Origin of the sequence: Pseudomonas sp. (assembly GCF_049653025.1) — a bacterium.
In the GTDB taxonomy this organism is placed as follows: domain Bacteria; phylum Pseudomonadota; class Gammaproteobacteria; order Pseudomonadales; family Pseudomonadaceae; genus Aquipseudomonas.
This window is the reverse complement of record NZ_JBASFM010000006.1, coordinates 844746-902127: the sequence shown is the minus strand read 5'-3', so window position 1 is coordinate 902127 and position 57382 is coordinate 844746. Positions and strand designations below refer to the sequence as shown.

Below are 57382 nucleotides of genomic sequence, written 5' to 3'. Positions count from 1 at the left end.
TTAAAGACGTTGCTTCCCGTGCCAACGATGACGCTGGCGACGGCACCACCACCGCCACCGTTCTGGCTCAAGCCATCGTCAACGAAGGCCTGAAAGCCGTCGCTGCCGGCATGAACCCGATGGACCTCAAGCGCGGCATCGACAAGGCGACCATCGCCATCGTTGCTGAGCTGAAGAAGCTGTCCAAGCCGTGCGCTGACACCAAAGCCATCGCTCAGGTAGGTTCGATCTCCGCTAACTCCGACAGCTCCATCGGCGAAATCATTGCCGAAGCCATGGAAAAAGTCGGTAAAGAAGGCGTGATCACCGTTGAAGAAGGCTCGGGCCTGGAAAACGAACTGTCGGTTGTTGAAGGCATGCAGTTCGACCGTGGTTACCTGTCCCCGTACTTCATCAACAAGCCGGACACCATGGTGGCCGAGCTCGACGGCCCGCTGATCCTGCTGGTCGACAAGAAGATCTCCAACATCCGCGAACTGCTGCCAGTTCTCGAAGCCGTGGCCAAATCCGGCCGTCCGCTGCTGATCGTGGCCGAAGACGTTGAAGGCGAAGCCCTGGCGACTCTGGTTGTGAACAACATGCGTGGCATCGTCAAAGTCGCTGCCGTTAAGGCACCGGGCTTCGGCGACCGTCGCAAGGCCATGCTGCAGGACATCGCCGTTCTGACTGGCGGTACCGTTATCTCCGAAGAGATCGGTCTGAGCCTGGAAAGCGCCACCCTGGAGCACCTGGGCAACGCCAAGCGCGTAATCCTGAGCAAAGAAAACACCACCATCATCGATGGTGCTGGTCAGCAAGCTGATATCGAATCGCGCGTTGCGCAGATCCGTAAGCAGGTTGAAGACACTTCGTCCGACTACGACAAAGAGAAGCTGCAAGAGCGTCTGGCTAAACTGGCTGGCGGTGTTGCAGTGATCAAAGTTGGTGCCGGCACCGAAGTTGAAATGAAAGAGAAGAAAGCCCGCGTTGATGACGCCCTGCACGCGACCCGTGCAGCCGTTGAAGAAGGCGTGGTACCTGGCGGTGGCGTGGCTCTGGTACGCGCTCTGCAGGCCATCAGCGAGCTGAAAGGCGACAACGCCGATCAGGACGTCGGTATCGCTCTGCTGCGTCGTGCTGTTGAAGCACCGCTGCGTCAGATCGTTTCCAACGCCGGCGGCGAGCCAAGCGTAGTGGTCGACAAGGTCAAGCAGGGTTCAGGCAACTACGGCTTCAACGCCGCTACCGACACCTACGGCGACATGATCGAGATGGGTATTCTCGATCCGGCCAAGGTCACCCGTTCGGCGCTGCAAGCTGCAGCTTCGATCGGCAGCCTGATGATCACCACCGAAGCGATGATCGCCGAAGTGGTTGAAGACAAGGCGGCTGGTGGCGGTATGCCAGACATGGGCGGCATGGGTGGCATGGGCGGCATGATGTAAGCCAGCCCGGCCCCTCGCAGGCCGCCGCCAGGCGGTTTGCACGCAGTAAAGAAAACCCCGTGCCTGTCACGGGGTTTTCATTTTTCTGGGTTATACACTTCTCCGCGCAACAAAGCGGTACGCCAATTGCTTTGTTTGCCTTAGGCTCCGGGACTGGAGTCTGTCATCTTGGCGTGTGCTGCTGGTCAGCATGACCGCCCCCTTGTTGTGACCTCACCTGGATGTGCTCTACCACGCGGTTTTTTGCCGTTTCGGTGGAAAAATTGCCGGTTATGGTTTGCCAGCGGCTGTTTTAAAAGCGCTGGTTCTATGACGCTTCACGCTGATGCAAATGGGCAATTAAGTGACCCTGAGGTTGTTACCGCCAATGCGCGGTGATACGCCCCTAACCCTTGGTTTGCCGAAGGGTTGAACCATTGGCGCGAATGCGGTTCGAAGCCTGGCCTGCTAAATGGCTTGCTTGTGGATCAGGATGATCTGGTGTGGTTGCTGGCAGAGTCCGGCAGTAACGACCGCTGGTCGCAAAGAGCGACGCAGCGGTTATCAGTGATCTAGGGTCTACAAACAGCGTTTGGCAGCGCTATCAAGAGGTTGCAGTGATGAAGCTAGAAATCGCACGAGGTTTGTTTGTTGTGGCTGCGCTTAGTGTGGCTTCAATAGCGGCCGCAGCCTGGCAGGAGGCGGGTCCGCAGGTGGTCAGCCACAGTGCAGTGGATCTGGATAATTGCCCGTTACCGCCCCAGGCCCGTGCCGCTGAAACGGTGCGCCCTGACCATGACCTGTTGTTATTGATGTTCGGCCTGTCGCAAGGTATGCGCTCTCAAGGTTGAGGCCGATTGATCCCGCTGGATGCCAGACAGTAAAAAGCCCTGCAATGCAGGGCTTTTTTGTGGCTTGCCATCCATGGCAACCACCCCTTCGGGGCTGTCGCTGCGCAACGTCAAAAATCGCTCCGGACGATTTTTTGTGGCTTGCCATCCATGGCCGCCACCCTTTTCGGGCCGTTGCTGCTCGACATCAAAAATCGTTCCGGACGATTTTTTGTGCCCCGCTATCCTTGGTGACCATCTTTGGGCGTTAGTGAGCCTTGGCAGCTTTTGACGGTGCGTCTGGCTGGGCCAGCAGGCTGTACACGCAGGGCAGTACGAACAGAGTGAACAGGGTGCCGATCGACATGCCGGTGGCGATCACCAGGCCGATGTCGAAGCGGCTTACCGCGCCCGCGCCGCTGGCAAGGATCAGCGGCACCATGCCGAAGACCATGGCTGCGGTGGTCATCAGGACTGGACGCAGGCGAATCGCCGCCGCTTCCTCGACTGCTTCACGGCGCGACAGGCCTTTCTCGCGGCGCAGCTGGTTGGCGAACTCGACAATCAGGATGCCGTGCTTGGTGATCAAGCCAATCAACGTCACCAGGCCCACCTGGGTGTAGATGTTCATGCTCGACAGGCCGAGGAACAGCGGAATCAGCGCGCCACAGATCGACAGCGGTACCGTGACCATGATCACCAGTGGGTCGCGGAAACTCTCGAACTGCGCCGCCAGCACCAGGAAGATCAGTGCCAGCGCCAGGGCGAAGGTCACATACAGCGCGCTGCCTTCCTGCACGTACTGGCGCGAGGCCCCGGCGTAGTCGAAGGCGAAGCCGGCGGGGGCCTCTTCCTGCATGATCTGCGTTACGGTGTCGATGGCCTCGCCCATGCTGACAATCGGCACGCCCTGGATAATCGCCGAGTTGAGCTGCTGGAACTGGTTGAGCTGGGTTGGGCGGGCACGGTCGCTGACCTTGATCAGGGTCGACAGCGCCAGCATCTCGCCGCTCTCGCTCTTCACGTAGTAGCTGCTGAGCCAGTCCGGGTTGTCGCGGTAGGCGCGCTCGACCTGGGCGATCACCTTGTAGCTGCGCCCGTCGATGGTGAAACGGTTGATCTCGCCTTCACCGAGCAGGCTGGCCAGGGTCAGGCCGAGGTCCTGCATGGATACGCCCATCTGTGCGGCTTTCTCGCGGTCGATTTCCACCACCACTTCCGGCTTGTCGAACGCCAGGTCGACGTCGAGGAAGGCGAACTTGCCGGAGTCCACCGCGCGCTGCTTGACCCGCTCCGTCACCTGCAGCAGCGACTGGTAGTCGTTGGGGGTGTTGATCACGAACTGGAACGGCAAACCTTCGCCGGTACCCGGCAAGGACGGCAGGTTGAAGCCGAAGATCTGCAGGCCGGGAATCTGTGACAGGCGCGCCTGAACTTCCGGTAGCAGCTCCATCTGGGTGCGTTCGCGCTCGTTCCATGGCGTCATCAGGAAGCCGCCGATACCCGCTTGCACGCCGTTGAAGCCGTTGATCTGGAACGAGGAGTAGTACTCGGGGAACTTCTTGAAGATGGTCACGAACTCATCGGTGTACTTGTTCAGGTACTCCAGGTTGGTCGGCTGCGGCGCGCTGGCCATCATAAAGATGATGCCCTGGTCTTCGTCGGGGGCCAGCTCGCTCTTGGTGAACTTGAGCAGCACCGGGATCAGGCACATGACGATCACGGCGAACACCAGCACCACGGCGCGGGTGTTCAACGTGCCATGCAGGGCGCGCTGGTAGCGCTGCTTGAGGCTGTCGAAGATCTGGTCGAGCTTGTGCGCCAGGCCCGAGGGGTTCTCTTCGTGGCGCAGCAGGCGCGAGCACATCATCGGTGACAACGTCAGGGCGACGACGCCGGAGATGATCACCGCGCCGGCCAGGGTCAGGGCGAACTCCTTGAATAACGCCCCGGTGAGGCCGTCGAGGAAGCCGATGGGGGCGTATACCGCCGCCAGGGTGATAGTCATCGAGACCACCGGCACGGCAATCTCACGCGCGCCCTCGATGGCCGCGTCGAAAGGCGTCTTGCCTTCTTCGATATGGCGGTGAATGTTCTCCACCACCACGATCGCGTCGTCCACCACCAGGCCGATGGCCAGCACCATGGCCAGCAGCGTCAGCAGGTTGATCGAGTAACCCATCAGCTGCATAAAGAACAGCACACCGATCATCGACAGCGGAATGGTGATCACCGGGATCAGTACCGAGCGGAACGCACCCAGGAACAGGAACACCACGACGATGACGATCAGCACGGCTTCGAACAGGGTCTTCACCACCTCGTCGATCGAAGCTTGGATAAACAGCGTGGCGTCGTAGGCGATCGAGACTTTCAGGTTCGGCGGCAGCTGGGCTTCCAGCTCGGGCATCAGGCCGCGGACTTCCTTGATCACATCCAGCGGGTTGGCGCTGGGTGTGCCCTTGATGCCGATATACACCGAGGGAATGCCATCGAAGGAGCTGATCGAGTCGTAGTTTTCCGCACCCATTTCCACCCGGGCCACATCGCGGATCAGCACGCGGCTGTCGCCCACGGTCTTCAGCGGGATGGCGGCAAAGGCCTCGGCGGATTTCAGGTCGGTCTCGGCGTTGATGCTGGTGACCACGTACTGGCCTTTCACTTCGCCGGCGGCGGAGAGGAAGTTGTACTTGCGCACCGCGTCATTGACGTCGCCTGCGGTCACGCCATAGGCCGCCATCTTCACCGGGTCGAGCCACAAGCGCATGGCAAACACCTGGTTGCCAAGGATTTCGGCCTCGGCCATGCCGGGCAGGGTGGCCAGCTTGGGCTGGATCACCCGCGACAGGTAGTCGGTAATCTGCGGGTTGGACAGCTCGTCGCTGTAGAAGCTGATGTACATCAGCGCCGAGGAATCGGCGGCTTCCTTGCTCAGCACCGGGTCTTCGGCATCCTGCGGCAGCTGGTTCTTCACCTCGTTGGCCTTGGCCAGCAATTCGGTGAACAAGCGGTCGCTATCGGCGCCGATACGCGCATAGATCGAGATGATCGACACATTCTGTCGGCTGACCGAGGTCATGTAATCGATGCCTTCGGCGCTGGCCAGGCTCTGTTGCAGCGGCTGAGTGATATAGCCCTGAATGGTTTCGGCGTTGGCCCCCGGGTAGGCGGTGCTCACCGTGATCAGGGCGTTTTCCATCTGCGGGTACTGGCGGATGGTCAGTTTGCTGAATGCCTGAAAGCCAAGCAGGATGATCAACAGACTGACCACGGTCGCCAATACCGGGCGACGGATAAAGGGATCAGTAAAAGCCATAAATAAATTCCTTTGAGCCGCGCTCGATTACTCGACGTTTGGCTTGGCCTGCGCGTTGGCAATGCTCACATGAGCGCCGTTATCCAGTTTCAACTGGCCGGCGGTGACCACCTGCTCGCCCGCTTGCAACCCCTTGAGAATCACCACCAGGCCGTCACGGCGCTCGCCGGTTTCGATCACGCGGCGTTCGACAGTCAGTTGCGCCTGACCCTTGTCATCCTTGACCACTTGGCCGTCTTCGCCTTTCTTCTCGCCGATCACATACACCGAGTTGCCGTAGAGGGTGTAGGTGATCGCGGTTTCCGGCACGACCACGTGCAGCGGTTCGCCCGGCAGCAGCACCTGCAGGTTGGCGAACATGCCGGGCAGCAGCTTGTTGTCCGGGTTGGCCAGCATGGCGCGGACCAGCAGGTTGCGGGTGGTTTGCTCGACTTTGGGGTTGATCGCGGCGACCTCGCCTTCGAACTCTTCGCCGGGGTAGGCAGCGACGTTCAGGCGGACGCGCTGACCGATGGCCAGTTTCGGTACGGCTTGCTCAGGCAGAAAGAAGTCGACGAACAGTTTGGACAGGTCCTGCAGGCTGGCAATCGGATTGCCAGGGCTCAGGTAGTCACCGGTGTCGACCTGGCGGATGCCGATGGTGCCGGCAAAGGGCGCGAGCACGCGCTTCTTGTCCAGGCTGGCCTGCAGTTGGGTGACGCTGGCCTCGGCCTTGAGCAGTTCGGCATTCAGGCGGTCAAACTCGCTCTTGGAAATGGCCTGTTTGCCGGCCAGGTTCTTGCCCCGCTGGTACTCAACGCGGGCGAGGCCGCGCACGGCGACGGCGGTGGCGAGAATGGCCTGTTCGACCTGGCTGTCAAGTTGCAGCAGCGGCTGCCCCAGGCTGACTTTTTCGCCCGACTGGAACAGCACTTGACTGACGGTGCCTTCGACTTCAGCCGTCAGATCCACGCCCTGGAAGGCTTTCAGGGTGCCGATGGCCGGCAAGCGAGCTTGCCACGGGCGTTCTTCGGCGTGAGCGGCGTCGACGCTGATGGCCGGCTGCGGGGCCGAGAACATCTGGATTTGCTGGTAGATGGAGAAGCCTTTGTAGGCGGCGAGGGCGAGTACCACGACGAGTACTGCGCCGAGCATGATGAGCATGCGGCGGAGCAACATATTCCGGTTCCTTGGCAAGGCAAATGGGGCCTGGGAATAGGCAAGACAGGCACCTTAGCCCCCGCGCCAGGGCCTGTCAAAGATTCGCATTTGCAAAAGGTTATGGTGCAAAAGTTGCCGGATTGTTCAAGTGTTTTTAGGCAAAATGCCAGCACTTACTGGCATTTTGCCTGCTGTTGCACGCGAGTTGGCTCAGGCACCGAGGCGTCTGGTCACTTCACCTAGCTCGCCGGAGAGATTGCGCAGGTTGTGGCTGGCGGCCTGGGTGCGTTCGACGTTCTCCTGGTTGGAGCTGGCGATGGAGGTGATTTCGGTGAGGTTGCGCGAGATGTCCTCGGCTACCGAGGTCTGCTCCTCGGCGGCGGTGGCGATCTGCCGGTTCATGTCGCGGATCGCTTCCACGGCGCTGGTGATCAGCTGCAAGGTGGCCCCGGCCTCAGTGACCTGGGTCACGCCTTCCTCGCTGCGCTGCTGGCCGCTTTCGATGGCGCGCACGGCGTTCACCGCACCGGTTTGCACGGTGTCGATGATCTGGTGGATTTCCGCGGTGGATTCGGCGGTGCGCTGGGCCAGGGTGCGCACCTCGTCGGCGACCACGGCAAAGCCACGGCCTTGCTCGCCGGCGCGGGCGGCCTCGATGGCGGCGTTGAGTGCCAGCAGGTTGGTTTGTTCGGCGATGCCACGAATCACTTCCAGCACCTTGCCGATGCGCCCGCTGTCGTTTTCCAGGCGACGAATCACCTCGGAGGTGTTGCTAATTTCGCCGCGGATATCGGTAATGGTCTTGATGGTTGCCTGCATCACCGTTTCGCCCTGGCGTGCGGCGCTGTCGGCATCATCGGCGGCATTCGCCGCTTCGGCGGCATGTCGCGCCACTTCCTGGGCGGTGGCGGACATCTCGTGCATGGCGGTGGCGACCTGATCGGTGCGGTTGAACTGGTCCTGAATGCCCTGGGTCATGCGAGTGGCGATGTTGTTCAGTTCGCTGCTGGCATTGTCCAGATTGCCGCTGCTCTGCTGCAGGCTCTGGGTGGTGCTGGCGAGGAAGTCGCGCAGGGTGTTGGAGGCGATGGCCAGCATGCCCAGCTCGTCGTGGCGATCGGTACTCACGTGCTGGCCGAAGTGGCCGTGGCTGAGCTCATCGACATGGCTGATCAGATGGCGGATCGGAATAATCAGGTTGCGGTTGACCAGCCACAGGCTGAACAGGGCAATAACGACAGTGGCTGCCAGCAACAGCACGGTGCCGACCAAGATGGTGCGGTCGGCGGCGGCGTTGATCTGCGTGGCCTGCACCAGGCTCTGCTCGCGTAGCTGGGTGACCAGCGTGCTCATCTGCTCGCTGGCGGCGCGGTCAATGCCTTTTACCGCCGCATCGCCGGCCTTGGCATCACCGCTGGCGGCGACGAACGCATCGCGGCCCTTGCGGTAGTTGGTGCCGAGAGCCTGGTGCTCGCTGCGCAGGCGTTCAACCTGGGTTTTCAGCGCCGCATCATCGGCGGCTACCTTGGCCAGTTCGCCGAGGGTGTCCTGCACCTTGCGTTCCTGGGCCTCAAACTGGCCCCAGTACTTGCTCAGGTTCTCGCTGTCCTGGCCGCGCAGCAGAACGTTCTTCCATTCCTGTACCTGGATTTTGAACTCGACGTTGGCGGCGTCGATCAGCCGAGTGGCTTCCAGCGGGCCGTCAAGCAGGCCGCGATAGGCTTGCATGCCGTTAGAGAGGAAGTTGAAGCAAGCCAGGGCGGTGACCAGAATCAACACCAGGCTACCGCCAAGCAGGGCGAGAATTTGCGCGCGCAAAGATTTTTGCAGAAACATGGGCGGATACCCCTGAGTGTGAGATGGCGGGATGCCAGTGACGCAAGTGGCGTCCAGACTGCGAAGATCCCTATCGCCTGGTATCAGCTAAGCCGAGTTACCCAGTAGCAACGGCTATCAACGAGTATAGATCGGCTCTGCGGCAGCGTTCTTTAGCTTGCCGCAGGCGTATTACAGGTTCAGGAAGGGCGTTCTAGACCAGGCGCAGGTGGTTGTCCCACAGGCCGGCAGGGAGTTGCAGCGGGCTGCTGCTGATGTGCGTGCTGCGGCAGTTGTACAGGCGGCAGCGGCCCATGCCGCTGCTGACCACAAAGCCGTCGGCCACCGCGCCCACGCCGGCGCAGTCTGCCAGCGGCGTATCCAGGCGCAGCTCGGCGCTGTCCAGGTCCCAGATAAAGACGCGGTTGCCGCGCGGCGCAGTCAGCGCCAGCAGGCGCAGCTCGCTGTGGATCGCCACGCTGGCGGTGTATTGGCTCATCAACTGACGCTGCGTATCACCGAGCGGAAAGTGCTGAAACGCTTGCCCCGGCCGCTTGATCGCCAGCAGTGGCACCTGATCGCTGGCTTCTCCCATATATTGCTGGCCGCTGACGAGGGTGCCGTCGCTGGCCACGGCCAGGTGGCGCACGCTATTCATCCGTTCGGGCAGCTGTTCCTTGCTCAGCAGGCTGCCGTCGCGGTGCATCAGCACCAGGCTGGACTCCATGGTGTCGAGATTCATCTCCACCCGGCTGTCGGCTTCGGTGCGAATGCCGCCGTTGGCCACTACCAGGGTTTCGCCGTCGGGCAGCCAGAGCAGTTGGTGCGGGCCGAGGCCGTGAGTCGACAGTTCGCTGACGCGTTGCAGCTGTTCGCCTTGCAGGCGGTAAACCCCGAGCACGCCGCGGCCTGGGTCGGAGGTGTCGTTCTCGGTGGCATACAGCCATGCGCCGTCCTTGTGGAACACTGCATGGCCGTAGAAATGCCGCTGTGGTGCCGAGTGCAAGGTTTGCAGCAGGCGCCCGTCGCGGGTGTCGACCAGGTAGCTTTGGGTGCTCGGGCGGCGCCCGACGAACAGTGCCATCGGCAGCTGCGGGTGGGCGATCACGTCGTGGCAGCGCTCGCTGATCTGGGTGGCGAACACCTGGCTGCCGTCCAGCCGGTAACCGACGGCGTAATGCTTGCCGGCGGCATCGTTGCGTGCGGACAGCAGCAGCGGCTGCTTGCCGTTGTGCATCAGCGTCCAGCCGCCCAGGGCGCTGGCGGCCAACGCCGCGCCGGTGAGGCCGAGGAAGGTTCTGCGCTTCATCTGCATGCGTCAGTCGCCGTCATGGGCGTTGAAGCCCAGCTGGATGCCGAGGGTTTTCGCCAGCTCGGCTTCATGCAGGCGGTGCAGGGTGTTGAGGCTGTCATACAGGGCATTCAGCTCGCTGCGGCCGGCGTCATCGCTGAGCAGTTCACCCAATGGGCGCTTGGCGTTGGCCAGGCGCTGGCGGGTGTCGCTGTAGGCAGCGTCGATGCGTTGTTTCAGTGCAGCCTGATCGCTGCCGAGCAAGGCCTGGATGCCGTCCTGTTCGGCGCCCAGCCAGATGCGTTCGGCGCTGGCCAGGCTGGCGGCCAGATTGGCCAGGCTGGCTTGGCTGCGCCAGGCTTCGGCCTGGAAAGGTTGCGGCTGACCTTTGCTCTGGCGCCCGAGCGGGGTGCCGAGTTTCTTTTTCAGGCCGTCGATGGCGCTGACCTGGGTGCGCAGTACCTCGGCCACGGCCTCGGGAGCTTCGGCATAACGCGCGTTGGGGAAGCTTTTCAGCTGTGCGGCCATGCCGTCCTTGCTCTGCCACTGCGCCAGTACATCGGCGGCCAGCACTTGTTGGTGCTGGCCGATGGCGACGATCAGCGGGCAGTAGCGGGCTTTCTGTTCGGCGTTGTTGAGGTCGATGCTCGGGTCGAACAACAGGTATTCGTAGGCAGTCAGGCCCTGTACCACCACGCTGGATTTATCCAGGTCGGCCGGGGTGAGTGCGGCGTTCTTGTTGATCAGCGCTTCGACCTGGCGCGCCACCAGGTTCTTCTTGTCCGGCCAGAACTGGATCTGCCAGGCGCGGTTGCCTTCGGCCAGTGGGCCAAACAGCGCCGGTTGCACCGCCGCCCAGGCGCTTTGCGCGGTGCTAAAGGCCTGGCGGGCTTCGCTCAGGTTCTGGCTGCCGGCGCAGAACGCCTGACCGCTGGCGGCCAGCTGCTGATCGGCCTGGCTCCAGGCGCTGTAGATCGGCAGCAGCACGCCGTCACTGAGGGCGCTGCTGACCTGCTGTTGCGGGTCGGCAGGGCTGCAGGCGGTCAGCGCCAGGGTCAGCAGGGCGAGGCAGAACGGTGAGCGGATCATGTGCGGCTCCTTACAACGAATTCAGAAAGGTCAGCAGCGCAGCGCGCTGCTCTGTGGAGAAGCTGAGAACTTGCTGTTTGGCGGCTTCGGCTTCGCCGCCGTGCCAGAGGATGGCTTCGAGCAGGTTGCGCGCGCGGCCGTCATGCAGGAACTGGGTGTGACCGTTGACGGCTTGCGTCAGGCCGATGCCCCACAGTGGCGGGGTGCGCCATTCGCGGCCGTTGGCGAGAAACTCCGGGCGGTGGTCGGCCAGCCCATCGCCCATGTCATGCAGCAGCAGGTCGCTGTAGGGGCGGATCAGCTGGTTGGCCAGTTCCGGCTCGGCGGCGTCGCTGGCGGTAGTGAACTGCGGGGTGTGGCAGCCCTGGCAACCGGCTTGGTGGAACAGGCTTTTGCCTTGCAGCACGGCGGGGCTGTTGACATCGCGGCGCGCCGGCACCGCCAGGTTGCGGGTGTAGAACAGCACGCTGGCGAGAATATTGGCGCTGACTTCCGGTACGCCACCCTGCGGCGCGTTGCGGCAGTCCGGCTGCGCCTGGCTGCAATTGTCCTGGGTGACCAGTTCGCTGGTCAGGCCCATGTCGTTGGCGAAGGCCTCGGCATTCTGCTGGTTGAGCGTCGGTTGCCCGGCTTTCCAGCCGAAGCGGCCGAGCACGCTGCCTTGTTGGGCGCGATCCCAGACCTGATTGGCGCGCCCGGAAATACCATCGCCGTTACCGTCGTCCGGGTCGGCATTTGCCAGGATCGCTGCCTCGGGAATGGCTTCGAGCAAGCCGAGGCCGATCATTGGTGGGGCGATGCGCGCAGAGAACAGTGTGTCGGGGTGCAGCGGGCCGTAGCCGAGCTGGCTGATCTCCAATTTAGGCTGGCGCAGCTCGACCTGTTGGCCATCGTTCAGGGTGATCTGCTGGGTGTTGTAGCTGACGCGCACCTTGCCTTCGGGGGCCACGCCGGGATTGCTCATGTCCTGCAACTGGCCGCCGTAGGTCGGTTCGGCCAATACGCCGAGGCGCTCGATGATGGCGGCGTGTTCGTTGCCAGCGGGGATCGACAGGCGCACCAGCATCGATGCAGCACTGACTGCATTGGGCTCTGGTGGATGGCCGCGGCCGTCTTTGATATGGCAGTTCTGGCAGGCATTGGTGTTGAACAGTGGACCCAGACCGTCGCGCGCGGTGGTGGTAGCCGGAGCGCTGACCCAGGGGTTGCGGAAGAAGCTGTTGCCGACACTGAAATCCAGGCGTCGTGACGGCGACAGATTGGCCGAGGGCAGCGAGAAGGCATTCTGGTCGGCCTTGCGCACCGTAGCGTTACCGGCTGACAGGGCTTCGCCAGGTTCTGCTTGGGTGAAACGGGGAGTTTGATCGCAGTCTGCCAGACTCAGGCCGATGGCCAGAAGCAGCGCAAAGCGACGCGGCGCAAACATGAGTGAAGATCCGCAGGGGAAAACAGGCGGCTGATCTTAACAGTCTGGCCAGGTTTAAATAAGACGGATTTGCATTATCCGTCGGTGGTTAAAGGTCGCAGGCAATAAAAAAGCCGCAATTCGGGTAACGAATTGCGGCTTTTTGCACTACCAACTTCCGGACTTCGCGAGCTAGAGCGAGACAAGGCGAAAACAGCCGAGGAAGCGGAGTTTACGTGTTGTAAATGAGCTTTCCGAGGCTGTTTTCAACGCAGTATCGCCGACGCGCAGCAAGTCCTACGCGATTAGAAGCTGTGGTCAGCGGTATCTGGGTTCAGATCACTGATACCCAGCTTGCCGGCCGCCTGCTCGATCGCACCGGTCTGCTTGACCAGGGCGGCGATGGCGTCACGGACGATCTGCTGGCCGTCTTTGTTGTCGGCGGCGATCAGCTGATCGAAGTGCACGTTGTTCTTCTCGGCGCTGTCGACCAGAACCTGCAGTTTGCCTTCGCTGGCTTCCAAATCGGCTTTCAGGGTGCTGTCGGCAGCGGCGTCAACCTTGGCCACCAGGGACGACAGGCTTGGGCCGGTCAGGGTGGTGCCGTCGACTTTCTTGTACTCGCCCAAGTAAACGTTGCGGATGCCTTTACCGTTGTAGAAATGCGAGTTGTGGGTGTTGTCGCTGAAGCAGTCGTGCTCGTCTTCGGTGGAGTTGGCTTCCAGCGCGACTTTCATGCGCTCGCCAGCCAGTTCGCCGAGGGACAGGCTGCCCATGCCGAAGAGCATTTTGCGCAGGCCGCTTTCAGCCGACTCGGCTTGCAGCTTGGTGCGGTAGTTGTCGGCGTTGCCGGCTTGCCATTGCACGACCATGGCGTCGAGGTCGCTGACCAGCAGGTCGGCGGCGGCCTTGATAAAGGCGCGACGACGTTCGTTGTTGCCGCCAGTAGCACCTTCGCCGACGACGAAGTCGCTCGCAGGACGCGCGCCGGCACCTGGGTTGCTGCCGTTCAGGTCTTGGCCCCAGAGGAGGAACTCAATGGCGTGGTAGCCGGTGGCGACGTTGGCTTCGGAACCGCCCAGCTCATTCAGGCTGGCCAGCTTCTCGGCGGTGATTTCGGTCACGTCGATTTTGTCTTCGCCGACCTGCACTTCGGTGTTGGCGATGATGTTGGCGGTAGCGCCTGGGTTGCCGAGGGCGTGCTGGTAGTCCTTGGCGACGTAGTCGATCAGGCCTTCATCCAGCGGCCAGGCGTTTAGCTGGCCTTCCCAGTCGTCGACCACGGCGTTACCGAAACGGAATACTTCGCTCTGCATGTAAGGTACGCGTGCAGCCAACCAGGCTTCACGAGCGGCTTTCAGGGTCTCATCGCTCGGCTTGGCGAGCAGCGCGTCGATTGCGCCCTGCAGGGTTTTGCCGGTGCTGGCGGCGTCGCTGAACACGGCCAGGGCCAGGTCGGCGTAGTGGTTGACCACGGCTTTGCCAGCGGCTTCATCCACCTGGCTGGTGGTGGCTACCGCGGCGCTGCTGGCGGCAGCGGGGGCTGCGGCCTGGGTGGCCGGGGCTTTGTCTTCGCCACAACCGGCGAGAGAAATGGCGATGGCAAGCAGGCTGGCAGAGGCCAGGGGCATACGGAGCATGGCGAAATCCTTTGCGAGTGAGAGGAGCGCACCCAGGTGGGCGAGTGCAAAAACCAAAGCATAATGCGAAAGATTTGCATTTTGCGCAAAGGGTCGTTGCAGCTTTTTCACCTGAAGCTGTGGGCAAAGTCTGCATTGCGGCAAATCGATAGGGCTAAAATGCCAGCACAGTCGCCATCCTCACGGATTTACAGGAGTTCTGCATGAGCCTTACCAGTGTTGTCGTTATCGTCATTCTGCTGCTTGTCGCCGCCTATGCGGTGGTGCTCTACAACGCCCTGGTGCGTTTGAAACACGGGGTGAGCAAGGCCTGGTCGAATATCGATGTGATGCTCAAGCAGCGTCACGAAGAGCTGCCCAAGCTGGTCGAGACCTGCAAACAGTACATGCAGCATGAGCGCGGCACCCTGGAAGCGGTGATTGCCGCGCGCCAGGCAGTCTCCACCGCCCAGGCCAAGGGTGACATGAATGCGCTGGGCAAGGCTGAGACGGGGTTGCGCGCCGGTCTCGGTCAGTTGTTCGCGCTGGCGGAGAACTACCCGGAGCTGAAGGCCAATGAAAGCTTCCAGCACCTGCAACAGCGCATCAGCGGCCTGGAAAACGGCATTGCCGACCGCCGCGAGTTGTACAACGAGGCGGTCAACCTGAACAACGTGCGCATCGAGCAGTTCCCCGATGTACTGATCGCTCGCGCGTTCGCCTTCAAGGAGGCTGTGCTGCTGGAGTTCAGCGAGGGTGAAAAGGCCGATGTCGATCTCAAGTCGTTGTTTGGCTAGGTCATGGATATTCAAGAACAGATTTTCGGGCTGACCTGCAGCGTGGCGGCCTGCGCCGGTGGTGCCTGGTGGTTTGTGCGGCGCTTCTCCCAGGCCCGGCACTTGCTCGATACGCCCACCTCGAAGATTCGCTCGGCGGCGCAGGGCTATGCCGAGTTCTACGGTGTGTTGCATCCGCAGGGCGATGAACAGCAGCGCGGGCCGCTGACCCATACGCCGTGCCTGTGGTGGCGCTACAAGATTGAAGAGGAGCATCGCTCCAGCGATAACAAGGGCAGCAGCTGGCGCACCATTGATAGCGGCAGCAGCGAGGCATTGCTACAGCTCGACGACAGCACCGGCAGCTGCCTGATCGATCCACGCGGGGCGGAGGTGCGCCCGGTGACTCGCGAGGTGTGGAAGGGCAACCAGCGTCACCCGCTGGGCATGGCGAAAACCGGTTGGAGCGCGTTGTTCAGCATCGGCGAGCAATACCGTTACACCGAGGAGCGCCTGCATGCGGGGCAGCCGCTGTATGCCATCGGTGATTTTCGCAGCAGCGGCGGTGGTCGCCAGGGGCTGGATCTGGCCTCGGCCAAAGGCGCAGTGATCCGCGAGTGGAAGAGTGACTTCAGCGGCCTGTTGCAACGCTTCGATAGCGACCGCAATGGCCAGTTGGATGAGCTGGAGTGGAACCGTGTGCACTTGGCCGCCACGCTTGAGGCCGAGGATCGCCATCGCCAGCAGAGCACGTTGCCGGCGCAGGATTACCTGGCCAAGCCGCGTGAGGCGCAGCCTTTTATCCTCTCTTGCGCGGGCGAGGATGAACTGGTGCGGAGTTTTTACTGGCAGGCGGCGGGTGCAGTTGTGCTGTGCGTGCTGGGCGCAGTGGCGACGGCCTGGCTGCTGGGCGTAAACCGCTTCTAGCGGTGAATCCTGCGCAAGAAAAAGCCCGCCGATTGGCGGGCTTTTTTCTGGCTGGGCTCAGAGCGTGGCCGGGTTGGCGGCGCTGTTCAGGCGCCGGGCCTGTTTCAGGTAGGCGGTCAGTTCGCGTGCTGGCAGTGGCTTGCTGTACAGGTAGCCCTGACCCTCGTTGCAGCCATTGGCAATGATGTAGGCCTCCTGCTCGACGGTTTCCACCCCCTCGGCGATGACCTGCATGCCCAGGCTCTTACCCAGCTGAATGATGGCACGCACGATGGTGGCGTCGTCTTCATCTTCGAGCAGGTCCTGAACGAAGCTCTTGTCGATCTTGATCTTGTCCAGCGGCAGGCTCTTCAGATAGCTCAGCGAGGAATAGCCTGTACCGAAATCGTCAATCGCGATCAGCGCGCCGGAGCGGCGCAGGCTGAGCAGGTGCTGGGCGGCGGTGTTGATGTCTTCCATCAGGCCGGTTTCGGTGACTTCCAGCTCCAGGCTGCGCAGCGGCAGGCGATAGACCTGCATCAGGTTGTTCACTACCCGCGGCAGTTCAGCGTGGTGCAGCTGCACGGTGGACAGGTTGACCGCCATGCGCAGCTCGGTGAAGCCCTGATCGTGCCATTCGCGCAGTTGGCGGCAGGTCTGGTCGAGAATCCATTCGCCAATCGGGATGATGGTGCCGTTCTGCTCCGCCAGCGGGATAAACAGATCCGGCGGTACCAAGCCATGCTGCGGGTGCTGCCAGCGCAGCAGGGCTTCGACGCCGACCACGCTGTGATCGCGGTAATCCACCTGTGGTTGGTAGACCAGGTGCAGTTGGTCCAGCGCCAGGGCGTCGCGCAGGTCTTTTTCCAGTTCGCGGCGGCGGCGCATTTCACTGTCGACGCTGGCGATATAGAACTGGTAGCGGTTGCGCGAACGGCTCTTGGCCAGGGTCATGGTCTGTTCGGCTTTCTGCAGCAGCTTCTCGGTGCTGTCGCCGTCTTCCGGGAACAGGGTGATGCCGATGGTGGCGCGCAGACGCACTTGCTGCTGGTCGAGCATAAACGGGTTGTCGAGGTCGTCGAGTACGCTCTGCGCCAGTTCGGCGGCCTCGTAAGGCTGTTCGATATCGGCCTGGACCAGGGCGAACTGGTCGCCGCCCAGGCGTGCCAGCGCGCCGAGGCGGCCGCTGTGGCTGCGCAGACGGTCGGACAGGGCCAGCAGCAACTGGTCACCTGTCTGATAGCTGAACTGTTCGTTGATCCCTTTGAAGTCATCTAGGCCAACGCAGAGCACCGCCACCCGGCGCTGTAGGCGGCCGGCGTCTTCGAGAATCTGATCGAGCTGTTGCTGCAGCTGCTGGCGGTTCGGCAGGCCGGTAAGAAAGTCGTACTGGGCCATGCGCAGCAGGCTGTTTTCCGCTTCGCGGCGCAGACTGGTGTTGCGTTCGATGGAGGAGAGCAACTGGTTGGCGGTGTTGATCCACAGGCCCAGCTCGTTCTTTTCGTTGCCCTTGAGCATCGGCAGTTTGTGCTCGCTGGGGCGATCCGGATTGATGTTGGTCAGGTGCTCGATGATCTTCGACAGCGGCTTGGTCAGCAGCAGGTGGTAGACCAGGTACAGCACCATGGCCATGGCCAGCGCGCGCAGCACTCCGGAGATAAAGATGATCACCGAGTTGGTGACGAAACTCTCGCCATAGGGGGCGGTGTCGAGGGTGATGCTGAGGTCGCCGTAGTATTCGCTGTACGGGCCGCGACCGACCAGTTGAGTGGTGAAATTCTGTTCCTTGCCGAGAATCGGGTCGGTCAGCCAGCGCGTGGGGATATCCACCTGCTCGCGGGATTTTTCCGCCAGCATCGGCTCGTTGGGATGGCCAATGGCGGCCATGCGCACCGATTCATGCTGGAACAGGCCTTCGATGACCTGCATGCCCATTTCCCGGTCCAGGCTGTAAACCGCCTGGGTGGAAGGGTCGCGGAACATGCCAAGGATACGGTGCGCGTCGTTGGCGACTGCCTGACGTGTTTTGTAAACGTCGAAAACAATCTGCGCAAAACTCAGGACCACACCAACGATTAGCGCTGAGAGCAGCACTACGCGCAGCAACTTAAGTGACAAGCTGTTTTTAAGTTCCAGCTTCAAGTGGTAATTCCTTGTTCGAGGCCTTAGGCGTCAGACGCTACTGAGTATTGGCAAAGTCGTGCTTGCAGTCAAAGGGCCATTACCAAAGTTTGTCGAACAAATTGCCTGCGCGGCGATGGCGCGAGCGCTGACAGGTGTGCGGCGTACTTGCACTATGTCGGTGCGCAACAGTCGCTACTTGAGCGCCGTTTGGCGGTTTTATATGGCCTGCCATCCCTGGCGGCCACCCTTCAGGCCGTTGCTACGCAACGTTAAAAATAGCTCCCAGCTATTTTTTCACTTGGCATGAGAGTTGCGAAACCCTGGGTACTCACCTCATGGGGGCGCTGCGATGAACACTCGACTGTTAGGAATAGCGGTATTTGCGTTTTCTCCACTGGCTCAGGCAGCCAGTGATGAGGCGATCAATACCGCGTGGCTGGTGCTGGCCAGCGTGCTGGTGTTCTTTATGCAGGCCGGCTTTGCCATGCTTGAGAGCGGCATGTCGCGGGCGAAGAATGCGGTCAATGTGATGATGAAAAATTACATGGACGGCTGCGTCGGCGGCATCGTGTTCTGGCTGTTTGGCTTTGGCCTGATGTTCGGCAGCAACATCACCGGCTGGTTTGGCATGAGCCATTTTGCGCCGTATACCGGTGAGCCCTGGGATTTCACCTTTCTGCTGTTCCAGATGATGTTCGCCGCCACAGCAGCCACCATCGCCAGCGGCGCGATGGCCGAGCGCACGCGCTACTCGGCGTACCTGGTTGGCGCCGTGGTGATCAGCGGGTTTATCTACCCGGTGTTCGGTAGCTGGGTCTGGAGTGGCATCTACGGCGGTCAGGGCTGGTTGGCCGCGCTGGGTTTTATCGATTTCGCCGGTTCCACCGTGGTCCACAGTGTCGGGGCCTGGTGCGCGCTGGCCGGCATTTTGGTGCTGGGGCCGCGCTTGGGGCGATTTGCCCCTGATGGCACACCGCGGGTGATTCCCGGGCATAGCCTCAGCCTGGTCGGTTTGGGTGGTTTTATCCTCTGGGTGGGCTGGTTCGGGTTCAATGCCGGCAGCAGCCTGGCGGTGAATGTCAGCCTCGGCCTGATTGCCCTCAATACCCATCTGGCAGCGGCTGCCGGCGCGGTGGGGGCGTTGTTGGCGCAGCGCAGCACTTCCAGCCCGGTGTTGCTGACCACCACGGTAAATGGCTCGCTCGGTGGCCTGGTCGGGATTACCGCCGGCTGCGCCACGATGTCGCCGCTGTTTGCCCTGTTGAGCGGGTTGATTGCCGGTTTTGTCGTGGTATTCGGCATGCGCCTGCTCGATCGCTGGCAGCTCGATGATGTGGTCGGTGCCGTTCCGGTGCATGGCTTCTGCGGCATCTGGGGCACGCTGGCGGCAGGGCTGTTCTTCAACGGCGACCTGTTCAACTGGGGCCGAGTTGGCGTGCAGCTGCTGGGGGCTGGCGTGGCCTTTGTCTGGGCCTTCCCGTTGGCGCTGATGCTGTATTGGCTGCTGGCGAAAACCCTCGGCCTGCGCACCTCGAGCCAGCATGAGCAGCGCGGCCTGGATTTCGCCGAGCATGCCGAGGTCGGTTACCCCGAGTTCAACCTGGCGGTGACCTTCGACACCAACGACCTGTCGCGGAGGGTGTGATATGAGCCTGACGACTCGCCGGCGGGCGATCTATACCGGGCTGGCCGGGCACTTTGCCGAGGATGAGCTGCTCGCGCTGCTGGCCCTGTGGGAGAGCAAATATGCCGACAAGCCCTCGTTTGCCTTGAATGAGTTTCTCGGTGAGGTGGCTTCTGCCTCTAAGCGCAAGCTGGAGCGTGCCAGGCTCTACCGCGAGCTGGTGGGGGCCCTGACCGGGCCGCTGTCGGCGTTGTTGCCCGACCCGGAGCCGCTGCTGCACGGCTGGCGTCAGCGCATGGGCGTTAGCGCACCGCGTGAATTGAGCCAGGATGTGCAGGCGCAACATACCTTCGAGGCACTGGTCCGCGCGCTGTTCAACGGCCTGGAGGCTGAGCTGGTGCCACGCTTGCGTCGCTATGCGGCGGCCAACCTGGGCGGGCTGCATGTCGATGCTGAGCAGCGTTTGCGGGTGCGCGCCTGGATGGAGCAGGGCGCGGGGCCGGAGCTCGGCGGCTTGCCGCTGGAGCAGCTGCGACAGTTGCTCAACTTGCTGTATATCGGCCTGTGCGAGTACCTGGGGCCGGTACTGGCCGATCAGCACCTGAGCCATGCGGTGCAGCAGGTGGAAACCCAGCACCTGGCTTATTCACCGAGGAAGCTGTTGTAAAACCTGTGGCCCTAGAGCAAGAAACCCGGCACTAGGCCGGGTTTCTTGTGGGGCAATGCAGGTGCTTAGGCGGCGTAGTTTTTCGCTACGAAGTCCCAGTTCACCAGGTTCCAGAACGCCTCAACATACTTCGGACGCACGTTACGGTAGTCGATGTAGTAAGCGTGTTCCCAGACGTCGCAGGTCAGCAGCGGGGTGTCGCCGCTGGTCAGCGGGCAACCGGCACCAATGGTGCTGGCCAGCGCCAGGGAGCCGTCAGCTTTCTTCACCAGCCAGCCCCAGCCGGAGCCGAAGGTGCCGATGGAGGTCTTGCTGAACTCTTCCTTGAACTTGTCGAACGAGCCGAAGGCCGCGTTGATCGCGTCAGCCAAAGCACCGGTCGGCTGGCCACCGGCGTTAGGGGCCAGGCAGTTCCAGTAGAAGGTGTGGTTCCAGACCTGAGCGGCGTTGTTGAAGATGCCGCCCGAAGAAGTCTTGACGATCTCTTCCAGGGTTTTGCCTTCGAACTCGGTGCCAGGTACCAGGTTGTTCAGGTTCACGACGTAGGTGTTGTGGTGCTTGTCGTGGTGGAATTCCAAGGTTTCCTTGGAAATGTGCGGCTGCAGGGCATCATGTGCGTAAGGCAGCGGCGGCAACTCGAAAGCCATGGTTTATCTCCTAATCAGGTCAGGTGCGGTGTGCGCGAGGCCGATCACGGGCGGCCATCTCAGCGGCGTGAGTTATCTCTTTGCGCCGCAAGCCCCGAATCATAGCACTGGCCCCGCCCCTTAAACACACGGCAACTGTGTGGGAAACCGACGCAAACCGTTGCCGCAGACCGATCCTGTGTTTCAGGCCATGCCGCTGTCGCTCAGCAATTGCCAGGCGATGCTGAACATCATCAGCGCCACGCTGAGGTCGATCAGCCGCCAGGTGCTCGGCCGTGCCAGCCAGGGTGCGAGCCAGGCCGCGCCGAGGGCCAGGCAGAAGAACCACAGCAAGGAGGCGCTGGCCGCCCCCAGGGCATAGGCGCCGGGCACCGTTTGTTGTGCGCCGAGCGAGCCGATTAGCAATACGGTGTCGAGGTACACGTGCGGGTTGAGCAGGGTCACGGCCAGCGCCGCGAGCAAGACCGCCTTGCGTGAGCGCGGGCCGCTGTTGGCGGCCTGATCCAGCGCCTGCGGACGGCTGGCACGCAGCAGCGCCTGAGCACCATACCAGAGCAGAAAGGCCGCCCCACCCCAGCGCGCCACGCCCAGCAACACCGGGTTCTGTGCCAGCACGGCAGCCAGGCCGAACACGCCGGCGGCCACCAGCAGGGCATCGCAGACCACACAGAGCAGTGCCACCGGCAGGTGATGCTCGCGGCGCAGACTTTGCGCCAGGACGAAGGCGTTCTGTGCGCCGAGGGCAATGATCAGCCCGGCGGCGATCAGTAATCCGTTGCTATAGCTTTGCCACATATCGGTTATTCCGCGCTGTCGGTGAGTTGTTGCAGAACGCCCAGCGCACGCGGCCCATCGGCGTGGGCGACGAACAGGTGGTCGTGGTAGAAGCCGGCAATCACGTTGCAGCTGATCCCGGCGTGAGCCAGCGCGCCGGCGACGGCGGCCGTCAAACCCACCGCCTCCAGCGCCGAATGCACGTGCAGGGTCAGCCAGGCGGCCACGTAGCTGTAGGGCAACTGCAGGTGTTCGGCCTGCTGGCGCGACAGGATCACGGTCAGGCCTTCAGCCTCTTGAAAACTGCCCAGTGGCTGCACGCCGCCCAACTGCGCGGCATTGGCCAGGCTGCAGAATACGTAAGCGCCATCGTTCAGCTGTGGGCTCATGCTGCGCAGCAATGTCGTCAGTGAAGTTTCGCCGGCCATGCGGATTGCCTTGTTCGGGGTGGGTGATGCTGGCCAGTCTGCTGTGCTTGGTTGTATAAGAAAAACCAATAGTGCTGATCACTCATTAGGAGAACTTATTTGTTCGACTACAAGTTACTCGCCGCCCTGGCCGCCGTGGTGGAGCAGGCCGGTTTCGACCGCGCCGCCCAGGTGCTGGGCTTGTCGCAATCGGCGGTGTCGCAGCGGATCAAGTTGCTCGAGGCGCGGGTCGGCCAGCCGGTGCTGGTGCGTGCGCTGCCGCCAGCACCGACGGAAATCGGCCGACGTCTGCTTAACCATGTGCAGCAGGTGCGTTTGCTGGAGCGCGATATTCAGGCGCAGGTGCCTGCGTTGGATGAAGGCGGGCTACCCGAGCGACTGCGCATCGCGCTGAACGCCGACAGCCTGGCAACCTGGTGGGCGGCGGCGCTGGGTGAGTTCTGCAGCCAGCAGCGGGTGCTGCTGGAGCTGGTGGTGGAGGATCAGGATGTCGGTCTGAAACGCATGCGCTCCGGCGATGTGGCGGCCTGCGTATGTGCCAGCGAGCGCCCGGTGGCCGGTGCGCGCGCCCTGCTGCTGGGGGCGATGCGCTACCGTGCGCTGGCCAGTCCGGCGTTTATTGCCCGGCATTTTCCGGATGGGGTGACGGCGCAGGCGCTGGCCCATGCGCCGGCCATCGTGTTCGGCCCGGATGACCTGCTGCAGCATCGCTACCTGTCGGGCTTGGGTATCGAGGGCGGCTTTGCCCATCATCTGTGCCCTTCATCCGAAGGCTTTGTGCGCCTGGCGCAGGCCGGGCTTGGCTGGGGCTTGATGCCCGAGTTGCAGGTGCAGGCCGAGTTGGCGCGCGGCGAACTGGTCGAGCTGATCGCCGACCAGCCGATCGATGTGCCGCTGTATTGGCACCATTGGCGCAATGGTGGCGAGCTGCTCGGCGAGTTGACCCGACATCTGCAGCGGCATACGGCCACCTGGCTGGTGGCCGCGCAGTCCGTTGAATAACTACCTCGGCTTTGGCTTCCTGCGTCGCCCTACCTCCTGCATCCATGCAGTCGTGCGTTGTCGATACGGCGTTAGAAACAGGCTCGGCAAGCCGCTTGCGGCTAACGCGCTTTAGCGCGACCCGAAGGGCGAGTGAAACGAGTAATGCTCATTTACAGCTCGTAAACTGCGCTTCCTCGCCTGTTTCTGCCTTGTCTCGACTGCCTCGCCTACGTTCTCAACGGCCTGCCATAGGTTTACAGCTGAAAGTGCGCCAACAGATGCTGCTGGTTGCCGGCCACGTTCTGCAGGTGCTCGCCGCACTGGCGGGTGTTGGCGGCGTTTTCGCGGTTGTCTGCGGTCATGGCGCTGAGCTGATGCATATGCTGGTTGACCTCCTGGGTGGTGGCGGCTTGTTGCTCGGCCGCCGCAGCGATCTGGAAGGCCAGGTCGTGCACGGCCTGTAGCGAGTGATCCAGGTGGCCGAGTGAGCCCAATACGGCCTGGGTCTCGTCTTCCAGGGCACGGGCCTGCACGGTTGCGCCCTGCATGCTGGCCAGGGCCTGTTCGGAGGAGTCGCCGAGGGTGCCGATGATCTGCACGATTTCCTCGGTGGCGGTGCGGGTGCGCATGGCCAGGTTGCGTACCTCGTCGGCGACCACGGCGAAGCCTCGGCCCTGTTCGCCGGCGCGGGCGGCTTCGATGGCGGCGTTAAGGGCCAGCAGATTGGTCTGTTCGGCGATCGCGCGGATCACTTCCAGCACCGAGGCGATCTGCTGGCTGTTGCCGGCCAGGGTCTGCACCACCTGATCGGCGTCACGCAGGCCATCGAGCAGCTGGTCCTGGCGGCCGATCATGCGTTGCAGGGTGCCCTGCATGGTGGTGAAGGCGTGGCGCGCGGCGTCGCTGCTGTCGGCACTCTGGCTGGCGCTGGCGGCGATTTCATGCACGGTGGCGGCCATCTGGTCGACGGCGCTGACCACCATTTCCAGGGCTTCCTGCTGCTGGTCGAGGCGCTGGCTGGTCTGCCCGGCGGCATTGAGGATATCGCCGCTGGCATGCGCCACGGCAGTGCTAGCCTGGCGCAGTTGCTCGATCACCAGTCGCCAGGCATTGGCCATGTCGTGCAGGGCGTGCATCAGGCCATTGCCCTGGCCGGGCGGCTGGGCCATGTGCAGTTCGCCGGCGGCCAGGCGCTGCGCCAGCTTAGCCATGCAGCCCGGCTCGCCGCCCAACGGGCGCATCACGCTGCGGCTGACCAGCCAGGTGGCGAACAGCACGGCGGCGACGGTGAGCAGGCCGAGCAGAAGGATCTGCCACATCAACTCATGCACCGGGGCAAACGCCTGGGCCTGGTCCATCTCGGCGATCAGGGCCCAGTGCTGGCCATCGAACTCCAGCGGCACGAAGGCCTTCAGCGCCGGCTGGCCGTCCAATCCGGCTTCCGCCAACTGGCCCTGTTCACCCTTCAAGGCGCGGGCGATGGCGTCGCCCTGGAGGGCGCTGGGGTGCTTGTTAGCGCGTTGCACCTGATGTTCGTTGAAGCGTGCGGAGTCCGAGCGCAGCAGTCCATCGGCTCCGATCAGGTAAGTTTCGCCGGCATCGCCCAGGCCCTGGCGGGTTTGCATCACGTTATTCAGCGGAGCGACCGGCAGCTCGAGCATCAGCAGGGCGATCAGCTCGCCCTCGCTGATCACCGGGCTGATCAGAAACTGGCTAGGCTCACCGGTTTGCGGGTTGACCGCCAGGTCGCTGATCAGGCTGGCCCGGCTGCTCAGCCCGGCGCTGGTCAGCTGGCCCATGGGCTGCTCGCGCCATGCGCCTTGGGTGAGGTTCTGCTGGTAATCGTCGCCGCGCAGCACGCTGAACATCACCATGCCGTCACTGTCGATCAGTTTCAGCTCGCGGTAGCCGTAGGTCTGGGCAAAATTCTCGTAGATTGGCCGGTCATAGTTGGCCGCACTGACCAGGGCCATCCCGGCCAGGCCGCCGTAGCTGGTGCCCAGGTTATTGGCCAGGGTGCTGAGCTGGTCGCGGCGCGCCTGCAGGTTATCCAGCAATTGCCGTTGTTTGATATTTGCTACGGCCTCGAGGGAGTCCAGGGTCTGTTCCTGCAGCGCCTTGCTGGCCTGCAGGTACACCGTAAAGGCCATCGCCAGTACAGGCAAAAGGCCAATAAGCAGATAGCTCAGGGCAAGCTTTAGGCGTAGCGGCATATCCGGTGGCTCCAGGCAGAAGGGGTAAACAGGGTGAATATGTTGATTATTCTGCAAGGATCGTGCGAATTGCTTGACGATGCGTAAATAAAATTGATCGGCAGCCGGCTGGACTGGCCGACAGCCGCGTGCGCAGCGGGTGTTGCGTCGCTGGGCGGCGTGAGTGGCAGGCGAATGGGGGCGTGCAGGACGGGTTGAACGTGGTGGGGGATGGTGCGTTACCTTCCGCTTATGGGGCGGAAGGTAACCAAGTTGGGGCGGACATCAGCTGATGCTGATTGTTCCCGACCCCGGCAGTTGCTCCACGCAGCGCGCGCCGAGCAGCTTGGAAGGGGTGAAGTAACCGCCTGGGCCGCTGTAATCGAGCAAGTGGCGCACGGCCAGCAAGGCACCGTGCACGGTGACGTCATAGCCGTTGGCGGTTTCCAGGCGCGCGGTCTTTACCACCCCAGCGGCATTGCGTGCCTCGCCCCACAGCCAGGTGCGCAGGCGGGTGCGGGTGGCTTCGTCGGGGCCGCTGACGCGTTTTTCGATCAGGCGCTTGAGCCAGTTCTGCACCGCATCCAGGCCGAGCAGGGCGCGCAGCGGGTCGATCAGGCGCATGACAATCGCGGCTGCCGTTGGCGTCGGCAGGTACACCTCGATATTGTCGATGCCGGTGGAGTGATAGGCCGTGGACACGTCGCCCCAGGGAATCGTCACCGCCGGCTTTTCACCCCGGCCGAAGTTGATGGTGCGGCGTTTATAGCCCAGCGGTACATCGGTAATAAGCCCCGCGCGGCGCACCTTGCCGCCAAACTTGAGGCCTTCCACCGATGTTTTCGCGGTGCCGGGCGACAGCCCGCTGCCGGTGTCGAAACCCAGCGCCAGGTGCGTGGCGTCGGGCAGCGCTTGATGCAGGCAGGCGGCCAGGCAATCAGTGGGGATCACATCGAAGCCGGCGCCGGGGCAGACCACCACGCCCAGCTCGCGGGCTTGCTGATCGCGGCGGTGGGCGGCCTCGAACACGCCGATCTCGCCAGTGATATCGACATAGTGGGTGGCGCTGGCCAGGCAGGCGTCGAGCATCGGCCCGCTGGTGGCGGAGAACGGCCCGGCACAATGGGCGACCACGGCGATATCGGCCAGGGCCTCCTTGGCGCGGTCCGGCTGCTGGATATCAAACACCCGGCATTCCAACCCGAGCAGGCTGCCGAGGGCGTGCACCGCCGCCGGGTTGCGCCCGGCGAGTATCGGCGTCAGGCCCTGGCGCTTGGCTTCGGCGGCCAGCAGGTGGCCGGTGTAGCCGTTGGCTCCGTAGATCATCCAGTGGGTGGCCATCCAGTGCTCCTTGATTATTGTGGGATTGCGCCTGGCAGCTTAGCCGTTGTGCGCGGCCCTGTTGGCCTATCGCAGGGTGTGTGCAGTCGCTGTTCTGGCCGGCAACGTCACGGCGAGCGCCGCTGGGCGCTGCTAGAGTGGCGAGGCGATCACGCGTAATGGGGGCGGCAATGAAAATTCTGGTAACCGGAGCCAGTGGCTTTATCGGTGGGCGCTTCGCCCGCTTTGCCCTGGAGCAGGGCTTGAACGTGCGGGTCAACGGCCGCCGTGCCGAAGGCGTTGAACATCTCTGTTCGCGCGGCGCGGAGTTTGTCCAGGGCGATCTGGCCGACCCCGAGCTGGTGCAGCAGCTGTGCCGGGATGTCGAGACCGTGGTGCACTGCGCCGGCGCGGTCGGCGTGTGGGGTAACTACCAGCACTTCCACCAGGCCAATGTGCAGGTCACCGATAACGTCATCGAGGCCTGCCTGAAGCACAAGGTGCGGCGGCTGGTGCACCTGTCTTCGCCGTCGGTGTACTTCGATGGCAAGGCGCATGTCGGCCTGCGCGAGGAGCAGTTGCCCAAGCGCTTTTCCGATCACTACGGCAAGACCAAGTACCTGGCCGAGCAGCAGGTGTTCGCCGCCCAGGAGTTCGGCCTGGAGGTACTGGCGCTGCGCCCGCGCTTTGTCACCGGGGCGGGCGATACCAGCATCTTCCCGCGCCTGATCAATATGCAGCGCAAGGGGCGTTTGTCGATCATCGGCAATGGCCTGAACAAGGTCGATTTCACCAGCGTGCACAACCTCAACGAGGCGCTGATGAGTTGCCTGCTGGCGGCCGGGCCGGCGCTGGGGCAGGTCTACAACATCAGTAACGGTGCACCGGTGCCGCTGTGGGACGTGATCAATTACGTGCTGCGCCAACTCGATCTGCCGCCCGTGACCCGACATATGCCCTATGGTCTGGCCTATGGCGCGGCGGCCTTGAATGAAGGGCTGTGCAAGCTGCTGCCGGGCCGCCCGGAGCCGACCCTGTTCCGCCTGGGCGTGGCGGTGATGGCCAAGGACTTTTCCCTGGATATCAGCCGGGCGCGGCAGTATCTGGAGTACGAGCCCAAAGTCAGCCTATGGACGGCGCTGGATGAGTTCTGCACCTGGTGGAAGGCGCATCACCCGAGTTGAGGCAGTGTGTCTGGTGGGTTTAGCGACTTAGGCGTAGACCCGTTGGCCGCGATAGATGCGTACCGAGCCCGCGGCATGCGCCGCCTCGGCCACCAGTGGCGTGGTGCTCGGCAGGTGTGGGGCGATCACTTCAACGGCCGGCTGATACGGGCTGTCGCTGAGCTGGGCCAGGCGTTGGCCGAGTTCACGGGTGTGTTCGTCAGTGGAGTCGAGGCAGGCGCTGAGCATGGCGTTGATTGCATCCGGCTGGCTCAGGCGAATATCCAGCGCCTGTTCGGCGCGCAGTCGGCGGCGCAACGCTTGCATGCAATCCAAAACCGCTTTGTTCAGTTCCATATGGCCATCCCCGGTAGTTGAAACGCAGCGGGTGTCGCCCGTGCCCCGGACACCCTTGGCTATTTGCACGGCTGCAAAGTGCGTACCAGTTCACTGAATGGCCTATTGTGCGCTGTGGCGGCGGTCGATCTGGTCAGATACTGCCCTTCGTCGGTGCGTGGTGCGCCGTTGCTGCGCAACGCTGAAGCGCCAGCGGTGAATCGTTATACTGCGCGCCATTGGCAAACTGCCGCGTGCCGGCGCTGTACTGGAAGGTTTGCTCCTACTGCGTTTTCTTGAAGGTTTATCCATGCGTAATGATGCCCACGACGAACTCGATCACGTGCCCAGCCTGCGGGCTGATCAGCGCGATCACGATCACGACGACTATGCGGCCGATCACCCGCAGCCGGCACGCGGCAACAGCCATGGCCGCGCGGCAGCTGTTGCACCGGTGAAATCGGCCAGCACCGGCCCGCTCTGGGCCCTGGTTGGCGCGTTAATGATTGCCCTGGGCGGCCTGGGCTGGTGGAGCTTCCAGCAGATCAGCCTGATGGAGCAGCAACTGGTTGCGACCCAGGAAAGCTTCGCCCGTATCAGCGAGGAAGCCGCCGGCCGTATCCAGGATATTTCCGGCAAGGTGGTGGCCACCGAATCCACGGTCACCAGCGGCAGCGAAGCGCTGAAGCTGCAGGTCAAGCAGCTGGAAAGCAAACTGGCCGAGCTGAGCAAGCAGCATCAAGGCACCAGCAGCAAGCAGGGCGAGCGGCTTGAGCAACTGGCGGCGCAACTGAAGAGCCAGCAAGGCGGTGACGACAAGCTGGAAGCCACCCTGAGCAAACTCACCACCGAGCAGGCTGCGCTGAAAAGCGAGCAAGCCAGCCTGAAAAGTGCGTTGGCCGGGCAGAGCAAGCTCGACGAGAAAATTGCCGGCTTGAGCGGCGAGATTGATGCGTTGAAGAAACAGGGCAACTCCAGCCAGGCCATCGCCCGCGTCGAACAGGACCTGCTGGTGCTCAAAGGCGAACTGGAAACCCGCGCGGCGGGCAGCAGCCTCGCCGAGTTCGATGCGTTCCGCGCGCAGATGAGCCGCAATATCAGCACCCTGCAGGCGCAGGTGTTGAACCTGCAGCAGCAGATCGACGCACGCTGAGTTAGCTGCAAATAAAAAGCCCGTCAATTGGCGGGCTTTTTATTTAGGGCAATTACAGCAGGCGCGTATCCCTGTGGGAGGCGCTTTAGCGGCGAGCGTTCGATAACGCTATCGCGGCTAAAGCCCCTCCTACAGTAGAGGGGCAGCGTCAGGGTTACAGCGCTGGGTAGTCGATATAGCCGACAGCGCCTTGGCTGTAGAAGGTTTCCGGGCGCGGCGCGTTCAGCTCGGCGTCCTGCGCCAGGCGGGCAGGCAGGTCCGGGTTGGCGATAAAGGGCACGCCGAAGGCCACAGCATCGGCCTTGCCGCTGGCCAGCCAGGTATTGGCCTGATCCTTGGTGAAGCGCTCGTTGGCGATAAATACGCCGCCGAAGGCTTGCTTCAGATCTGGCGACAGGCTGTCGTCGGCTTCCCGCTCACGGGCGCAGATAAAGGCGATGCCGCGCTTGCCCAGCTCCTGCGCCACGTAGGTGAAGGTCTCGGCGCGGTTGGCGTCGCCCATGTCGTGGAGGTCGGCCCGTGGCGACAGGTGCACGCCGACGCGGCCAGCGCCCCAGACTTCGACTGCCGCATCGGTCACTTCCAGCAGCAGGCGCGCACGGTTTTCCAGGCTGCCGCCGTAGCGGTCCGTGCGCTGGTTGGTGCTGCTCAGCAGGAACTGGTCGAGCAGGTAACCGTTGGCCCCGTGGATTTCCACACCATCGAAACCGGCGGCCTTGGCGTTTTCCGCGCCCAGACGGTAGGCCTCGACGATATCGGCGATTTCTTCGGTTTCCAGGGCGCGCGGGGTGACGAAGTCTTTCATCGGGCGCACCAGGCTGACGTGCCCGGCCGGCTGGATGGCGCTCGGGGCGACTGGCAGTTCGCCGTTCAGGTACAGCGGGTCGGAAATTCGCCCGACGTGCCACAGTTGCAGGACGATCTTGCCGCCGGCGGCGTGTACCGCCTTGGTGATATTGCTCCAGCCGCGCACCTGTGCATCCGACCAGATACCGGGGGTATCCGGGTAGCCGACGCCCATCGGGGTGACGGCGGTGGCTTCGCTGATAATCAGCCCGGCGCTGGCGCGTTGTACGTAGTACTCGGCCATCAGCGCGTTGGGTACGCGGCCTTCATCGGCGCGGCAGCGGGTCAGTGGGGCCATGATGATGCGGTTGGCCAGTTGCAGGTCGCCGATCTGAATAGGGTCGAAAAGCGTGGTCATGGGTGAGCTTCCTTCGTCTTGGGGCTAGCGAAAAGGGTTTAGAGCGTTTGGTTGATGTGGTTGAGGAACGCCTGGATGGTGGCTTCATTGCGCTTGAAGAAATGCCATTGGCCGACCTTCTTGCTGCTGATCAGCCCGGCGCGCAGCAGGGTCGCCAGGTGTGCCGAGACCGTTGATTGCGACAGGCCGGTGCGCTGGTCGATCTTGCCGGCGCATACGCCGATTTCCAGCGGATGGTCCTGGTCGGCGAAGTAGGCCTGCGGGTCTTTCAACCAGTGCAGGATGTCGCGCCGTACCGGGTGGGCCAGGGCTTTGATCACTTCATCGAGGTCGATGGTCATGGGTATTCCAGGGGTTCGCTGTCGCCGTATCGCGATGGGGCGAACCTTATATCGGCATTGGGCGATATACAGATCGTTTGACCCGATAGTGATCATCAGCAGCGCTGATGTGTAAGCTCAGGGGATGAACTACCTCGCGCATCTACACCTCGGCGGCGACGCGCCGGCCCAATTGCTGGGCAGCTTGTATGGCGATTTCGTCAAAGGGCCGCTGGCCGGGCAGTGGCCGGCGGATATCGAAGCGGCCATCCGTCTGCATCGGCGTATCGATGTGTTTACCGACAGCCATCCGATGCAATTGCAGGCGCGGGCGCGTTTTGCTGTCGAGCGCCGGCGCTACAGCGGCATCTTGCTGGATGTGTTTTTTGATCACTGTCTGGCGCTGAACTGGGGCGATTACGCCAGCGAGCCGCTGCCGCACTTTACCGGGCGGGTTTACCAGGTGCTGGCAGCCGAGCCGCGCTTGCCCGAGCGCCTGGCGCTGATCGCGCCGCGCATGGCGGCGCAGGATTGGCTGGGCAGTTACCGCGAATTTGCCGTGCTGGAGCAGGTGATTGCGGGGATCGACCGACGTTTGTCGCGGCCGGGCTTGCTGATAGGCGGCCTGGCTGAACTGGAGCGGCTGTATCAGCCGCTGCTGGAGGATTTTCGCCAGTTCTATCCGGAGTTGCAGGCGTTCGTAGCCCGTGAGCGTGGACTCGCCAGTTAGGCGGCCTGGCTCTCTTCCTGGGGCACTTCTGCTGCGCCAAACAGCGCCTGGCTGATCGCCTGTTGCGCGGCGCGGGCCAGGGCGTTGCGGTTCAGTTCGCTGCTGGCAATCGGCGTCAGCAGCTGGATTTGCACTTCACTCAGCTCGCTGCCGAGCAGGCGCAGCAGGTGCGAGAGCATGTCGTCATCACCGATAAAGGGCGCGACGCTACACGGTTGGCCATTGCGCAGGTAACGGATGGCCACCGGTTGCACAGCTACGCCACTGTCGATCGCGCTGCTCAGCAGGCGGCCGTGAAAGGTGCGCAGGCCGAGGCCGTCGGTGGTGGTGCCTTCCGGGAAGATCAGCAGGTTACGCCCACGCTGCAAATGCTTGCCGAGCTGCTGGTTGAGTAGATTGCTGTCGCCCGAACCGCGGCGGATAAACAGGGTGCCGGCCTTGTGTGCCAGCCAGCCAGCCACCGGCCAGGTACGCACCTCAGCTTTGGACAGAAAGGACAGCGGGGTGAGCATGCCGAGCAGCGGAATATCGGTCCAGGACACGTGATTGCTGACCCACAGCATCGGCTGGCGCGGCAGCTCGCCCTGTACCTGCAAGCGGAATGGCAAGGCCGCCGCCAGGCGCGCGAGAAACCAGCGGGTCAGGCGCTGGCGGGTCGGCATCAGGTCGTGCCGGACCAGGCGTTCGAGCAGGGTGATACCCGCCGCCAGCAGGGTGCCGAGGCTGATCACTGCCATCAGGCGCGCCAGGCGCAGGTACAAACGCAATTTCTTCATCAAGCTCTCCAGCGGCAAAAACACAAACGCCGGCACTGTCTACAGAGTGCCGGCGTGTTGTGCAACCGTCCCCCGACCTGCTGTTAAACCGCAGCTTTGAAATGCCGTGCGTAGCGCGGGCAAAGTTCATCGCGTTTGAGCAGGATAAACACGTCGGCGACCTGGAAATCCTGATCCCAGCACGGCTCGCCGCAGATCTTCGCACCCAGGCGCATATAGGCCTTGAGCAGCGGTGGCATCTCGGCGATCACGTTGCTCGGCACATCCAGCGCCGGCAGCGGGTTTTTCGGTTCGGCGCGCAGGTGTTCGGTGCACAGGTAGCGTTCGCGCAGGCGCTGCATGATTGCCTGGGCCTGGATGCCGCCGTCCTGCATGGAGATGCTGGCGCAGCCCATCAGGTAGCGGTAACCGCCTTCGTTGAGCACTTCGGCCAACTCGCCCCAGAGCACGGCGATGGTCGCGCCGTTACGGTAGGCGGCGTCGACGCAGGTGCGGCCGATTTCCAGCACCGGCCCTTCGAGGTGCGGCAGGCCGTGCAGGCTGAATTCCTCTTCGCTGTAGAAGCGCCCCAGGCTGGCAGCCGCCTGGTGGTCGAGCAGGCGAGTGGTGGCGACCAGCTCGCCGCTGTTGAGATCACGCACGCCGATGTGTTGGCAGTGAATGTCGTAGTCATCCATGTCCAGACCCAGCTCGGCTCCCTTGAGCTTGGCATCGAACTCGGCGCTGAATACGCGAAAGCGCAGCGCCTGGGCTTCGCGCAGGGCGGCAGCGCCGTGTAAGCGCTCGGCCTGCAGGCGACGAGCGGGGGTAGTGCGGTCGCGGGTGATTGCCATCTGAGTCATGCCTGAGTCTCCGTTAGCCGGCTTTTTGCCTTGCAGCCGGTCGATCTTGTTGGGCAAGCTCAGGCTAAGTAGCACCAGTGTCACCTCAGTGAATCTTTGGTGATGCTTGTGTGACAGCCCTTTGCGCCGAATCACAAGGAGCCCGCATGCCCTGGCCATCGCTGTTGAAACAACCCGAACGCCTCCCGGTCGCCGGCCTGGAAAGCTGGTACGCCAGCCTGCTGGAGCGGATCGGCGCGCCGACGCCCTTCGAGTTGGCGCTGCGTGGCGGGCATCTGGCGGCGACGCCGGGGCTGGCGTTTCTCGCCGGTTATCAAGGCGCGTTGCGCGCGCTCTGGCCTTCCGCACCCTGGAGCCTGGGAGCGCTGTGCGTCACCGAAAATCGCAGCACGCGGCCGGCGGATATGACCACGCGGATCAACGCGTTGAGCCTGGATGGCCGCAAGGATTTCGTCACCGCCGCCGAAGCGGCTGACTGGCTGCTGGTGGCGGCGCGCGAGGATCAGCCGGGGCAACCGCCGCGCCTGGCCCTGGGCGTGGTGCGCAATGGCGCGCCGGGCGTGCGCATCGAGCTGCTGCCAGCCTTGCCGTTGATGCCGGATATCAGCCATGGCCGTTTGCACCTGCAGGATGCGCAGTGCGAGCGGTTGGCCGGCGATGGCTGGGATGCCTACGTCAAACCCTTCCGTACCCTCGAAGACACTCACGTGCTAGGCGCGATAGGGGCCTGGTTGTTGGGGGTGGCGCAGCAATCGGCCTGGCCGCAGCCGTTGCAATTGCGCCTGCTCGGCTTGCTCGGTGGTTGCGCCGAGATGGCGCGGCAATGCCCGAGTGCGCCGGCCAGTCATATGCTGTTGGCCGGCTTGTTCGCCCAGTTCGACAGCCTGCGCAGTGAGCTGGACGCGGCCTTTGCCAGTGGCGATGCGCATTGGGCGCAGCTCTGGCAACGCGACCAGGGCGTGCTGGCGATTGCCGGAAGTGCCCGTAATAAACGCCTGCAAAAGGCCCGCGAGGTGCTGGGGCTGAATCACTGATACGCATGCCGGTGCGGCTTGATCCAGATCAGTAAGCAGGGCCCGGTAGGTCGTTAAGCTCGCCGGCTTTCGGATGAGAGCCTGCCATGCGACGCGAACCCATAGTGCTGTTCGATAACGGCCAGCATCAATGCATGATGTTTGATGACCTGGTCAGCGGTGAGGGCGTGCAGTCCAACCAGTTTCTGATCACCGACAACGAGCAATACCTACTGCTCGACCCGGGCGGTGACCTGACCTACACGCCGCTGTCGCTGGAATTGTCCAAGTACATCCCGGTGCAGGACCTGACCTATATCTTCGCCTCGCACCAGGACCCGGACATCATCGCCTCGCTGGACAAATGGCTGCTGCATACCCGCGCGCAGGTCATTTGTTCAAAGCTGTGGGCACGCTTTCTGCCGCACCTGACCGCCAACTACCTGGCCCTGAGCCGTGGCATCAATACCTTTGACCGGATCATCGCGCTGCCCGATCGCGGCCAATCGTTTGCCCTGGGTAACTGCATGCTGAAAGCGGTGCCCGCGCATTTTCTTCATTCGGTGGGCAACTTCCAGCTGTATGACCCGGTGAGCAAGATCCTGTTCTCCGGCGATATGGGCGCCTCGCTGGTGGATGACGCCTACCCGGTCAGCGACTTCGTCAACCACGTGCCCAATATGCTCGGCTTTCACCGTCGCTATATGGCCAGTAACAAGGTCTGCCGGCTGTGGGCGGCGATGGTGCGCGAGATGGACGTGGCGATGATCGTGCCGCAGCACGGCCGGCCCTTTGTCGGCGCTGAGATGATCAATGCCTTCCTCTATTGGATCGAAAACCTCGAATGCGGCATGGATTTGATGGGGCCGGAGGATTACCGCCTACCTAAGTAGATGGACTGACTTTTCGCGCCGAATCGCCGGTTAAACCGGCGTGTTCGGCGCTGTTTGCCGTCATCGCTCGCATGCTAGGGTGCCGCCTTCGATCCCAGCAGAGGCGGCTCCATGTCTTTCACTCTATTTCCTGCGCGGCGGCTGATGCTGGCCTGCGCCTTCGGCCTGGGTTGCGCAGCGGCGCAGGCCGAGAACTGGCCAGGTGAAGACTGGGCCAGCCAGCTTGCGCCGCCCAGTGCCGCGCTCAGCGAACTGGAAAGTTATGCCTTCCCGACCCGCGATGACGCGACCCGCAAGGGTGTGCGCACCGACGCCCTGCTGGTGATCCGCGATGGTCAGGTGGTGTATGAGCGTTACGCCGCGCCGACCACTGCCGCCACCCCGCACCTGACCTGGTCAATGGCCAAGAGCCTGCTCGCCACTACTATGGGTGTGGCGTACGGCCAAGGGCGTTTCCGTCTGGATGCACCGGTGGCCGATTACTACCCGCCTTTTGCCGCGCATCCGCAGGTCAAGGTTGGCCACTTGCTCAACTGGGCCTCGGGTCTGGATTGGCAGGAAGACTATGAATACGCGCCACTGAAATCCTCGGTGGTGGCCATGCTCTACACCCGTGGCCGCAGTGATATGGCCGCCTTCGCCGCCGCACACAGCGCCGACGCTGAACCTGGGGAACGCTTCCGCTACTCCAGTGGCGATAGCAATGTGCTGTCTGCCGCGTTGAAGAATATGGTCGGTGCCGAGGCTTACGCCGATTACCCCTGGACCGCATTGTTTGACCCGCTGGGAATCAAGACCGCGGTCTGGGAGCGCGATGCCTCTGGCACCTTTGTTGGTTCTTCTTACGCCTACATGAGTGCCCGCGATCTGGCCCGCGTCGGCCTGCTGATGCAGCGCGATGGTCGTTGGGGTGAGCAGCAATTGCTGCCCAAGGCCTGGGTCGAGTTCAACCGCACGCCGTTTGCCAATTACCAGCCACAGGCCGACAAACCCGGCGAAGCGGTGCCGGGCGGTCAGTGGTGGCTGAACGCGGCTGTAGCTGGAGCAAGCAGACCCTGGCCGGATGCACCGGAGGACACCCTGGTGGCGTCCGGGCATTGGGGGCAGGGGCTGTACGTGATCGCCAGCGAGCACCTGTTGATTGTGCGTTACGCCGATGACCGTGATGGCAGCTTTGATCGCAACCACTTCCTCAAGTTGGTTCTCGCCGCGTTGGCCCAGGAGGTGCAGCCATGATTCGCCGTCGTCCGTTCAGTAGTCTGTTGCTGCTTATCCTGCTGTTGCTCGCCGCCTTGGCCTGGCAGAACCGCGCGCACTTGCAGGCCTTCCCCAGCATTATCGGAGGCTACTCGGCCAAGGAATATTGTTCGTGCCGCTACGTGGCGAACAACCCGGCCGACTACTGCGAGGCTTACGTCGCCCAGTATGTTTCGCTCTCCGGCTTCTTCGATGACCAAGCCAATAAGCGCGTGACCGCGCGCGGCCTGGGCAGCACGCAGAGTGCGCAGTGGTTGGGTCAACGTCAGGGCTGTCAGTTGTTGCCAAAAGCGGCGCAACTTCCTGAGTCTTAACGGCACAGGGGCGGCTGGCAGGGTTTGCAAGGCCCAGCCAGCCGGCTATGGTGGCGTCTCCATTCCCCATGCGTGAGACGCAATGCCCAGAGCGAACGGTTATGCCGCATAACGTCTTTCCCTGGCGGCGCGGTAACACGCTGACGCTGCTGATCGACGGGCCGCAGTTCTTTGTGCAGATGCTGGCGCGTATCGACGCGGCGCAGCAGCAGGTCGAGCTGGAACTCTATCTGGTGGAAAGCGGGGCCTGCAGCAGCGCCTTGTTGGCGTCGCTGTGCGCGGCGGCGCGGCGTGGTGTGGTGGTGCGCTGTCTGCTGGATGCCTTTGGCGGGCAGGGCTTGCATGCTGCGGATCGGCAGCTGCTGCAGGCGGCCGGCGTGCAGGTGCAGTGGTACAACCCGCTGCGCTGGAAGCACGGCGTGCGCAACTTCCATCGCGATCACCGCAAGCTGTTGTTGGTCGATGGGCAATTCGCCTTTGTCGGCGGCACCGGTGCCACCGATGAATTCTGGCGGCCCGAGCAAGACAGCAGCCGTTGGCACGAGGTTATGGTGGAAATCAGCGGGCCGCTGGTGGCCGACTGGCAGCAGTTGTTCGAGCGCCAGTGGCAGGCGAGTCAGGCCTGGATCGCCTGGCGACCGCGTATGCCGCTGCGCTTGAAGAGCCTACCGGCGCTGCCTGCGCTGGGCCAGGGGCTGGGCCGTGTTGCTTTTGCCGATGCGTCGCAGTATCGCGACATTCTGCTTTCGCTGGTGCGTGCCTTGCGTGGCTCCAAGCAGCGCATCTGGCTGGCGACGCCGTACTTCCTGCCGACCTGGCGCGTGCGCCGCACCCTGCGCCAGGCCGCCAAGCGTGGCATCGAGGTGCACCTGTTACTGGCCGGGCAACACACCGATCATCCACCGGTACGCTTTGCTGGCCAGCGCTACTACGCCAGCCTGCTCAAGGCCGGGGTGCGCATCTTTGAGTACCAGCCGCGTTTTCTGCACCTGAAGATGGTGCTGGTGGACGATTGGGTCAGCGTCGGCTCGTGCAATTTCGACCACTGGAACCTGCGCTTCAACCTGGACGCCAATCTGGAGGCGCTCGATCCGCAGTTTACCGCCAGCGTGGCGGCCAGCTTTCAGGCGGACTTTGCCCTGAGCGAGGAAATCACCCTGGCCGACTGGCGTGCCCGGCCTTGGTGGCGGCGCGTGCAGCAGTCGATCTGGGGCTCGCTGGATCAATTGCTGGTCAACCTGCTCGATCGTCGCCGCTAACCCGCACTTTTGTCGGGTGTGGCGATGCCGGGGCGCGGCTATGCTCGGCCGATAAAACCAATAAGGAAGCTGTCGATGCGCTGTCTGCCCTGGCTTGCTGTGCTGTTGTCTGCGCTGTTGTGCGGTTGTTCGACGCCTGGTGCGTTCTTTGGTGCCACCGAGGGTGAGGCGTTTCGCGAGCACGTGCTCAGTGATGAGGATCACGCCCTGGTGTACCTCTATCGCCCGCAAAGCGATTGGGCCGATCAGGAGCTGGAAGCGCCGGCGCTGTTTCTGAATAACCAGCTGATCGGCAGCCTGCCCAGCAACGGCTACCTGGTGCTGGAGTTCGATATCGCCAGTTATCAGCTGGAAATGCGCCGCCCGCTATTTGGTACGCACTGGACCTTCTTCGCCGACGGCCCGCTGGATTTCACCCTGATTAGCAGCTTTGCCCTGGATGCCGAGGCGGGTGGCATCTACTACCTGCGTTACGACGAGCTCAACCCACCGCCGGCCAGTGACCCGGCCGCGAGCCAGGGTGATGGCCCATTGCAGCTGGTGTCCAAGGACGTGGCGGCTACAGAAATCACCACAACCCGCGAAGTGCAGCCCTTCGAACGGATTGCCGCCAGCGGCGAAACCGAGCGCATGCAGCGCAGCTTCTGGCGCAAGGTCGGCAAGTCGCTGGACAAGATCGGCATCTAAAACGCAACGGGCCAGCGCAAGGCTGGCCCGTTACTGCAGCTTGAACATGGCCATTGCGGCCATGCCCTGACGCTTTTAAATCAACTCAACTGCGACCGCCGTAGCTTCACCACCACCGATGCACAGCGAGGCGATGCCACGCTTGCCGCCGGTGTTCTTCAGCGCGTTGATCAGGGTCAGGATGATCCGCGAGCCGGTGGAGCCGACCGGGTGGCCCTGGGCGCAGGCACCGCCGTAGATGTTGACCTTGGCGTGATCCAGGCCGTGCTCGCGCATGGCCAGCATGGTGACCATGGCAAAGGCTTCGTTGATCTCGAACAGATCGACATCGGCCTTGTTCCAGCCGGTTTTCTTCAGCAGGTTGCTCATGGCCCCGATCGGCGCAATGGTGAATTCGCTCGGGTCCTGGCTCTGGGTGGCGTGGCCGACGATTTTCGCCAGCGGCTTGAGGCCACGCTTGGCGGCTTCTTCAGCGGTCATCAGCAGCAGCGCCGAGGCACCGTCGGAAATCGAGCTGGCGTTGGCGGCGGTGATGCTGCCGTCCTTGCGGAACGCCGGCTTGAGGCCGGGGATCTTCTCCAGATTGGCGGTCAGCGGCTGTTCGTCATCCTTGATCAGTACGTCGCCCTTGCGGCTGCTGACGGTGATCGGAACGATTTCCGCATCCAGCGCGCCACTGGCAATCGCCGCCTGGGCGCGTTTCAGCGATTCGATGGCGTAGGCGTCCATTTCTTCGCGGGTGATGCCGTACTGGTCGGCGGTTTCCTGGGCGAAGGAGCCCATCAGGCGGCCGGTGCGCGCGTCTTCCAGTCCATCGAGGAACATATGGTCTTTGATCTCGCCATGGCCCATGCGCAGGCCGGTACGGGCCTTGGTCATGACATAGGGCGCGTTGGACATGCTTTCCATGCCGCCGGCGATCATCACGTTGTTGGTTCCGGCCTTGAGCAGGTCGTGGGCCAGCATCACGGCTTTCATGCCCGAGCCGCACAGCTTGTTGATGGTGGTACAGCCGGTGGCAGCGGGCAGGCCAGCATTCAGCGACGCCTGACGCGCGGGGCCTTGCTTGAGGCCGGCGGGCAGCACGCAGCCCATGATCACTTCTTCTACATCGGCGGCGGCAATACCTGCACGCTCAACCGCCGCGCGGATTGCGGCAGCGCCCAGATCGACGGCGGCGACACTCGACAGGCTGCCCTGGAAACCACCCATCGGGGTGCGTGCGCCGCTGACGATAACGATATCGGACATCGAAAAATTCCTCATGCTGAGCCAAACAAACGGGGTAACGACCCGTCGATTCTACTGCGTGACTAAAAATGGCCAAAGAGTCACGGGGAAAATCATTCTTTGGGTTGATTTGGCCGGGCGCGTAGCCCTCTAGATTGGCCGCACTGAAAAAACCGTGAAATAAGGTATCGCCATGCTGCAGACCCGCCTGATTGCCCCCGCCGACAACGCCCACCCAGCGCCCTTGTTGATCAAGCGCCTGCTGTTGTCCGGTGTTCGCTATGAAAAGACCCGCGAAATCGTCTACCGCGACCAGCTGCGTTACAGCTACGCCACCCTCAACCAGCGCATCGCACGCCTGGCCAATGTGCTGACCGAGGCCGGGGTCAAGGCCGGTGACACCGTGGCGGTGATGGACTGGGACAGCCACCGTTACCTGGAGTGCATGTTCGCTATTCCGATGATCGGCGCGGTGCTGCACACCATCAATATCCGCCTGTCGGCTGATCAGATCCTCTACACCATGAACCATGCTGAGGATAAGTTCGTGTTGGTCAACAGCGAGTTCGTGCCGCTGTACAAGGGCATCGAAAGCCAGCTGACCACGGTGGAAAAGACCCTTCTGCTCACTGATGCGGCCGATAAGAGCGCAGATCTGGGCAACCTGGTGGGCGAATACGAAGCGTTGCTGGCCGCGGCCAGCCCGCGTTATGACTTCGAGGATTTCGACGAAAACTCGATCGCCACCACCTTCTACACCACCGGCACCACCGGCAACCCCAAGGGCGTGTACTTCAGCCACCGCCAACTGGTGCTGCACACCCTGGCCGAAGCCAGCGTGCTGGGCAGCCTCGACAGCGTGCGCCTGCTCGGTACCAACGATGTGTATATGCCGATCACCCCGATGTTCCACGTGCACGCCTGGGGGATTCCCTATGTGGCGACCATGCTCGGGGTCAAACAGGTCTACCCGGGGCGCTACGAGCCGGACATGCTCTGCCGCCTGATCAAGGAGGAGAAGGTGACCTTCTCCCACTGCGTGCCGACTATTCTGCAGATGGTGATGAGCGCGCCAACGGCTCAGGGCCACGACTTCGGCGGCCTGAAGCTGATCATCGGCGGCAGCGCCCTCAATCGCTCGTTGTACGACGCTGCCAAGGCGCGCGGCATCCAACTGACGGCGGCCTATGGCATGTCGGAAACCTGCCCGTTGATTTCCTGTGGCCATATCAATGATGAATTGATGGCCGGTAGCGAAGATGAGCGCACCAGCTACCGGATCAAGGCCGGCGTGCCGGTTCCGTTGGTTGAAGCGGCGATCATGTCCGCCGATGGCAACTTGTTACCGGCAGATGGCGAAACTCAGGGCGAACTGGTGCTGCGGGCACCGTGGCTGACTCAGGGCTACTTCCGCGAGCCGGAGAAGGGTGCGGAACTGTGGCAGCACGGCTGGCTGCATACTGGCGATGTCGCGACCATCGATGACTTCGGCTTTATCGATATTCGCGACCGTATCAAGGATGTGATCAAGACTGGCGGCGAGTGGATTTCCTCTCTGGAGCTGGAAGACCTGATCAGCCGCCATCCTGCCGTGCGCGAAGTAGCGGTGGTCGGCATAGTCGATCCGCAGTGGGGCGAGCGCCCGTTTGCCCTGCTGGTGCTGCGTGATGGGCAGACGCTGGACGCCAGGGGCCTGAAGGAACACCTCAAGCCGTTTGTGGAACAAGGCAGCATCAACAAGTGGGCGATACCGTCACAAATTGCCCTTGTTACCGAAGTTCCCAAGACCAGTGTCGGCAAGCTGGATAAGAAGCGTATCCGCCTGGATATCGTTCAGTGGCAGGCCGCCGGCAGCCCGTTTCTCTCCACGCTCTAAGCGTTTTTACCGGGCACCCGCACGGGGTGCTCGGGTTTTCTACGAATGCCTTGAAACCGGCAAATTATCAGGCGTTTCGGGCATTTAGCGGCTGTCCTCGGTTGTGCGTTGGGACTGTTTCGGCTTATCAGGGAGCGTTCTGCTCCAGAAAATCTCCCCTGCTTTTTAGTGACTGATTGGTCAAACAAGCGTTTGGCTTGCTAATTGCTCTTCTCAGTCCATTCTTGGCTCGGCAGGCGATGGTAAAAGCGCCGAAACCTGCGGGCCAGAGTGCCTGGGGGCTGCAAATCACACTTTAGAGGGATCAAGCAGTAGTACCCGCTGGCTATAGTCCGCACCATCCATAACAAAAAAACACATGGAGTAGCGTCGATGACAAAAACAAAACAAACCTGGCGCCTGGCGAAACTGCCATTGGCCGTCAGCCTCGCATCCACTCTCGCCGCACCCGCGTTCGGCGTTACTTTCAATATTGGTGAAATCGAAGGCCAGTTCGACTCTTCGCTGTCGGTTGGCGCGAGCTGGTCGGTGCGTGGCGCGGACCCAGATCTGATTGGTTTCAACAATGGCGGTGACGGTCTTTCGCAGACCTCAGATGATTCCCATATGAACTTCAAAAAGGGTGAAACCTTCTCGAAGATTTTCAAAGGTATCCACGATCTTGAATTGAAATACGGCGATACCGGTGTATTTGTTCGTGGCAAGTATTGGTACGACTTCGAGCTGAAAGACGAAAGCCGTATCTTCAAAGATATCGACGATAGTCATCGTAAAACTGCAGCACAGTCGTCTGGTGCGCAAATCCTCGATGCCTTTGTCTATCACAACTATTCAGTGGCTGATCAGCCTGGCTCCGTGCGCCTGGGTAAGCAAGTCGTAAGCTGGGGTGAAAGTACCTTTATCCAGAACAGCATCAACTCGATTAACCCGGTTGACGCTGCTGCGTTTCGCCGTCCGGGTGCAGAAATCAAGGAAGGTCTGATTCCGGTCAATATGTTCTATGTCTCGCAGAGCCTGACCGAAAACCTGTCCATGGAGACTTTCTACCAGCTGGAATGGGATCAGACCGTAGTGGATAACTGCGGCACTTTCTTTGCGCAAGCAGATATTGTTGCAGATGGCTGCGATGGCAACCTGAACGTGTTGGCCAATGAAAGTGCCGTCAATGCAAGGTTGGGGGCGTTGACTCCTTTCGTCGTTCCTGGCCTTAAAGCTGTTGGTGCTAACTGGAGTGATTCCGGAGAAGGTGTAATCGTTCCTCGGGGTGGCGACCAGGATGCTCGTGACAGTGGGCAGTGGGGCTTGGCGTTCCGTTATTTTTTCGAGCCACTTGATACCGAGTTCGGTACCTATTTTATGAACTATCACAGCCGCACCCCGTTCTTTAACGGGCAGGCTGGTTCAGAAGCGGATTACAACGCAATTGGGCAGTGGGTAACCGCTACCTCTGCTGCAGTGAACCCTTTTATTCCCGGTGGTCTTCTGCAAGCTGTTGGCGCAATTGCTCCTTTGGCCCCGCTTGCAGCCGCGGGTAATGGTAATTACTTCATGTCCTATCCCGAGGACATAAAGCTCTATGGTGTTAGCTTCTCGACCACTCTGCCTACTGGTACGGCATGGGCGGGTGAGGTTAGTTATCGCCCGAATGCTCCCGTGCAGATCACAACGACTGATGTTCTCTATGCAGGCTTGAAGCCGCTTGGTGATTTGTCGACTCCGCTGGGTGGTGGCTTAACTCTGGGTAATGCTGTTTACGGCCCCGCGGGTATTGGCAACGTTTCGTTGTTAGATGGCAGCTTTGGCTCTATCGCCCGAGGCTATAACCGTAAGGAAATTACCCAGTTCCAGACTACGTTCACTCATTTCTTTGATCAGGTTATGGGGGCTAGCCGTCTGACATTGGTCGGTGAGATCGGTGTTGCACATGTTGGTGGCTTGGAAAGTACTGATGATGTTCGTTATGGGCGAGATCCGATTTTTGGCCCAGGGCCGCTGCCGGGTAACTATGTAACGGGTGGCGTGGCCTATCCCACTTGCAAAGGCTTGAACGTTTCTACCCTAGGTGGTAACGCCAATGCTGAGAATGTCAGCAAGTACTGTGAAGACGATGGTTTCGTAACCAGCACTTCCTGGGGCTACCGTGCTCGCGCCATTTGGGATTACCCGGATGTATTCGCCGGTGTGAACTTGAAGCCAAGCGTTTCCTGGTCGCATGACGTAGATGGTTATGGTCCTAACGGTCTGTTCGGCGAAGGCAACAAGGCTGTAAGCCTGGGCCTGGATGCTGAATACCAGAACACCTACACCGCCAGCCTGGCTTACACCGATTTCTTCGGTGGCAAATACAACACTTCGATTGATCGCGACTTCGTTGCGCTCAGCCTTGGTGTGAACTTCTAAGCAGACAGGATTTTGAGGAAGGCTATATCTATGAAAACAACAAAAAGTCTGCTGCAAACCGGTGCTCTAACACTGTCGTTGCTGGCCAGTGGTGTAATGGCGGCGGTCGCGCCGGATGAAGCGGCCAAGCTGGGCACTACGCTGACCCCAGTCGGCGCTGAGATGGCCGGTAATGCTGATGGTTCGATCCCAGCCTGGACTGGCGGTCTGCCAGCCACTGCGGGTACTGCTGATGCTGCTGGTTTCCTCTCGGATCCGTTCCCGAGCGAGCAGCCGCTGTTCACCATCACCGCGCAGAACGTTGGTCAGTACAAGGACAAGCTGACCCCAGGGCAGCTGGCCATGTTCAAGCGTTATCCGGACAGCTACAAAATGCCGGTGTTCGCTACCCATCGTTCGGCCAACCTGCCGGACAAGATCATCGCGGCTGCCAAGAGCAACGCGGTGAGTACCAAGCTGGTTGAGGGTGGTAACGGTCTGGAGAACTTCGACCAGGCCAACCCGTTCCCGATTCCTAAGGACGGTCTGGAAGCGATCTGGAACCACATCACTCGCTACCGTGGCGGCAGTGTGAAGCGTCTGGTCACCCAGGCGACTCCGCAGCCGAACGGTTCTTACAGCCTGGTTTATTTCCAGGATGAGTTCACCTTCCGTGGTGCGCTGAAGGACGCCGACACCAGCAAGGCCAGCAACGTGCTGTTCTACTTCAAGCAACGGGTAACTGCGCCGTCGCGTCTGGCGGGTAACGTGCTGCTGGTACACGAAACCTTGAACCAGGTGAAGGAGCCGCGTCTGGCGTGGCTGTACAACGCCGGTCAGCGTCGCGTGCGTCGTGCCCCTCAGGTTTCTTATGACGGCCCGGGTACCGCCGCCGATGGTCTGCGCACCTCGGACAACTTCGACATGTACAACGGTGCACCTGACCGTTACGAGTGGAAGTTGAACGGCAAGAAGGAAATCTACATCCCGTACAACAGCTACCGTCTGGACTCGCCGAAGCTGAAATACAGCGAGATCATCAAAGCTGGCCACATCAATCAGGATCTGACCCGTTACGAGCTTCACCGCGTATGGAATGTGACTGCAACCCTGAAGTCGGGTGAGCGTCATATCTATGCCAAGCGTGATTTCTACCTCGACGAAGATACCTGGCAAGCTGCTGCCATCGACCACTACGACGGTCGCGGTACCCTGTGGCGTGTGGCTGAGGCCCACTCGCAGTACTACTACGACAAGCAAGTGCCGTGGTACAGCATCGAGACCCTGTATGACCTGCTGTCCGGTCGTTACCTGGCTCTGGGTATGAAGAACGAAGAGAAGAGTGCTTACGAGTTCGACTACCCGGCGAAAGAAAGCGACTACACCCCTGCGGCCCTGCGCCAGGCGGGCGTTCGCTAAGCCTGTGTGACGCTGCATAAGAAACCGGCCTGCAAGGGCCGGTTTTTTTATGGCCTGCCATCCATGGCGGCCACCCTCCGGGCCGTTGCTGCGCAACGTTAAAAATCGCTCCCGGCGATTTTTTATGGCTCTGCATCCATAACGGCCACCCTTCTGGCCGTCGCTGTGCGACGTTAAAAATGGCTTCCGGCCATTTTTTATGTCTGTGATAAAGCCCGGCAAATGTTCAGTCTGTGTGAGCAATCGTGGCCGTTCGCCACAGGATTGCTCTCAGGGCTTCAAATGCGCGCGGCAAGACGCTAGTCTGCGGGACATTGGTAGTGCCTCTGCCTGACTACTACAAGAAACCGGCTGATGACTGATCTGTCTCCAATTCCTGGTTTAGTTTCTGCGCCCAGCGTGGTGGGTGGGCATTTCTATCGTCCGCCGTTGCCTGCCCGTTATGTGCCACGCCCGCGTTTGTGTGAGCGTTTGCACGCTGGCTTGGCCGGGCGTTTGCTGCTGGTCAGTGCACCGGCAGGCTTTGGCAAAAGTTCTCTGGCCATCGAGTTCTGCGAACACCTGCCCGAGCAGTGGCAGAGCCTGTGGTTGGGCCTGAGCCCGCGCGACAGTGATCCAGGTCGGTTCTTAGAGCGCTTACTCAGCGGCTTACAGCAGTTCTTTCCAGGGGTCGGCAACGAGGCGCTGGGATTGCTCCGATTGCGCCAGCGCCATCAGCCTTTCGCATTCGAGGAATGGCTGGACGGCCTGCTCGACGAGCTGGCACTGTGCCTTGATCCGCAACGGCCGCTGTTGCTGGTGCTGGATGACTACCATCTGGCCCAGGGCGCGGTGCTGGATCGCTGCCTGCAGTTCTTCCTCAACCACCTGCCTGCGGGCTTGCTGCTGTTGGTGACCAGCCGGCAGCGACCGGACTGGCATCTGGCGCGCCTGCGGCTTTCCCGCCAGTTGCTTGAACTGCATGAGCAGGACCTGCGCCTGACCGACAGTGAAAGCGCGAAATTGCTGGCCTTGCAAGGCAGCGCGCTGTCTGCCGAGGCGCTGGCCAACTTGTTGCAACGCAGCGAGGGCTGGGTGGCGGGCTTGCGTTTGTGGTCGCTGGCGGCCAGCCAGAATCAGGATGACGAGGGGTTAATGCGCCTGCCGCAGGCGGCCGAGGGTCTGATTCGCGATTATTTGCTGGAAGAGGTGATCGAGCATCAGCCCGCCGAGGTGCAAGCCTTCCTCTATGAAACCGCCAGCCAGGAACGTTTCTGCGCCGAGCTGTGCGACGCCCTGCGCGATGTCCATGACAGCGCGGCGATCCTGCGTCACCTGCAGGCGCACCAGGTGTTTCTGGTGCCGCTGGACGAGCAGGGCAAGTGGTTCCGCTACCACCATCTGTTTTCCGATCTCTTGCGTAATCGCCCGGCCACTGCACTGAGTCAGCCGGCCGCCGGTATGCACCTGCGCGCCTGTCGCTGGTTTAGCGCGCAGGGGCTGCTGGATGAGGCGATCGAGCAGGCATTGCGCGCCGGCCAGCCGGATGTGGCCGCCAATCTGGTGCAGAACCTCTCCGAAGAGCAATTGTTGGCCGAGCAGAATGTCGCCACCTTGCTGCGCTGGAAGATGGACTTGCCGGACAGTTTGCTGACCAGCACGCCGCGCCTGATCCTGCTGTACGGCTGGGCGTTGGCGCTGGCCTGTCAGCTGGATGCCGCCGAAGAGCTGCTCGGCCAGTTGCAACGTTTCCTGCCCGCACGCGATGCCGCTGAGCAGCAGGCTTTGCTGGCGCAGTGGTTGGCGCTGAGCGGGGTGATTGCCCGTGGCCGTGGTGACAGTACTAAGGCGCAGGCGTATTGCAGTGAGGCCCTGAGCTGTCTGCCGCTGGAGCGCTACGGCCAGCGCCTGATGTGCCTGTCGAGCCTGGCCAACCTGGCGATCGTGCATGGCGACCTGTGGCGTGCGCGGGCGTTGAATCGCGAGGCCCTGGAGCTGGCGCAGCGGGTGGCTAACCCCTTGTTCGAAGCGTTGGCGCATTACGACCGTGCCCGGGTGTTACAGGCGCGTGGCGAGGTGCTGCGGGCGCTGGATGAAGTGCGTCAGGGCTTGCAGCGCTTGGCCACGTTGCCTGCGCAGCGTCAGTATGCGGTGCGCGGTCGCTTGACCCTGTACGAGGGCCATCTGCTCAACCTGCGCCTGCAGCCGCAGCAGGCCCGCCAGCGCCTGTTGGCCGGGATTGCCGAAGCGCGCAGTTGCCGCGATATCAGTGTGCTGATCGGTTATTGCGTATTGGCCAGCTTGGAAGGGCGCGAGGGCAATCTGCCCGAGGCGTTTGCGCAGTTGGCCGAGGCCGAGCGGCTGATGCATATCTGGGATATTCCGCCGATCTACTACCTGGCAATGATTACCCTGACCAAATGCGAGCTGTGGCTGCGCCAGGGCCAGGTGGAGCTGGCTGGCGTCTGGCTAAGCCGTCTGGTCGATGCTTACGGTGGTGAGCAGGCCGCTGCTGCACCGGAGTTTCATCCGCAATTGCCGCTGCATATCCAGTTGCACCTGGCTTCTTTCGAGCGCTTGCAGGGCCAGCAGGAACAGGCTGAGCAGCGTTTGCGTGCGTTGAACCAGTTGGCGCAGGATACCGGCGGGCAGTTGCTCGGGGTGATTGCGCAGATGCAATTGACCGGGTTGCTGCGCGATGACGGCCGCGAACGTGAGGCCCAGCAGCAGCTACGCAATGCCTTGTTGGCGGCGGCCGGTGGCGGCTTGCTGCCCTTTCACGGCGTGCTGGTGCAGCAGCCCGAGTGGCTGCGCGAGCAGTTGGCGGTGCAGGACCCGAGCCCACTGGTTACGGCCCTGTTGGCTGTATTGCCGACGGCTGAGCCGGCGGCCAGCCAGGAAGACTATGCCGCGGTGGTCGATGCCTTGAGCGCTCGCGAGTTGTCGGTGCTGCAGCTAATTGCCCAGGGTTGCTCCAACCAGGAGATCAGCGAGAGCTTGTTTATCTCGCTGCACACCGTGAAGACCCACGCCCGCCATATCAACAGCAAGCTCGGCGTCGAGCGCCGGACGCAAGCAGTAGCACGGGCCAAGAGTCTGGGTTTATTGCGCTGACTCAGCCGGTACGGATAAATCCAGCGGACGTGCCTTCGGCGTGTTCGGTGCGGCTGCCGCTGCCGCCAGTTTGCCCTGTACATCGGTCTGAATGCTCAGCAGCACCGGCTGCAGTTCACGCATGTTCTGCTGCACTTCGGCATAGGCGTGCTGTTGCGCCAGCTGTTCGACGCGTTGCAGCAATACCTCGCGCACATCGACGCTCAGGTGAATAAACAGTTCAGGCATTTGCTTGCTCAGCTCGGCGCTGTAGAGCACCAGTTCCTCGCGGTCGAACTGCTTGGTCAGGCCCAGGTAGTCCAGCGCGCTGGAGGTCAGCATGGCGGCGGCGGCCTTGGTCTCGTGCAGGCCCTGCAGGCGCACCGGGTTGCTCTGTTCGGTTTGCGACAGGGTCATCCAGAACTCGGTGGTGAGGGTGAACAGCACCGCCTGCTGGCGCAGTGAATAGCTCATCAGGCCCAGCGCCTCGGCGGCGTACGGCTGCTGCACGGCGCGGAAGTCGAAGTACAGGCGCATCAGCTCCTTGAGGCGAAACAGCGCTTCGCGGGCCTCGTTCTGCCGTAGATCCAACGACGCGTAGATATTCAGCTGCGGGCGGAAATTCTCCTCACTGACCATGCGCTGGTAGATCGGCCCGGTGAACTCGCCACTGCGCCGTGGCAAGGCGTTGGCCTGGGTGCTGTCGACCTTTTTCAGGGCCTCCAGCAGCTGCTGGTAATCGGCGCTGTTCCAGGGTTTGTGGATGTCCGGGATCTTCTGCCCGAGGTAGAACAGCTCGGCAGCCTGCACGGGTGACAGCAGAACCAGCAAAAGGATGGCCAGCGGTAGGCCGAGACGGCGTGTTAGCGTGTTCAGCACAACAATAATCCTGCGGCTATGGCGTTCAGAGTAATCAACTGCAGAGTAACCAGCTTGCTCTGTTACGTCACCCGCGCCTTGGTTGGGAACTGGCCATGCAACAGGCATTAGCCGAACTCGGTGCTGTGCGTGCGGTATTCGAGGATCTGGGTGGTTACGGTGCGGTGGCGCAGCAGCAGGAACAGGACGGCGACGGGCCGCTGATCGGCCATCTGCAGCGCACCAATATTCAACTGGCGGCGATCCCGGTATTTGCCCGCAAGGGCCTGGCCGAGACCACGGTGAATGACCTGCTGGCGGCGGCCAATGTGTCGCGCCGGACCTTCTACAAGTACTTCGAGAACAAGATGCAGGTGCTCGAAGGCATCTACCAGACGGCGGTGTCCCTGCTGCTGTCGCGTTTCAGTGAAATGCAGAGCAGCGCCGGCAGCCCGCAGGCCTGGCTGAGTGCGATGGTCGGGCGTTATTTCGATTATCACCTGGCGGTCGGGCCGATCATTCGGTTGATGCAGGAAGAGGCCCTGCGCGCCGACTCGCCGCTGGCCGCGCACCGCCAGCGTGCGCATGCGGAGATGGCGCGGCTGCTGGCCGAGCGTTTGCACGGCGACACTCGCCCGGCCGAGCCGCTGACTTACCGCGCCCTGATCTGGGCTATGGAAGCCGCCTCGCTGGAGCTGCTCGGCCGCGCGGCCAGTCGCGCCGAGATCGAACAGGCCAAGCGGGTGCTCAGCGAGCTGTTGATCGCCTCGCTCTGCAGCGCCTCCAGCTCAACCTAGGTTAGGCGTCAGCGGGGATTAGGCATGCTCTGATAGGGCGGATGCGTCTTTCCCATAACAACAATCTAGAGGTGCCTGCATGTCTGCTTCCAGTCTCCCGCTGACGCCACCACTGGCGGCCGGCTTCGCCCGTTTGGGCTTCGGTGCCTTGCCGTTGGAAAACCTCAAGGCCCGCTACGGCAACGCTGCCAGCGGCTCACGCTATATCGAGCTGGATGGTTTCAACCTGCACTACCGCGATGAGGGTAGCCGCGACAAGCCGGTGCTGGTGCTGATCCATGGCGTGGTCGCCTCCCTGCACACCTGGGATGACTGGCTGCCGGCCTTTGCTGCGGATTACCGGGTTATCCGCTTCGATGTGCCGGGTTTCGGTCTGACCGGGCCGGCGCGTGATGGCGTGTATTCGGCCGAGCGGATGATCAAGGTGTTCGGCCTGCTGCTCGATTACCTGAACGTGAGCAAGGCCTCGATTGTCGGTAATTCCCTGGGCGGCTATATCGCCTGGAACTTCACCTTGGCGCAGCCGCAGCGGGTGGAGAAACTGGTGCTGATCGACCCGGCCGGTTATCACATGCACAAGGTGCCGTGGATGATCGCCTCGGCCGCCTTGCCCGGTTCGACTGTGGCCATGCCGCTGTGGATGCCGCGGGCGCTGATCGCCCAGGGCATCAAGGAAGTCTACGGCGAACCGGCGCGGATCAAACCCGGCGTGGTGGACCGTTATAACGATCTGAGCCGGCGGCCGGGCAATCGGCGGGCGATGATGGAGATCTTCCGCGTGCTGCTCAAGGTCAATAAACAGGAACTGCATACCACCCCCGAGCGGGTCGCGCAGATTCAGGCTCCGACCCTGCTGCTGTGGGGCGAGCGCGACCGCTGGATTTCGCCCAAGCATGTGCCGCTGTGGCAGCGCGACCTGCCGGGCATCCAGGTGAAAATCTATCCAGGTGTCGGGCATATTCCCATGGAGGAAATTCCGCAGCAGAGCGCGGCGGATACCCTGCGTTTTCTGCAGGGCTGACAGGGCCCGATCGCGATGGCAGCAGCCGTCGCGATCAGTGAAAAATAGAAGAATAAAAAAGGGAGCCATCTGGCTCCCTTTTCGTTTTGCTTCAGTGTCCGCCTTAGGCCGCCTGACTCTGCGCCGGCGCATCAAACTCACTGCGGGTCTGGTAGAGCAGCTCGAGGTTGTTGTGCTGCCAGGGGTGGAAGTCCGCTTTGAAGAAGTCCAGATAGGCACCGATCAGCGGGCGGAATACGCCTTCCTTGCCCCACATCCACTGCAGGCCGTCGCGCCAGACCCGCCAGTTCCACAGCAGGCCATCTTGCTTGAGCATATGGATCAGGCCGCGACTGGTGTCGAGCAGAAAGAAGAAGGTGCCCATGCGCATCGCCCGGCGCAGCAGCTTGCGGCTGCCGCAGACCTGGTTGTACACATCGAAGGCCACCGCTTTGTGTTCGGTTTCTTCCAGCGCATGCCAGCGCCACAGACGCGCCATGGTCGGGTGCGCGCCGGCCATATGGCGCGGGTCCTTGAGCAGGCCGTCGGCCATGATCGCGGTGATATGTTCCAGCGCCGCGGTGGCTGCCAGTTGGCGCTGCGGCGAGAACTTCTTCTGGGTGAAGCGGATGCGCGCCTGGGCGCGCTTCTCGATACGGGTGATGTCGTAACCCAGGTCGCGCAGGCGGTTGCTGTATTCCAGGTGCTCGCGGCTGTGGTGGCCTTCCTGGCCAATAAAACCGCGGATCTGTTCTTTCAGCACCGGGTCGTCGATCTGGTCGCGGAAGTGTCGCACCGAGTCGATAAAGAAGCGTTCGCCGTCGGGGAACAGCACCGACATGGCATCGAACAAATGGCTTTTGAAGGCATCGCCGCTGTGCCAATGGCGCGGCAGTGGATTGGGGAAATCGAAATCCATATGCCGTGGACGAATCTGCAAACCTTCCGGGGTAGTGCTGACCATGCTGACTCCCTGAGTCTCTGACTGAGCATGCTTGCACTATGGGTTCGCCAAGTCGGCTGGCAAAGGTTCACAACAGCCAATGTTTCGGTCATTTATGGCCATTAGTGCTGTTCTGTTGTCTTTGTATGGCCGTTTGCAGGGCCTGCGGTGCCTGGGCTCAAGGCCATTCATAAGGCTTTGCAGCGTCTATCTTGGGCATGCGCAACGCGCTGAGTGCCACTGCACGGTCGGGCCAGCGCCAAACCTTCGGATGTGGCAGCACATCGACCGCTTCCCTGAAGATGACCGCACGCCGATTAAGCCATTGCTCGTGAGCTGTACTGCGCGACCGATTTGGCACCATGGTGCATTTATGCGCTTGCCGGGTTTTGTCGAACAAGGTTATCGTCGAGAAAAATGGTCATATCTGGCCAACTACTAATAAGAAACCCATGAAGCCATCACTCAATTTCAATGCCGAACTGGTTCCGGTCGCTTATGCGGCGGCCCTGCTGGATCTGGTCGAAGAGCTTGGCGTGCCACGCGCCCAGCTGTTTGCCGAGGCGCGGGTCAGGCCCGAGGTGCTGGGCAATCCCCAGGGGCGTTTGTCCTTTAGCGATTTCACCCAGCTCACCAGTTGTGCCCTGCGCTTGTGCGATGAGCCGGCGCTGGGGCTGCTGCTCGGCCAGCGGCTGAATGTCTCGACCCATGGCATTCTCGGCTACGCGGTGCTGTCCAGCGCCAACCTGGGCAAGGCCATGCAGTTTGCCCTCAAGTATTACCGGGTGCTGGGCCTGACCTATGAACTGGAGATGGTCGAGCAGGGCGAGCGGGTCGAGTTGCGCGCCAGTGAGTCGCTGCCGCTGGGGCCACTCAGCCGGTTTGCCGCCGAAGGCCTGCTGACCAGCCTGTACACCATCGCGCGTTTCCTGGTGGGCGAGCGTCTGCAGGAGGTCGAGGTGGGTTTTGCCCACGCCGCGCCGCATTACGCCGAGCGTTATGAGCGGATGTTTGGCGCGGCGGTGGCCTTCGATCAGCCCTATCACCGCCTGAGCATGCCGATCGCCTATCTGGACCGGCCGATGGCGCTGGCCAATCCGGCCACGGTGCAGATGTGCGAGCAGCAGTGCGAGGCGCTGCTGGCCAGCCTGGATGTGCAGGACGGCCTGCTGACCCGCGTGCGTCGCCTGCTGCTGGCGCGCCCCGGGGACTTCCCCGATCTGGCCAGTGCCGCCGATGCCCTGCACACCAGCGGCCGCAGCCTGCGCCGGCACCTGTCGAGCATGGGCACCAGTTACCAGCAGGTGCTCGATGAGGTGCGCAAGAGCCTGGCCCTGCAATACCTCACCACCACCCATCTGCCGCTGTATGAGATCGCTTACCTGCTGGGTTTCAGCGACCCCTCGAATTTCCGCCGTGCGTTCAAGAAGTGGACGGGTAAACTGCCCAGCGATTACCGCACTGAGGAATAACCATGAGTTCTGCCGCAATCCCGACCCTGATCCGCGAAACCTTCCCCGTCGGGCCTTTGCAGTGCAACTGCACGATCATCGGCGACCCGCTGACCAAGAAGGCCATCGTGGTCGATCCGGGTGGCAACCCCGAGCACATCATGGCGCGCCTGGAAGCCCACGGCCTTAAGGTGGTGAGCATCATTCATACCCACGCGCACCTCGATCACTTCCTGGCTTCCGGGCAGATGAAGGAGCTGACCGGCGCGACCCTGCATCTGCACAAGGACGATCAGTTCCTCTGGGACAACCTGGAAATGCAGTGCCGCATGTTCGGCGTGCCTTACACCCCGGTGCCGGCCCCGGACCAGTGGCTGGCCGATGATGAAGAGCTGGCCTGTGGTTGCGGCGTGGCACTGCACACGCCAGGGCATACGCCAGGTTCGATGAGCTTCTGGTTCCCCCAGGACAAGCTGCTGATCGCCGGCGACACCCTGTTCAAGCGCGGCATTGGTCGCACCGACCTGTGGGGCGGCGATTACCCGACCATCGAGCGTTCGATCAAGCAGCGTCTGTACAGCCTGGATGAGGACGCGACCGTGGTCACCGGGCATGGCAGCGACACCCGGCTGGGCGATGAAATGCGCGAAAACCCCTTTGTGCGCGCTTGAGTCCAGGGAATCTTCCGCGCGTCGCGCGCTCTAACCTCTGCCAACTTGTCTGGCGACGAACACTGCCTCGGGAGCTCCAACCATGTTTACCCCTTCACGCTTGATCCTTGTCGCCGCCTTGGCCGCGCTGGTTACAGGCTGTGCCTCGCCCAATCCCTATGACAACCAGACCGCTGCAGAGCCGTCCGGTGGCATGAGCAAAACCGCCAAGTACGGTGGCCTGGGTGCTCTGGCCGGCGCGGTGGCCGGTGCGGCGATCAACCATGACAACCGCGGCAAGGGCGCGCTGATCGGCGCTGCTGTGGCCGGTGCGGCTGGCGCGGGTTACGGCTACTACGCCGACAAGCAGGAAGCCGAGTTGCGCCGCAGCATGGAAGGCACCGGGGTGCAGGTCGAGCGCCAGGGTGACAATATCCAGTTGATCATGCCCGGCAATATCACCTTCGCCACCGATTCGGCGGATATCGCCAGCAACTTCTATAACCCGCTGAACAACCTGGCCAACTCGTTCCGTCAGTACGAGCAGAACAGCATCGAGATCATCGGTCACACCGACAGCACCGGCAGCCATGCCTACAACATGAGCCTGTCGCAGCGCCGTGCGCAGAGCGTGGCCAATTACCTGTTTGCTCAGGGCGTCAATAGCGCCCGGGTCAGCACCCGTGGAGCAGGCCCGGATCAGCCGATTGCCAGCAATGCCAACGAGGCAGGGCGTTCGCAGAACCGTCGGGTGGAGATCAACCTGCGCCCCTTGCCTGGCCAGCAATAACCTTCGCAGTTGTACAAGAGGCCCCGTTCTGGGGCCTTTTGCATGCTGAGCGCCGCCGGTCGTGCGATTCGACTGACGCAAAATCCTGACTAGACTGCTCAACATCTGCTCCGCAATCCGCGTGGCGAGTGGGTGCCCTCGCGCTGATTGCAGTGGGCACAGCAAGGATCAGGAGCGCTCATGGACGACACCCCGCCGGTTTTTCCCTCGCGTAAGCCCTGGGTTCCTCTGTTGGTCACCTTGTGTCTGCTGGCCGGCCTGAGCGCCCTGGTGAGTTGGCAGTGGCTGGTGCTGGGGGCCAATAACCGTGAAGAGCAGGACGCCCGCTTCGCCCTGGCGGTGGATGGCGTCGAGCAGAGCGTGCGCGAGCGCATGCTGGCTTACGAGATGGTCCTGCGCGGCATGTCCGGGTTGATGGCCGGCAGCAGCGATGTCTCCCATGACGAGTGGCAGCGGGCGGGTGATCAGCTGCAACTGCAGGAGCGCTATCCAGGCATTCAGGCCCTGAGCTGGAACCGTTATTTGCGCGGTGCCGAACTGGACCGCTACGTGCAGTTTGCGCGGGCCAACGGGCGCCCGGATTTCCAGGCTTTTCCGCCGGGGCTGCGCGATGACTACCTGATCGTCGACTTCATCAACCCGCTGGATTGGCGCAATCGGCGGGCTTTGGGGTTCGACATGTATACCGAGGCGACCCGTCGGCAAGCCATCAGCCTGGCGCGCGACAGCGGTGAAGCGGTGTTGACCGGGCCACTCAAGCTCAGGCAGGAAACCGAGCAGGCCGTCCAGGCCGGGTTGATCCTCTACCTGCCGGTGTACCGCCAGAATGCCCCGCAGACCAATACCGAGGAACGTCAGGCGGCAGTACAGGGCATGGTCGCCAGCACCTTCCGCATGGCCGACCTGATGCAAGGCATTCTCGGCAGCAGCAGCGAGTTGTTCTGGGTCGAGCTGGTCGACAGCATGGATGCTGCCAGCCCGCTGCTTAAACTGACCTCGGCAGAGGCCCGGCTGTCGCGCTTTGAGGCGCAGCGCACGCTGAATATCTATGGCCGGACCTGGCAGCTCAAGGTCAGCAGCACGCCCCAGTATGAACAGGCGGTGCACAACAACAGCCTGAATGTCGGTCTGGTCAGCGGTTTGCTGGCCGCGCTGCTGCTGTCCTTGCTGGTCGGTGGTTACCTGTTCCTGCGTGAGCGGACGCTGGCCAGCAGCGAGCGCCTCAATCAGGGTATGCGTGAACGTGAAGAGCGCTTCCGCCTGGTGATCGAGGCCTCACCCAACGCCATCGTGCTGGTCGATAGCCGCGGCCTGATCGCCATGGTCAATCGCCAGACCGAGCTGATGTTCGGCTATACCCGCGCGGAGCTACTGGGTGAGCCCGTAGAAAAAATGTTGCCGGAGTCCATCCGCAAGGCTCACGTCGGCATGCGCGAGAACTTCCAGGCCGCGCCGGAGCCGCGGCGCATGGGCGGTAATCGCGAGTTGTTTGGCCGTCATCATGATGGCCGGCAGATTCCCCTGGAGGTTGGCCTGTCGCCAATCCGCGCTGGCAATGAGGTGCTGGTGCAGGCGGTGATCATCGATATCAGCGAGCGGCGTGCGGCCGAGGAGCGTTTCCGCCTGGTGGTCGAGGCGTCGCCCAACTCGATCGTGCTGGTCGATGGTCAAGGTCTGGTGGCCATGGTCAATCGGCAGACCGAGCTGATGTTCGGCTACCCGCGCGATGAGCTGCTCGGTCAGCCCGTCGAGCGCCTGCTACCCGAGGCCCTGCGCAAGGCGCATCCACACCTGCGCGAAGGCTTTCTCAATGACCCGGCACCACGGCGCATGGGCGGCAACCGTGAGCTGTTCGGCCAGCACTGCGATGGTCATCTGATTCCGCTGGAAGTCGGCTTGTCGCCCCTGCGCAGTGGCACCGATGTGCTGGTGCAGGCGGTGATCATCGACATCAGTGAGCGCAAGGCGGCGGAGCAACGCCTGCGCGACCAGGCCGAGCAGCTGATTCTGGCCAATCGCTACAAGTCGGAGTTCCTCGCCAATATGTCCCACGAGCTGCGCACGCCGCTCAACAGCATCCTGATTCTCAGCGACCAGTTGCGCCAGAACAGTGCCGGCAACCTGACCGAGAAACAGGCCAAACATGCCGATATCGTGCACCGTGCCGGCAGTGATCTGTTGCAGCTGATCAACGATGTGCTCGACCTGGCCAAGGTCGAGTCCGGGCGCATGCAGCTGCGGCTGGAGCCGTTGAACATGCAGGACATCCTGGTCGAGCTGGATGCCAGCCTGCGGCCAATGGCCGAGATCAAGGGGCTGCACCTGCGCACCCAGTTGGAGGCCGGGGTGCCGCGGGTGATCCACAGTGACCGGGTGCGCTTGCACCAGATCCTGCGCAACCTGCTGTCGAATGCCTTGAAATTCACCGAGCACGGCGAGGTCAGCCTGACCGTGTCCTGCGCCGCTGGCGAGCCGGAGGGCGAGCACGAGCTGCTCTGCTTCAGCGTGCAGGACAGCGGCATTGGCATTGCGGCCGAGCAGCACGAACAGATCTTCCAGGCCTTCCAGCAGATTGACGGTTCCACCAGCCGGCGTTTTGGCGGTACCGGTCTGGGCCTGG

The 57382-nt window shown here is 62.2% G+C and carries 47 protein-coding genes (2 of these 47 only partly in view); 26 read left to right on the top strand and 21 right to left on the bottom strand.

What is annotated here, in order from left to right; translation table 11 throughout:
* Together groL and WBK23_RS07200 are read left to right on the top strand one after the other, a co-directional pair.
* Positions 1-1424: the 3' portion of a chaperonin GroEL gene (groL, locus tag WBK23_RS07205; RefSeq protein WP_424483273.1), read on the top strand. Its footprint begins 220 nt before the window's first position; 1424 of the gene's 1644 nt are visible here — the last part of the coding sequence; its start codon lies off the left edge, out of view; its stop codon occupies positions 1422-1424.
* A gap of 599 nt (positions 1425-2023) precedes the next feature.
* The gene (locus tag WBK23_RS07200) at positions 2024-2254 is read left to right on the top strand and encodes a hypothetical protein (protein WP_424483272.1); all 231 of its coding nucleotides are present in this window, start codon (positions 2024-2026) and stop codon (positions 2252-2254) included.
* A 247-nt stretch (positions 2255-2501) separates the two neighbouring features.
* Here WBK23_RS07200 and WBK23_RS07195 read toward each other — a convergent pair whose 3' ends face one another.
* The 7 genes from WBK23_RS07195 to WBK23_RS07165 form a co-directional block, all read right to left on the bottom strand.
* Positions 2502-5549 carry a multidrug efflux RND transporter permease subunit gene (locus WBK23_RS07195; protein WP_424483271.1) on the bottom strand — a complete coding sequence of 1016 codons (3048 nt, stop codon included), beginning with the start codon at positions 5547-5549 and terminating at the stop codon, positions 2502-2504.
* Between the two features lie 27 nt (positions 5550-5576).
* Complete coding sequence (locus WBK23_RS07190; RefSeq protein ID WP_424483270.1) at positions 5577-6707, bottom strand: efflux RND transporter periplasmic adaptor subunit; 1131 nt, start codon at positions 6705-6707, stop codon at positions 5577-5579.
* 192 nt (positions 6708-6899) lie between these two features.
* Entirely contained in the window at positions 6900-8525 is a 1626-nt protein-coding gene (locus WBK23_RS07185) for a methyl-accepting chemotaxis protein (protein ID WP_424483269.1), read from the bottom strand.
* A 193-nt stretch (positions 8526-8718) separates the two neighbouring features.
* Positions 8719-9813 (bottom strand): DUF1513 domain-containing protein, encoded by a 1095-nt coding sequence (locus WBK23_RS07180; protein WP_424483308.1) that lies wholly within the window; start codon positions 9811-9813, stop codon positions 8719-8721.
* Between the two features lie 9 nt (positions 9814-9822).
* Positions 9823-10884 carry an imelysin family protein gene (locus WBK23_RS07175; RefSeq protein WP_424483268.1) on the bottom strand — a complete coding sequence of 354 codons (1062 nt, stop codon included), beginning with the start codon at positions 10882-10884 and terminating at the stop codon, positions 9823-9825.
* A gap of 10 nt (positions 10885-10894) precedes the next feature.
* Positions 10895-12310, bottom strand: a complete 1416-nt coding sequence (locus WBK23_RS07170) for a di-heme oxidoredictase family protein (RefSeq protein WP_424483267.1) — start codon at positions 12308-12310, stop codon at positions 10895-10897.
* Positions 12311-12594: 284 nt separating this feature from the next.
* Positions 12595-13929, bottom strand: coding sequence for an imelysin family protein (locus WBK23_RS07165; RefSeq protein WP_424483266.1), 1335 nt, complete (start codon positions 13927-13929; stop codon positions 12595-12597).
* 203 nt (positions 13930-14132) lie between these two features.
* On the opposite strand from WBK23_RS07165, the gene WBK23_RS07160 reads away from it, so the two are divergent.
* Together WBK23_RS07160 and WBK23_RS07155 are read left to right on the top strand one after the other, a co-directional pair.
* Positions 14133-14705, top strand: a complete 573-nt coding sequence (locus WBK23_RS07160; protein ID WP_424483265.1) for a LemA family protein — start codon at positions 14133-14135, stop codon at positions 14703-14705.
* A gap of 3 nt (positions 14706-14708) precedes the next feature.
* Positions 14709-15611: a GIDE domain-containing protein gene (locus tag WBK23_RS07155; RefSeq protein WP_424483264.1), complete on the top strand. Its 903-nt coding sequence runs from the start codon at positions 14709-14711 to the stop codon at positions 15609-15611.
* 57 nt (positions 15612-15668) lie between these two features.
* Here the strand turns inward: WBK23_RS07155 and WBK23_RS07150 are convergent, their stop codons facing one another.
* Positions 15669-17732, bottom strand: coding sequence for a putative bifunctional diguanylate cyclase/phosphodiesterase (locus tag WBK23_RS07150; RefSeq protein WP_424483263.1), 2064 nt, complete (start codon positions 17730-17732; stop codon positions 15669-15671).
* 331 nt (positions 17733-18063) lie between these two features.
* Between WBK23_RS07150 and WBK23_RS07145 the strand changes: the two genes are divergently transcribed.
* Both WBK23_RS07145 and WBK23_RS07140 read left to right on the top strand, forming a co-directional pair.
* Positions 18064-19359 carry an ammonium transporter gene (locus WBK23_RS07145; protein WP_424483262.1) on the top strand — a complete coding sequence of 432 codons (1296 nt, stop codon included), beginning with the start codon at positions 18064-18066 and terminating at the stop codon, positions 19357-19359.
* Position 19360: 1 nt separating this feature from the next.
* Positions 19361-20005 carry a hypothetical protein gene (locus WBK23_RS07140; RefSeq protein ID WP_424483261.1) on the top strand — a complete coding sequence of 215 codons (645 nt, stop codon included), beginning with the start codon at positions 19361-19363 and terminating at the stop codon, positions 20003-20005.
* A 65-nt stretch (positions 20006-20070) separates the two neighbouring features.
* Here WBK23_RS07140 and WBK23_RS07135 read toward each other — a convergent pair whose 3' ends face one another.
* From WBK23_RS07135 to WBK23_RS07125, 3 genes are all read right to left on the bottom strand, one after another.
* On the bottom strand, positions 20071-20652 hold the full coding sequence (locus tag WBK23_RS07135; RefSeq protein WP_424483260.1) for a superoxide dismutase: 582 nt from the start codon (positions 20650-20652) through the stop codon (positions 20071-20073).
* 183 nt (positions 20653-20835) lie between these two features.
* The gene (locus WBK23_RS07130) at positions 20836-21447 is read right to left on the bottom strand and encodes a LysE/ArgO family amino acid transporter (RefSeq protein WP_424483259.1); all 612 of its coding nucleotides are present in this window, start codon (positions 21445-21447) and stop codon (positions 20836-20838) included.
* 5 nt (positions 21448-21452) lie between these two features.
* Positions 21453-21854 (bottom strand): ACT domain-containing protein, encoded by a 402-nt coding sequence (locus tag WBK23_RS07125; protein ID WP_424483258.1) that lies wholly within the window; start codon positions 21852-21854, stop codon positions 21453-21455.
* A 99-nt stretch (positions 21855-21953) separates the two neighbouring features.
* On the opposite strand from WBK23_RS07125, the gene WBK23_RS07120 reads away from it, so the two are divergent.
* Complete coding sequence (locus tag WBK23_RS07120) at positions 21954-22856, top strand: LysR family transcriptional regulator ArgP (protein WP_424483257.1); 903 nt, start codon at positions 21954-21956, stop codon at positions 22854-22856.
* 236 nt (positions 22857-23092) lie between these two features.
* Here WBK23_RS07120 and WBK23_RS07115 read toward each other — a convergent pair whose 3' ends face one another.
* Together WBK23_RS07115 and WBK23_RS07110 are read right to left on the bottom strand one after the other, a co-directional pair.
* On the bottom strand, positions 23093-25051 hold the full coding sequence (locus WBK23_RS07115; RefSeq protein ID WP_424483256.1) for a methyl-accepting chemotaxis protein: 1959 nt from the start codon (positions 25049-25051) through the stop codon (positions 23093-23095).
* A 264-nt stretch (positions 25052-25315) separates the two neighbouring features.
* The gene (locus tag WBK23_RS07110; RefSeq protein ID WP_424483255.1) at positions 25316-26371 is read right to left on the bottom strand and encodes a saccharopine dehydrogenase family protein; all 1056 of its coding nucleotides are present in this window, start codon (positions 26369-26371) and stop codon (positions 25316-25318) included.
* Positions 26372-26541: 170 nt separating this feature from the next.
* On the opposite strand from WBK23_RS07110, the gene WBK23_RS07105 reads away from it, so the two are divergent.
* On the top strand, positions 26542-27534 hold the full coding sequence (locus tag WBK23_RS07105) for an NAD-dependent epimerase/dehydratase family protein (RefSeq protein WP_424483254.1): 993 nt from the start codon (positions 26542-26544) through the stop codon (positions 27532-27534).
* Between the two features lie 27 nt (positions 27535-27561).
* On the opposite strand, the gene WBK23_RS07100 is transcribed toward WBK23_RS07105, so the two are convergent.
* Positions 27562-27870 carry a hypothetical protein gene (locus WBK23_RS07100; RefSeq protein ID WP_424483253.1) on the bottom strand — a complete coding sequence of 103 codons (309 nt, stop codon included), beginning with the start codon at positions 27868-27870 and terminating at the stop codon, positions 27562-27564.
* Positions 27871-28159: 289 nt separating this feature from the next.
* Here WBK23_RS07100 and WBK23_RS07095 point away from each other — a divergent pair, with 289 nt between their 5' ends.
* The gene (locus WBK23_RS07095) at positions 28160-29002 is read left to right on the top strand and encodes an ATPase (protein WP_424483252.1); all 843 of its coding nucleotides are present in this window, start codon (positions 28160-28162) and stop codon (positions 29000-29002) included.
* Between the two features lie 154 nt (positions 29003-29156).
* Here the strand turns inward: WBK23_RS07095 and WBK23_RS07090 are convergent, their stop codons facing one another.
* Positions 29157-30206, bottom strand: a complete 1050-nt coding sequence (locus WBK23_RS07090) for an alkene reductase (RefSeq protein ID WP_424483251.1) — start codon at positions 30204-30206, stop codon at positions 29157-29159.
* A gap of 38 nt (positions 30207-30244) precedes the next feature.
* On the bottom strand, positions 30245-30547 hold the full coding sequence (locus WBK23_RS07085; protein WP_424483250.1) for an ArsR/SmtB family transcription factor: 303 nt from the start codon (positions 30545-30547) through the stop codon (positions 30245-30247).
* A gap of 124 nt (positions 30548-30671) precedes the next feature.
* Here WBK23_RS07085 and WBK23_RS07080 point away from each other — a divergent pair, with 124 nt between their 5' ends.
* On the top strand, positions 30672-31256 hold the full coding sequence (locus WBK23_RS07080) for an ACP phosphodiesterase (RefSeq protein ID WP_424483249.1): 585 nt from the start codon (positions 30672-30674) through the stop codon (positions 31254-31256).
* Here the strand turns inward: WBK23_RS07080 and WBK23_RS07075 are convergent.
* Together WBK23_RS07075 and olsB are read right to left on the bottom strand one after the other, a co-directional pair.
* Positions 31253-32032, bottom strand: a complete 780-nt coding sequence (locus WBK23_RS07075; RefSeq protein ID WP_424483248.1) for a lysophospholipid acyltransferase family protein — start codon at positions 32030-32032, stop codon at positions 31253-31255. The genes WBK23_RS07080 and WBK23_RS07075 overlap by 4 nt on opposite strands.
* A gap of 83 nt (positions 32033-32115) precedes the next feature.
* A complete protein-coding gene (olsB, locus tag WBK23_RS07070) occupies positions 32116-32874 on the bottom strand; it encodes an L-ornithine N(alpha)-acyltransferase (protein WP_424483247.1) in 759 nt (252 codons plus the stop codon).
* A gap of 146 nt (positions 32875-33020) precedes the next feature.
* Between olsB and WBK23_RS07065 the strand changes: the two genes are divergently transcribed.
* The 6 genes from WBK23_RS07065 (at position 33021) to WBK23_RS07040 (ending at position 38297) form a co-directional block, all read left to right on the top strand.
* Complete coding sequence (locus WBK23_RS07065) at positions 33021-33908, top strand: acyl-CoA dehydrogenase (RefSeq protein ID WP_424483246.1); 888 nt, start codon at positions 33021-33023, stop codon at positions 33906-33908.
* An 86-nt stretch (positions 33909-33994) separates the two neighbouring features.
* A complete protein-coding gene (locus WBK23_RS07060; protein ID WP_424483245.1) occupies positions 33995-34780 on the top strand; it encodes an MBL fold metallo-hydrolase in 786 nt (261 codons plus the stop codon).
* A 144-nt stretch (positions 34781-34924) separates the two neighbouring features.
* The gene (locus WBK23_RS07055) at positions 34925-36016 is read left to right on the top strand and encodes a serine hydrolase domain-containing protein (protein WP_424483307.1); all 1092 of its coding nucleotides are present in this window, start codon (positions 34925-34927) and stop codon (positions 36014-36016) included.
* Complete coding sequence (locus WBK23_RS07050; protein WP_424483244.1) at positions 36013-36351, top strand: amidase; 339 nt, start codon at positions 36013-36015, stop codon at positions 36349-36351. Before WBK23_RS07055 ends, WBK23_RS07050 begins: the two co-directional genes overlap by 4 nt.
* Before the next feature lie 101 nt (positions 36352-36452).
* On the top strand, positions 36453-37610 hold the full coding sequence (locus WBK23_RS07045; RefSeq protein ID WP_424483243.1) for a phospholipase D-like domain-containing protein: 1158 nt from the start codon (positions 36453-36455) through the stop codon (positions 37608-37610).
* A 75-nt stretch (positions 37611-37685) separates the two neighbouring features.
* Positions 37686-38297 (top strand): DUF2846 domain-containing protein, encoded by a 612-nt coding sequence (locus WBK23_RS07040; RefSeq protein WP_424483242.1) that lies wholly within the window; start codon positions 37686-37688, stop codon positions 38295-38297.
* A 75-nt stretch (positions 38298-38372) separates the two neighbouring features.
* Here the strand turns inward: WBK23_RS07040 and WBK23_RS07035 are convergent, their stop codons facing one another.
* Positions 38373-39548, bottom strand: a complete 1176-nt coding sequence (locus tag WBK23_RS07035) for a thiolase family protein (protein WP_424483241.1) — start codon at positions 39546-39548, stop codon at positions 38373-38375.
* Positions 39549-39720: 172 nt separating this feature from the next.
* Between WBK23_RS07035 and WBK23_RS07030 the strand changes: the two genes are divergently transcribed.
* The 4 genes from WBK23_RS07030 to WBK23_RS07015 all read left to right on the top strand — a co-directional run bounded on the left by WBK23_RS07030 (position 39721) and on the right by WBK23_RS07015 (position 48294).
* The gene (locus WBK23_RS07030) at positions 39721-41403 is read left to right on the top strand and encodes a fatty acid--CoA ligase (RefSeq protein WP_424483240.1); all 1683 of its coding nucleotides are present in this window, start codon (positions 39721-39723) and stop codon (positions 41401-41403) included.
* Between the two features lie 372 nt (positions 41404-41775).
* Complete coding sequence (locus WBK23_RS07025) at positions 41776-43803, top strand: DUF1302 domain-containing protein (protein WP_424483239.1); 2028 nt, start codon at positions 41776-41778, stop codon at positions 43801-43803.
* Between the two features lie 30 nt (positions 43804-43833).
* A complete protein-coding gene (locus tag WBK23_RS07020) occupies positions 43834-45201 on the top strand; it encodes a DUF1329 domain-containing protein (protein WP_424483238.1) in 1368 nt (455 codons plus the stop codon).
* A 354-nt stretch (positions 45202-45555) separates the two neighbouring features.
* Positions 45556-48294 (top strand): LuxR C-terminal-related transcriptional regulator, encoded by a 2739-nt coding sequence (locus WBK23_RS07015; RefSeq protein WP_424483237.1) that lies wholly within the window; start codon positions 45556-45558, stop codon positions 48292-48294.
* On the opposite strand, the gene WBK23_RS07010 is transcribed toward WBK23_RS07015, so the two are convergent.
* Entirely contained in the window at positions 48283-49149 is an 867-nt protein-coding gene (locus tag WBK23_RS07010; protein WP_424483306.1) for a hypothetical protein, read from the bottom strand. The two genes, WBK23_RS07015 and WBK23_RS07010, sit on opposite strands and share 12 nt — an antisense overlap.
* Positions 49150-49247: 98 nt before the next feature.
* Here WBK23_RS07010 and WBK23_RS07005 point away from each other — a divergent pair, with 98 nt between their 5' ends.
* Positions 49248-49928 carry a TetR/AcrR family transcriptional regulator gene (locus WBK23_RS07005; RefSeq protein WP_424483236.1) on the top strand — a complete coding sequence of 227 codons (681 nt, stop codon included), beginning with the start codon at positions 49248-49250 and terminating at the stop codon, positions 49926-49928.
* A gap of 79 nt (positions 49929-50007) precedes the next feature.
* On the top strand, positions 50008-50949 hold the full coding sequence (locus WBK23_RS07000; RefSeq protein WP_424483235.1) for an alpha/beta fold hydrolase: 942 nt from the start codon (positions 50008-50010) through the stop codon (positions 50947-50949).
* A 103-nt stretch (positions 50950-51052) separates the two neighbouring features.
* On the opposite strand, the gene WBK23_RS06995 is transcribed toward WBK23_RS07000, so the two are convergent.
* The gene (locus tag WBK23_RS06995; protein WP_424483234.1) at positions 51053-51892 is read right to left on the bottom strand and encodes a metal-dependent hydrolase; all 840 of its coding nucleotides are present in this window, start codon (positions 51890-51892) and stop codon (positions 51053-51055) included.
* 431 nt (positions 51893-52323) lie between these two features.
* Here WBK23_RS06995 and WBK23_RS06990 point away from each other — a divergent pair, with 431 nt between their 5' ends.
* The 4 genes from WBK23_RS06990 to WBK23_RS06975 form a co-directional block, all read left to right on the top strand.
* Positions 52324-53343: an AraC family transcriptional regulator gene (locus WBK23_RS06990; protein WP_424483233.1), complete on the top strand. Its 1020-nt coding sequence runs from the start codon at positions 52324-52326 to the stop codon at positions 53341-53343.
* Between the two features lie 2 nt (positions 53344-53345).
* The gene (locus WBK23_RS06985) at positions 53346-53993 is read left to right on the top strand and encodes an MBL fold metallo-hydrolase (RefSeq protein ID WP_424483232.1); all 648 of its coding nucleotides are present in this window, start codon (positions 53346-53348) and stop codon (positions 53991-53993) included.
* 82 nt (positions 53994-54075) lie between these two features.
* Positions 54076-54762, top strand: a complete 687-nt coding sequence (locus tag WBK23_RS06980) for an OmpA family protein (protein ID WP_424483231.1) — start codon at positions 54076-54078, stop codon at positions 54760-54762.
* Positions 54763-54942: 180 nt separating this feature from the next.
* Positions 54943-57382: the 5' portion of a response regulator gene (locus WBK23_RS06975; protein WP_424483230.1), read on the top strand. It continues 1346 nt past the right edge of the window; only the first 2440 of its 3786 coding nucleotides appear in the window; the start codon lies at positions 54943-54945; the stop codon falls past the right edge of the window.

Coding starts and splice junctions, on each gene's coding strand:
- WBK23_RS07105 (WP_424483254.1), top strand. CDS start 26,542: ATGAAAATTCTGGTAACCGGAGCCAGTGGCTTTATCGGTGGGCGCTTC.
- WBK23_RS07045 (WP_424483243.1), top strand. CDS start 36,453: ATGCCGCATAACGTCTTTCCCTGGCGGCGCGGTAACACGCTGACGCTG.
- WBK23_RS07025 (WP_424483239.1), top strand. CDS start 41,776: ATGACAAAAACAAAACAAACCTGGCGCCTGGCGAAACTGCCATTGGCC.
- WBK23_RS07095 (WP_424483252.1), top strand. CDS start 28,160: ATGCGTAATGATGCCCACGACGAACTCGATCACGTGCCCAGCCTGCGG.
- WBK23_RS07135 (WP_424483260.1), bottom strand. CDS start 20,652: ATGGCTTTCGAGTTGCCGCCGCTGCCTTACGCACATGATGCCCTGCAG.
- WBK23_RS06990 (WP_424483233.1), top strand. CDS start 52,324: ATGAAGCCATCACTCAATTTCAATGCCGAACTGGTTCCGGTCGCTTAT.
- WBK23_RS07000 (WP_424483235.1), top strand. CDS start 50,008: ATGTCTGCTTCCAGTCTCCCGCTGACGCCACCACTGGCGGCCGGCTTC.
- WBK23_RS07060 (WP_424483245.1), top strand. CDS start 33,995: ATGCGACGCGAACCCATAGTGCTGTTCGATAACGGCCAGCATCAATGC.
- WBK23_RS07155 (WP_424483264.1), top strand. CDS start 14,709: ATGGATATTCAAGAACAGATTTTCGGGCTGACCTGCAGCGTGGCGGCC.
- WBK23_RS07015 (WP_424483237.1), top strand. CDS start 45,556: ATGACTGATCTGTCTCCAATTCCTGGTTTAGTTTCTGCGCCCAGCGTG.
- WBK23_RS07055 (WP_424483307.1), top strand. CDS start 34,925: ATGCTGGCCTGCGCCTTCGGCCTGGGTTGCGCAGCGGCGCAGGCCGAG.
- WBK23_RS07030 (WP_424483240.1), top strand. CDS start 39,721: ATGCTGCAGACCCGCCTGATTGCCCCCGCCGACAACGCCCACCCAGCG.
- WBK23_RS07180 (WP_424483308.1), bottom strand. CDS start 9,813: ATGAAGCGCAGAACCTTCCTCGGCCTCACCGGCGCGGCGTTGGCCGCC.
- WBK23_RS07200 (WP_424483272.1), top strand. CDS start 2,024: ATGAAGCTAGAAATCGCACGAGGTTTGTTTGTTGTGGCTGCGCTTAGT.
- WBK23_RS07110 (WP_424483255.1), bottom strand. CDS start 26,371: ATGGCCACCCACTGGATGATCTACGGAGCCAACGGCTACACCGGCCAC.
- WBK23_RS07100 (WP_424483253.1), bottom strand. CDS start 27,870: ATGGAACTGAACAAAGCGGTTTTGGATTGCATGCAAGCGTTGCGCCGC.
- WBK23_RS07075 (WP_424483248.1), bottom strand. CDS start 32,032: ATGAAGAAATTGCGTTTGTACCTGCGCCTGGCGCGCCTGATGGCAGTG.
- WBK23_RS06980 (WP_424483231.1), top strand. CDS start 54,076: ATGTTTACCCCTTCACGCTTGATCCTTGTCGCCGCCTTGGCCGCGCTG.
- WBK23_RS07050 (WP_424483244.1), top strand. CDS start 36,013: ATGATTCGCCGTCGTCCGTTCAGTAGTCTGTTGCTGCTTATCCTGCTG.
- WBK23_RS07035 (WP_424483241.1), bottom strand. CDS start 39,548: ATGTCCGATATCGTTATCGTCAGCGGCGCACGCACCCCGATGGGTGGT.
- WBK23_RS07020 (WP_424483238.1), top strand. CDS start 43,834: ATGAAAACAACAAAAAGTCTGCTGCAAACCGGTGCTCTAACACTGTCG.
- WBK23_RS07160 (WP_424483265.1), top strand. CDS start 14,133: ATGAGCCTTACCAGTGTTGTCGTTATCGTCATTCTGCTGCTTGTCGCC.
- WBK23_RS07130 (WP_424483259.1), bottom strand. CDS start 21,447: ATGTGGCAAAGCTATAGCAACGGATTACTGATCGCCGCCGGGCTGATC.
- WBK23_RS07185 (WP_424483269.1), bottom strand. CDS start 8,525: ATGTTTCTGCAAAAATCTTTGCGCGCGCAAATTCTCGCCCTGCTTGGC.
- WBK23_RS07080 (WP_424483249.1), top strand. CDS start 30,672: ATGAACTACCTCGCGCATCTACACCTCGGCGGCGACGCGCCGGCCCAA.
- WBK23_RS07165 (WP_424483266.1), bottom strand. CDS start 13,929: ATGCTCCGTATGCCCCTGGCCTCTGCCAGCCTGCTTGCCATCGCCATT.
- WBK23_RS07190 (WP_424483270.1), bottom strand. CDS start 6,707: ATGTTGCTCCGCCGCATGCTCATCATGCTCGGCGCAGTACTCGTCGTG.
- WBK23_RS06985 (WP_424483232.1), top strand. CDS start 53,346: ATGAGTTCTGCCGCAATCCCGACCCTGATCCGCGAAACCTTCCCCGTC.
- WBK23_RS07140 (WP_424483261.1), top strand. CDS start 19,361: ATGAGCCTGACGACTCGCCGGCGGGCGATCTATACCGGGCTGGCCGGG.
- WBK23_RS07040 (WP_424483242.1), top strand. CDS start 37,686: ATGCGCTGTCTGCCCTGGCTTGCTGTGCTGTTGTCTGCGCTGTTGTGC.
- WBK23_RS07195 (WP_424483271.1), bottom strand. CDS start 5,549: ATGGCTTTTACTGATCCCTTTATCCGTCGCCCGGTATTGGCGACCGTG.
- WBK23_RS07145 (WP_424483262.1), top strand. CDS start 18,064: ATGAACACTCGACTGTTAGGAATAGCGGTATTTGCGTTTTCTCCACTG.
- WBK23_RS07090 (WP_424483251.1), bottom strand. CDS start 30,206: ATGACCACGCTTTTCGACCCTATTCAGATCGGCGACCTGCAACTGGCC.
- WBK23_RS07115 (WP_424483256.1), bottom strand. CDS start 25,051: ATGCCGCTACGCCTAAAGCTTGCCCTGAGCTATCTGCTTATTGGCCTT.
- olsB (WP_424483247.1), bottom strand. CDS start 32,874: ATGACTCAGATGGCAATCACCCGCGACCGCACTACCCCCGCTCGTCGC.
- WBK23_RS07085 (WP_424483250.1), bottom strand. CDS start 30,547: ATGACCATCGACCTCGATGAAGTGATCAAAGCCCTGGCCCACCCGGTA.
- WBK23_RS07175 (WP_424483268.1), bottom strand. CDS start 10,884: ATGATCCGCTCACCGTTCTGCCTCGCCCTGCTGACCCTGGCGCTGACC.
- WBK23_RS07005 (WP_424483236.1), top strand. CDS start 49,248: ATGCAACAGGCATTAGCCGAACTCGGTGCTGTGCGTGCGGTATTCGAG.
- WBK23_RS07170 (WP_424483267.1), bottom strand. CDS start 12,310: ATGTTTGCGCCGCGTCGCTTTGCGCTGCTTCTGGCCATCGGCCTGAGT.
- WBK23_RS07065 (WP_424483246.1), top strand. CDS start 33,021: ATGCCCTGGCCATCGCTGTTGAAACAACCCGAACGCCTCCCGGTCGCC.
- WBK23_RS07125 (WP_424483258.1), bottom strand. CDS start 21,854: ATGGCCGGCGAAACTTCACTGACGACATTGCTGCGCAGCATGAGCCCA.
- WBK23_RS06995 (WP_424483234.1), bottom strand. CDS start 51,892: ATGGTCAGCACTACCCCGGAAGGTTTGCAGATTCGTCCACGGCATATG.